48 protein-coding genes are annotated in these 49,367 nt (G+C 39.4%); 15 read left to right on the forward strand and 33 right to left on the reverse strand.

Annotated features, from left to right (window positions below):
• Positions 1 to 21: 21 nt before the first annotated feature.
• Both CUS89_RS11105 and CUS89_RS11110 read right to left on the reverse strand, forming a co-directional pair.
• Complete coding sequence (locus tag CUS89_RS11105) at positions 22 to 2,265, reverse strand: ATP-binding cassette domain-containing protein (protein ID WP_104872179.1); 2,244 nt, start codon at positions 2,263 to 2,265, stop codon at positions 22 to 24.
• A 252-nt stretch (positions 2,266 to 2,517) separates the two neighbouring features.
• The gene (locus CUS89_RS11110) at positions 2,518 to 3,174 is read right to left on the reverse strand and encodes a redox-sensing transcriptional repressor Rex (protein WP_104776558.1); all 657 of its coding nucleotides are present in this window, start codon (positions 3,172 to 3,174) and stop codon (positions 2,518 to 2,520) included.
• 215 nt (positions 3,175 to 3,389) lie between these two features.
• Here CUS89_RS11110 and CUS89_RS11115 point away from each other — a divergent pair, with 215 nt between their 5' ends.
• Positions 3,390 to 5,330 carry an ABC-F family ATP-binding cassette domain-containing protein gene (locus CUS89_RS11115; protein ID WP_104872180.1) on the forward strand — a complete coding sequence of 647 codons (1,941 nt, stop codon included), beginning with the start codon at positions 3,390 to 3,392 and terminating at the stop codon, positions 5,328 to 5,330.
• Positions 5,331 to 5,404: 74 nt separating this feature from the next.
• Here CUS89_RS11115 and rhaM read toward each other — a convergent pair whose 3' ends face one another.
• The 16 genes from rhaM to srlA form a co-directional block, all read right to left on the reverse strand.
• Positions 5,405 to 5,728: an L-rhamnose mutarotase gene (rhaM, locus tag CUS89_RS11120; protein WP_104872181.1), complete on the reverse strand. Its 324-nt coding sequence runs from the start codon at positions 5,726 to 5,728 to the stop codon at positions 5,405 to 5,407.
• A 400-nt stretch (positions 5,729 to 6,128) separates the two neighbouring features.
• Positions 6,129 to 7,196, reverse strand: a complete 1,068-nt coding sequence (locus CUS89_RS11125) for a hypothetical protein (RefSeq protein WP_104872182.1) — start codon at positions 7,194 to 7,196, stop codon at positions 6,129 to 6,131.
• A gap of 349 nt (positions 7,197 to 7,545) precedes the next feature.
• Positions 7,546 to 8,676 (reverse strand): ABC transporter permease, encoded by a 1,131-nt coding sequence (locus tag CUS89_RS11130; protein WP_104872183.1) that lies wholly within the window; start codon positions 8,674 to 8,676, stop codon positions 7,546 to 7,548.
• Entirely contained in the window at positions 8,676 to 9,776 is a 1,101-nt protein-coding gene (locus CUS89_RS11135) for an ABC transporter permease (RefSeq protein WP_104872184.1), read from the reverse strand. The genes CUS89_RS11130 and CUS89_RS11135 overlap by 1 nt, the downstream gene beginning before the upstream one ends.
• 11 nt (positions 9,777 to 9,787) lie before the next feature.
• Positions 9,788 to 10,723, reverse strand: coding sequence for an ABC transporter ATP-binding protein (locus tag CUS89_RS11140; protein WP_104872185.1), 936 nt, complete (start codon positions 10,721 to 10,723; stop codon positions 9,788 to 9,790).
• 65 nt (positions 10,724 to 10,788) lie between these two features.
• Complete coding sequence (locus CUS89_RS11145) at positions 10,789 to 11,919, reverse strand: sensor histidine kinase (RefSeq protein WP_104872186.1); 1,131 nt, start codon at positions 11,917 to 11,919, stop codon at positions 10,789 to 10,791.
• A complete protein-coding gene (locus CUS89_RS11150) occupies positions 11,920 to 12,552 on the reverse strand; it encodes a response regulator transcription factor (protein WP_104872187.1) in 633 nt (210 codons plus the stop codon).
• A 383-nt stretch (positions 12,553 to 12,935) separates the two neighbouring features.
• On the reverse strand, positions 12,936 to 15,635 hold the full coding sequence (locus tag CUS89_RS11155) for an LPXTG cell wall anchor domain-containing protein (RefSeq protein ID WP_104872188.1): 2,700 nt from the start codon (positions 15,633 to 15,635) through the stop codon (positions 12,936 to 12,938).
• Between the two features lie 766 nt (positions 15,636 to 16,401).
• Positions 16,402 to 19,251 carry a GLUG motif-containing protein gene (locus CUS89_RS11160; RefSeq protein ID WP_181055357.1) on the reverse strand — a complete coding sequence of 950 codons (2,850 nt, stop codon included), beginning with the start codon at positions 19,249 to 19,251 and terminating at the stop codon, positions 16,402 to 16,404.
• Positions 19,252 to 19,997: 746 nt separating this feature from the next.
• Entirely contained in the window at positions 19,998 to 20,354 is a 357-nt protein-coding gene (locus CUS89_RS11165) for a PTS glucitol/sorbitol transporter subunit IIA (protein ID WP_104872190.1), read from the reverse strand.
• 16 nt (positions 20,355 to 20,370) lie between these two features.
• The gene (locus CUS89_RS11170; protein WP_104872191.1) at positions 20,371 to 21,618 is read right to left on the reverse strand and encodes an NAD(P)H-dependent oxidoreductase; all 1,248 of its coding nucleotides are present in this window, start codon (positions 21,616 to 21,618) and stop codon (positions 20,371 to 20,373) included.
• A 20-nt stretch (positions 21,619 to 21,638) separates the two neighbouring features.
• On the reverse strand, positions 21,639 to 22,010 hold the full coding sequence (locus CUS89_RS11175; protein WP_104872192.1) for a transcriptional regulator GutM: 372 nt from the start codon (positions 22,008 to 22,010) through the stop codon (positions 21,639 to 21,641).
• Positions 22,011 to 22,031: 21 nt separating this feature from the next.
• Complete coding sequence (locus CUS89_RS11180; protein WP_258082416.1) at positions 22,032 to 23,024, reverse strand: 2-hydroxyacid dehydrogenase; 993 nt, start codon at positions 23,022 to 23,024, stop codon at positions 22,032 to 22,034.
• Positions 23,025 to 23,044: 20 nt separating this feature from the next.
• A complete protein-coding gene (locus CUS89_RS11185) occupies positions 23,045 to 24,100 on the reverse strand; it encodes a zinc-dependent alcohol dehydrogenase (protein ID WP_104872194.1) in 1,056 nt (351 codons plus the stop codon).
• Positions 24,101 to 24,122: 22 nt separating this feature from the next.
• Positions 24,123 to 25,145, reverse strand: coding sequence for a PTS glucitol/sorbitol transporter subunit IIB (gene srlE / locus CUS89_RS11190; RefSeq protein ID WP_104872195.1), 1,023 nt, complete (start codon positions 25,143 to 25,145; stop codon positions 24,123 to 24,125).
• A gap of 20 nt (positions 25,146 to 25,165) precedes the next feature.
• A complete protein-coding gene (srlA, locus tag CUS89_RS11195; protein ID WP_104872196.1) occupies positions 25,166 to 25,699 on the reverse strand; it encodes a PTS glucitol/sorbitol transporter subunit IIC in 534 nt (177 codons plus the stop codon).
• Positions 25,700 to 25,895: 196 nt separating this feature from the next.
• On the opposite strand from srlA, the gene CUS89_RS11200 reads away from it, so the two are divergent.
• From CUS89_RS11200 to CUS89_RS11210, 3 genes are all read left to right on the forward strand, one after another.
• Complete coding sequence (locus CUS89_RS11200) at positions 25,896 to 26,843, forward strand: sugar-binding transcriptional regulator (RefSeq protein WP_104872197.1); 948 nt, start codon at positions 25,896 to 25,898, stop codon at positions 26,841 to 26,843.
• A gap of 146 nt (positions 26,844 to 26,989) precedes the next feature.
• Positions 26,990 to 27,133: a type I toxin-antitoxin system toxin PepG1 gene (gene pepG1, locus CUS89_RS11205; protein ID WP_181055358.1), complete on the forward strand. Its 144-nt coding sequence runs from the start codon at positions 26,990 to 26,992 to the stop codon at positions 27,131 to 27,133.
• 310 nt (positions 27,134 to 27,443) lie between these two features.
• On the forward strand, positions 27,444 to 27,590 hold the full coding sequence (locus tag CUS89_RS11210; RefSeq protein WP_010734785.1) for a putative holin-like toxin: 147 nt from the start codon (positions 27,444 to 27,446) through the stop codon (positions 27,588 to 27,590).
• Between the two features lie 216 nt (positions 27,591 to 27,806).
• Here the strand turns inward: CUS89_RS11210 and CUS89_RS11215 are convergent, their stop codons facing one another.
• From CUS89_RS11215 to CUS89_RS11240, 6 genes are all read right to left on the reverse strand, one after another.
• Positions 27,807 to 27,941: a helix-turn-helix transcriptional regulator gene (locus CUS89_RS11215; RefSeq protein ID WP_308726891.1), complete on the reverse strand. Its 135-nt coding sequence runs from the start codon at positions 27,939 to 27,941 to the stop codon at positions 27,807 to 27,809.
• 162 nt (positions 27,942 to 28,103) lie between these two features.
• A complete protein-coding gene (locus CUS89_RS11220) occupies positions 28,104 to 29,177 on the reverse strand; it encodes an ABC transporter substrate-binding protein (RefSeq protein ID WP_104872199.1) in 1,074 nt (357 codons plus the stop codon).
• Positions 29,174 to 30,004 carry an ABC transporter permease gene (locus CUS89_RS11225; protein ID WP_104872200.1) on the reverse strand — a complete coding sequence of 277 codons (831 nt, stop codon included), beginning with the start codon at positions 30,002 to 30,004 and terminating at the stop codon, positions 29,174 to 29,176. The genes CUS89_RS11220 and CUS89_RS11225 overlap by 4 nt, the downstream gene beginning before the upstream one ends.
• A complete protein-coding gene (locus CUS89_RS11230; RefSeq protein ID WP_019723761.1) occupies positions 30,001 to 30,807 on the reverse strand; it encodes an ABC transporter permease in 807 nt (268 codons plus the stop codon). Before CUS89_RS11230 ends, CUS89_RS11225 begins: the two co-directional genes overlap by 4 nt.
• 11 nt (positions 30,808 to 30,818) lie before the next feature.
• Positions 30,819 to 31,904: an ABC transporter ATP-binding protein gene (locus CUS89_RS11235; RefSeq protein ID WP_104872201.1), complete on the reverse strand. Its 1,086-nt coding sequence runs from the start codon at positions 31,902 to 31,904 to the stop codon at positions 30,819 to 30,821.
• Between the two features lie 17 nt (positions 31,905 to 31,921).
• A complete protein-coding gene (locus CUS89_RS11240; protein WP_065095581.1) occupies positions 31,922 to 32,464 on the reverse strand; it encodes a helix-turn-helix domain-containing protein in 543 nt (180 codons plus the stop codon).
• A gap of 230 nt (positions 32,465 to 32,694) precedes the next feature.
• Between CUS89_RS11240 and CUS89_RS11245 the strand changes: the two genes are divergently transcribed.
• From CUS89_RS11245 to CUS89_RS11270, 6 genes are all read left to right on the forward strand, one after another.
• A complete protein-coding gene (locus tag CUS89_RS11245; RefSeq protein WP_065095580.1) occupies positions 32,695 to 33,684 on the forward strand; it encodes an acrylyl-CoA reductase family protein in 990 nt (329 codons plus the stop codon).
• Positions 33,681 to 34,409 (forward strand): phosphopantothenate--cysteine ligase, encoded by a 729-nt coding sequence (locus CUS89_RS11250; protein WP_086335013.1) that lies wholly within the window; start codon positions 33,681 to 33,683, stop codon positions 34,407 to 34,409. The genes CUS89_RS11245 and CUS89_RS11250 overlap by 4 nt, the downstream gene beginning before the upstream one ends.
• Positions 34,410 to 34,422: 13 nt before the next feature.
• Positions 34,423 to 34,974 carry a phosphopantothenoylcysteine decarboxylase gene (coaC, locus tag CUS89_RS11255; protein WP_065095578.1) on the forward strand — a complete coding sequence of 184 codons (552 nt, stop codon included), beginning with the start codon at positions 34,423 to 34,425 and terminating at the stop codon, positions 34,972 to 34,974.
• Between the two features lie 16 nt (positions 34,975 to 34,990).
• On the forward strand, positions 34,991 to 35,605 hold the full coding sequence (locus tag CUS89_RS11260) for an ECF transporter S component (protein ID WP_071867903.1): 615 nt from the start codon (positions 34,991 to 34,993) through the stop codon (positions 35,603 to 35,605).
• A gap of 143 nt (positions 35,606 to 35,748) precedes the next feature.
• Positions 35,749 to 36,399, forward strand: a complete 651-nt coding sequence (locus tag CUS89_RS11265; RefSeq protein WP_104872202.1) for an NAD(P)-binding oxidoreductase — start codon at positions 35,749 to 35,751, stop codon at positions 36,397 to 36,399.
• Positions 36,400 to 36,401: 2 nt separating this feature from the next.
• Entirely contained in the window at positions 36,402 to 37,388 is a 987-nt protein-coding gene (locus CUS89_RS11270; RefSeq protein ID WP_104872203.1) for an NAD(P)H-quinone oxidoreductase, read from the forward strand.
• Positions 37,389 to 37,442: 54 nt separating this feature from the next.
• Here CUS89_RS11270 and CUS89_RS11275 read toward each other — a convergent pair whose 3' ends face one another.
• Entirely contained in the window at positions 37,443 to 38,954 is a 1,512-nt protein-coding gene (locus CUS89_RS11275; RefSeq protein WP_104872204.1) for a flavocytochrome c, read from the reverse strand.
• 280 nt (positions 38,955 to 39,234) lie between these two features.
• Between CUS89_RS11275 and CUS89_RS11280 the strand changes: the two genes are divergently transcribed.
• Positions 39,235 to 40,080 carry a hypothetical protein gene (locus CUS89_RS11280; RefSeq protein WP_019723269.1) on the forward strand — a complete coding sequence of 282 codons (846 nt, stop codon included), beginning with the start codon at positions 39,235 to 39,237 and terminating at the stop codon, positions 40,078 to 40,080.
• A gap of 20 nt (positions 40,081 to 40,100) precedes the next feature.
• Here the strand turns inward: CUS89_RS11280 and CUS89_RS11285 are convergent, their stop codons facing one another.
• The 3 genes from CUS89_RS11285 to CUS89_RS11295 form a co-directional block, all read right to left on the reverse strand.
• Complete coding sequence (locus CUS89_RS11285) at positions 40,101 to 40,670, reverse strand: GNAT family N-acetyltransferase (protein ID WP_065095573.1); 570 nt, start codon at positions 40,668 to 40,670, stop codon at positions 40,101 to 40,103.
• Positions 40,671 to 40,688: 18 nt separating this feature from the next.
• Positions 40,689 to 41,594 (reverse strand): UDP-N-acetylmuramate dehydrogenase, encoded by a 906-nt coding sequence (gene murB, locus CUS89_RS11290; RefSeq protein WP_019723271.1) that lies wholly within the window; start codon positions 41,592 to 41,594, stop codon positions 40,689 to 40,691.
• A 70-nt stretch (positions 41,595 to 41,664) separates the two neighbouring features.
• Positions 41,665 to 42,585, reverse strand: a complete 921-nt coding sequence (locus CUS89_RS11295) for a Gfo/Idh/MocA family protein (protein WP_065095572.1) — start codon at positions 42,583 to 42,585, stop codon at positions 41,665 to 41,667.
• A 105-nt stretch (positions 42,586 to 42,690) separates the two neighbouring features.
• On the opposite strand from CUS89_RS11295, the gene CUS89_RS11300 reads away from it, so the two are divergent.
• Both CUS89_RS11300 and CUS89_RS11305 read left to right on the forward strand, forming a co-directional pair.
• On the forward strand, positions 42,691 to 43,443 hold the full coding sequence (locus CUS89_RS11300) for an exodeoxyribonuclease III (protein ID WP_019723273.1): 753 nt from the start codon (positions 42,691 to 42,693) through the stop codon (positions 43,441 to 43,443).
• A 153-nt stretch (positions 43,444 to 43,596) separates the two neighbouring features.
• Positions 43,597 to 44,130, forward strand: a complete 534-nt coding sequence (locus tag CUS89_RS11305; RefSeq protein ID WP_065095570.1) for a 3'-5' exonuclease — start codon at positions 43,597 to 43,599, stop codon at positions 44,128 to 44,130.
• A 123-nt stretch (positions 44,131 to 44,253) separates the two neighbouring features.
• On the opposite strand, the gene CUS89_RS11310 is transcribed toward CUS89_RS11305, so the two are convergent.
• From CUS89_RS11310 to CUS89_RS11325, 4 genes are all read right to left on the reverse strand, one after another.
• On the reverse strand, positions 44,254 to 44,781 hold the full coding sequence (locus CUS89_RS11310; RefSeq protein ID WP_104872205.1) for a GNAT family N-acetyltransferase: 528 nt from the start codon (positions 44,779 to 44,781) through the stop codon (positions 44,254 to 44,256).
• The gene (gene tsaE, locus CUS89_RS11315) at positions 44,774 to 45,247 is read right to left on the reverse strand and encodes a tRNA (adenosine(37)-N6)-threonylcarbamoyltransferase complex ATPase subunit type 1 TsaE (protein ID WP_104872206.1); all 474 of its coding nucleotides are present in this window, start codon (positions 45,245 to 45,247) and stop codon (positions 44,774 to 44,776) included. Before tsaE ends, CUS89_RS11310 begins: the two co-directional genes overlap by 8 nt.
• A 113-nt stretch (positions 45,248 to 45,360) precedes the next feature.
• A complete protein-coding gene (gene pta, locus CUS89_RS11320) occupies positions 45,361 to 46,341 on the reverse strand; it encodes a phosphate acetyltransferase (protein WP_010734762.1) in 981 nt (326 codons plus the stop codon).
• Between the two features lie 155 nt (positions 46,342 to 46,496).
• The gene (locus tag CUS89_RS11325) at positions 46,497 to 47,177 is read right to left on the reverse strand and encodes a uracil-DNA glycosylase (protein ID WP_023520109.1); all 681 of its coding nucleotides are present in this window, start codon (positions 47,175 to 47,177) and stop codon (positions 46,497 to 46,499) included.
• A gap of 123 nt (positions 47,178 to 47,300) precedes the next feature.
• On the opposite strand from CUS89_RS11325, the gene CUS89_RS11330 reads away from it, so the two are divergent.
• Both CUS89_RS11330 and CUS89_RS11335 read left to right on the forward strand, forming a co-directional pair.
• Positions 47,301 to 48,170 (forward strand): Cof-type HAD-IIB family hydrolase, encoded by an 870-nt coding sequence (locus tag CUS89_RS11330; protein ID WP_104872207.1) that lies wholly within the window; start codon positions 47,301 to 47,303, stop codon positions 48,168 to 48,170.
• Between the two features lie 26 nt (positions 48,171 to 48,196).
• A complete protein-coding gene (locus CUS89_RS11335) occupies positions 48,197 to 48,712 on the forward strand; it encodes an LURP-one-related/scramblase family protein (RefSeq protein ID WP_010734759.1) in 516 nt (171 codons plus the stop codon).
• A gap of 174 nt (positions 48,713 to 48,886) precedes the next feature.
• On the opposite strand, the gene CUS89_RS11340 is transcribed toward CUS89_RS11335, so the two are convergent.
• Positions 48,887 to 49,367 (reverse strand): LPXTG cell wall anchor domain-containing protein (locus CUS89_RS11340; RefSeq protein ID WP_146103416.1); only part of this gene is annotated, 481 nt, incomplete at its 5' end.

Here is a 49,367-nt window from a genome sequence, read left to right on the forward strand (position 1 = left end):
ATGACTGGTACTTCTTTTTAGTTAAACACCCGTTAAATAATGAGCTGTGATCGACTGTTCACAAGTACTGATTTTTTCTGGTATTCCTTCGTAAAGGATCTCGCCACCACGAATCCCGCCATCGATCCCCACATCGATCAACCAATCTGCCGCCTTCATGATTTCCAGATTATGCTCAATGACGATGACCGTATTTCCTTTATTGACCAACCGTTCGATGATTTCCAAGATACTCTTGATGTCTGCCATGTGTAAACCTGTCGTGGGTTCATCCATGATGTAGATATTGCCTTTTTTACTTAATTCCTTCGCTAGTTTCAACCGTTGACATTCTCCTCCAGACAATGTATTTAGCGGTTGTCCCAACGTCATATAACCTAGCCCTACTTCTAAAATTTGTTTCAATTTTCGTTGAATCGATTTTTCTTCAAAAAATGCCACCGCTTCAGTCACACTCATCGCCAGTACTTCATCGATCGATTTCTCTTTTAATTTGTACTGATAAACTTCTTCTTTGAATCGTTTACCGCCACAAGCTTGGCAAAGAACCTCTACAGAATCCATAAAAGACAATTCCATCTTGATGTGACCATGTCCTTTACAAGTTTCACATGCCCCTTCTGAATTATAAGAGAACAGTCCGGCAGAAACATTATTTTCTAACGAGAAGACCTTGCGGATATCGTTCATGATCCCTGAATAAGTCGCTGGGTTGGAACGAATATTCCCTGCAACAGCAGACTGATCGATATTGATTGCTTCCGGATACTCTTTGGCAAATACGCCGTTAACTAAACTACTTTTTCCTGAGCCAGCTACTCCGGTCACCACTGTAAAAACACCTAATGGTACTCTGAGAGAAGTATTTTTAAGGTTATGCAATGTCGATTTTGAGGTTTCAATAAACTTGTCTGTTTTTCTTGGTTCCTGTTTGAAATCTGTCATTTGTCCAAAGGCTTTTCCAGTTAATGTATCTGAAACTAGTAACCCTTCGTAACTACCTTCATAAGTGATGTATCCACCATTTTTTCCAGCTTTTGGTCCTACGTCAATAATATGATCAGCCACTTTGATGACATCGGGATCATGTTCTACGACAATGACGGTGTTTCCTTTATCACGCAGTTTGATCAGCAGTTCATTTAAGCGATGGACATCTCGTGGGTGCAAACCAATACTAGGCTCATCGAAGATATATATGACATCATTTAAACTGGAAGATAAGTGCTTGACCATTTTCACTCGCTGGCTTTCTCCTCCCGACAAAGTCGCTGTCTCCCGATCTAGAGAAACGTAATCTAACCCAATATTGATCAGATCTTGCAGTCGTGATTGGAGATTTTTCAACACTGGTTGGATCATTTCATCCGTGATCCCAGGCAATATTTCTAGGAGTTCATCCAGTTGCATCCCTAAGAAATCTGCGATCGAATACCCGTTGATCTTGCAGTCTAACACTTTTTGATTGAATCGTTTTCCCTGACATTCTGGACATCTTTGTTCATCCATGAACGCTGCGATTTTTTTCTGGGTCGCAGCAGAGCTTTCATTGCCACCTTTGATATTTGAACGATTGAAACGAGCCACTAATCCTTCATAGGTCGAACTCATTCCATCCATATACAACGAATCGATTTTTTCTCCTGAAGCATACAAGAATTTTTCCATTTCTTCTGTTGAATAGTCCTTTAATGGCTTATCATTGTCAAAAAAACCTGTGTTCGTGAAAGACTTCAATAACCAAGATCCGACTTTGTAGCCTGGAAGCAAAATCGCTCCTTCATTCAACGATTTTTCTAAATCTAGCGCTTTATCTAAGTTCAATCCAACGATTCGCCCGATTCCTTCACAGGCTGGACACATGCCGTGAGGATCATTGAACGAAAAATTCCAAGCGGGACCTAAGTGTGGTGTCCCAATACGAGAAAAAAGCAAGCGAATCAGTGGATTGATATCTGTGATCGTTCCTAATGTAGAACGAGAATTCCCACCTAAACGACTTTGATCTACGACAACTGCCATGGATAAATTGTCGATGGCGTCTGCTTCTGGCTGACTATACTTAGGTAAGAAATTTTGCACAAATTTAGAGAAATTTTCATTGAGCTGTCTTCCCGCTTCTTGGGCAATCGTATCAAAAACGATTGAAGATTTTCCCGAACCGGAGACACCTGTAAAAATCGTGATCTTTCTTTTTGGGATTTGTAAATCAAACCCTTTCAGATTGTTCTGCCTTGCATTATGTATCCTGATATATTCCTGCATCGCTGATCCTCCCGTATTCCCTCGAATTTTTGGTGAAGTATTATTATAACACAGAAACAATATATCACTATAGTAAATTTTGAAGTTTTCAGCTTTTATCTTACTAAGTTTCCAATTGAATAGTCGCCAATGAAGCAAAACATTTCTTATTTTTATCCATCTCTAAAAAGGACTATAAAAAAACAAACTATTTTTTCTAGTGAACAGAAAAATAGTTTGTCATTTACGGTTTGAATCTTCTTTGTTTTCCGATTATTCGTTGTCGTCATTCTCGTGCAAGGACGCATCGGAATGTAAGAAGTAGATCAAAGTTTGTAACTCGTTCGTCAAATCGACATTTTGGATCAACACTTCTGCTGGTGCATTGAGTCGAGCAGATGTAAAGTTCAATATCCCTTTGACCCCAGCTTCGGTCAATCGATTCACGACTTCTTGTGCATTTTCAGCAGGAATCGTTAAGATCGCCACTTCGATTTGTTGGATCTTGATTTGTTCGATCATGTCATCCATCGGATAGACTGGGATGCCATCAACGATCCGACCCACGATTTCAGGGTTCACGTCAAAAGCACAGCTGACACGGATACTATTACTTTGATGAAACTTATATTTCAACAAGGCACTTCCTAGATTACCGACCCCGATCAATGCAACGTTCGTCAATTGGTCATCATTCAAGGTTTTTGCAAAGAAATGCATCAAGTCCTCTACATCATAACCGTAACCACGTTTTCCTAGTTCGCCGAAATAGGAAAAGTCACGACGGATCGTTGCACTATCTACTTGGACTGCTTCACTTAGTTCAGTTGATGAAACTTTTTTCTTACCTGCGTTATTCAAGATTCTTAAATAACGATAATATAAAGGCAGGCGTTTTGCGGTTGCCTTTGGAATTACATGGTCTTTCACTTCATTACCTCCACTGTATTTCTTCTCGATTTATACATCATATCAGTACTTACACAAAAAAATCAATTTCGTTGCTTGTATATTGTGAATTTTTATTCTTATTCTCATTTTCCTATCTTCTTAGAACCTCGCAGTAACTATGAATTTGTGGTAGACTACAATAGAAAAAGACCATGAAATTCTAGGAGAATTCACAAAGTAGAAAAGAGGATTCGATGATACTATTACAAGCCAATCAAATCGCTCGCCATTTTGGCGCAGAGATTTTATTTGAAAATATCCACTTAGAGATCCAAACGGGCGCACGTATCGCTTTAGTCGGACGTAACGGCGCCGGTAAATCGACATTGTTAAAGATCATTGCTGGTATCGAAGCGCCAGATTTAGGTAATATCGCAAAAAACAAAACAGCTACCCTTGGTTATTTGGCCCAAGATACAGGATTAGATTCAACTGAAACAGTCTGGAACGAGATGTTAAAAGCATTTGAAGACGTACGGTTGATGGAACAACGGATGCGTGACCTTGAAGTATTCATCAGTGAAGGTACCCCTGACACGCCGGCTTATCAATCCTTCTTGAAAGAATATGATAAATTACAACATGATTTTTCTGATAAGAACGGCTATAGCTATGAAAATGAGATTCGTTCCGTATTACATGGATTCAAATTTGATCCGTCTTTTTACGAGCAAAGAATCGATACGTTATCTGGTGGTCAAAAAACAAGATTAGCTTTAGCGAGAATGCTTTTACAACATCCAGATATCTTGATCTTGGATGAACCAACGAACCACTTGGACATCGAGACACTTGCTTGGTTGGAAAACTATTTGCAAAGTTACACTGGTGCCCTTCTGATCGTCTCCCATGACCGCTATTTCTTGGATAAGGTTGCGACTGAGGTATATGAACTGAGTCGGAAAAAGATGCGTCACTACAAAGGAAATTATTCCAAATATTTAGATATGAAAGCTGAACAATTAGCTTCTGATTGGAAAGCCTATGAAAAACAACAGACAGAAATCAATAAACTCGAAGATTTTGTTGCTAGAAATCTTGTACGTGCTTCAACGACAAAGCGTGCCCAAAGCCGTCGAAAAGCACTAGAAAAAATGGAACGATTAGACCGTCCACAGGGGGATGAGAAGCAAGCACATTTTCTCTTCAACGTTGCAAAACCCTCTGGAAATGTTGTCTTGCAAGTAGAAGATGCCGCTATTGGCTACGATGGAACGGTGCTATCTGAACCGATCAACTTGGATATCCGTCGTCAAGAAGCAATCGCATTAGTGGGACCAAACGGAATCGGCAAATCTACTTTATTGAAATCGATCATCCAACAGTTGCCTTTCATCCGTGGAAAAGAAACACTTGGTACGAATGTCAGCATTGGTTATTACGACCAAGGACAAGCGGAACTGCACACTAATAAAACGATTCTAGCTGAATTGTGGGATGAACATCCAACCGTTCCAGAAAAAGATATCCGTTCGATTTTAGGCGCTTTTTTATTTTCTGGTGAAGATGTTGAAAAAACGATTCCTCTTTTAAGTGGTGGGGAAAAAGCACGTGTCGCATTGGCGAAACTAGCAATGAATCAAGAGAACTTTTTGATTTTAGATGAGCCAACCAACCACTTAGATATCGATAATAAAGAAGTGTTGGAAAATGCGTTGATCGACTATGAAGGGACACTACTCTTTGTCTCCCATGACCGCTACTTCATCAATCGTATCGCCACTAAAGTCATTGAACTCTCAGAAAATGGGAGCAAAGTCTACTTGGGGGACTATGATTATTATTTAGAAAAGAAAAAAGAAGAAGAAGAAATTGCGGAGCTATTGGCAGCTGAACAACCTGAGATCAGCACGACTTCAACCAACAAGTCCACCTACTTCCAAAGCAAAGAACAACAAAAGATGATGCGGAGCTTGCAACGCAAAATCACACAGATCGAAGAAGACATGGCTCAACTAGAAGAAACAGTTGCAGCACTTGAACAACAGATGGTCTCTCCTGCTGTATTAGATGATCATGTCAAATTGAATGAACTAAATCAAGCACTTGATGGAGCCCATCAGCAACAAGAAGAAAAGTTGACTGAATGGGAAAATCTAAGTCTTGAGTTAGAAGAAATAGAGAATACACAATAGGATCACTCAATCAATCCTATTTGATAAAAAAGCGCTGAAAGCTGGCTTTGTTGCCCTCTTCAGCGCTTTTTTCTTTAAACTTTATGATGTAGATCAAAAACATGTTTCAATTCGACAGTCACTGGAGAATGGTCGGGATTTGTTTCCATCAGATCTTCCATGAACACCCACCACTTTTGATTGATTTCTGTTTCTGGTACATGGCGCCATTTTTCTTCATCTTCAATTTCTAAATATCCAAAGAGAGTATTTGTTTCTGGATCAAGAAAAATCGAATAAGAGTGCGCACCATGTTCAGCCAACATTTCACGCATCTCCGGCCACAATTCATTGTGTCTTTTGAGATACTCTGCTTCATATCCTGGGTACAACTTCATTTTTACTGCTTTTTTGATCATGTTTATTCCCCTTTCACTGATTGTTCGATCTGCTCACTACAGAAATCATCTTTTGTTTCTTACTTGCTCCTTTATTTTCTAATTTAAAGCAAGCGTTTACAATAGCAAAAAATAAGGATAACGGTGGCAGATTCACAGGAGTTCATCATAGAACAAAAAAGCGACCGCGGTGGGTAGCCGCGGTCTAGGAGTTTATTTTTACTTGAGGAGTAAAAATGAAAAAGTATAGGGTTGTTGGTTGGTATGTATATAGAATAGAAGAAAAGTTTGAAGAATTTTCACTATAATATTTGTCTTTTGTTAGGATAATTCATTAAGAAAAAGTAAAATGCCAAGCGTTTCAGTTATTTACTATTAAAGCAATCATCCAATCGGACAAACTTTACACCTTGCTTTCCCCTTATCTAAGATAGTTAAAGTAATCGGTTCGTCTACTTCTTACTTGCTTACTTGCTTTTGCTTGCTGTTTTGAGAAACTTATCTTTTGTCGATTTCTGAAATTAAGTTTTCTCAGTTGACTTCGAATAAAGACGAATCGTCTTCTAGTATGCATTGATTTTTGTTTCTTTTGATAAATGGTTACTTTCCTATTCGCGATGATAATAGCCTTCTTATTTCTTTGTCTGGCGCTATTCTTGCTAGCATCCAGCACTGATGATAACTGATTTTTTCGACTCTGATTATCTTTTGGTGACGCTGTTCCTAATTCTGGGGTTTCCTTGTTTTTTTCTATGACGGTCATTTTTCTATTTTGAACCCTCACCTGTTCAAATACACCTACTCGTCGAGCAACATGCTCTTGTTCCAGATGTTCTTTTTTTTCTGATACGCTCTTGGATGAAAGATTAGTCAAGGGATCTTCTTGAGCATTCACTGATGGGATGGTGATTTCTTGCTTGTCCATGTCTTTCAAATATTTTTGGACCATCGGATCAAGTATAAAAAAGCTGGGTTTCGCTCGATGAGTCACTTCCTCTCTGATCTCATCCTTTAGCGGTCGATTATAGTTTGGGTTCTGTAAGCAGAAGTGGAGGATTCCCTTTCGTATATCAACGGTTTCTTCTAATGACTGAACCAAATTCGTAAGAACACTAGCATCAACATTTGCTTCGATTGTTCGATTTTTCTGTTGCTGAAATTGCTCAAGTTTTTCTTTATCGATACTTAACCATAAATGTATATAATCCGATAAATAGAAATTTTTATCGTAATACTTAGTTATTTGTTCGGTCAACTCATTTTGTCCGTTGTTTTTACAATTGTTTGCAATTTTTTCTGCTTGTTGGAGGCGGTTGATTGCGGCTTCCTTACTTGACCAATCCCCGTCTGTCTGACGTTTTAGAATTTTCTCTACTTCTTCTTTGACCGTTCTGTCGAACTCATTTAAAGAAGTTTGTTGATTTTCAATGGTCAAGGTTGATTCCTGATTTTGACTAAAGATATTTCTGATGCGTTGGCTGATGCCCATAATATCCCTCCTTGTTTCTGTCGTTAAAATGAGTATACAGTTTGTAAAGCGATTCGTTCGCCTTTCTTTTCCTATAAATGCAAAAAAAGATTTGATGGTTCTACTGATCTTAGCCAGTTCTTTTTAGGAAAACAAGTGACTGGAAGATTAGCCTCTCGTACCACCTAAAATCGAATAAAGACGGGAACAGAAGTAACCTCTTCGGAAATAAGACACCAGCCACAGAAATTTGAAAAACGATTTTCGTGGCTGGCGTCTTATTTCTCGAGGGTAAACACTTCTGTATCGGCCTCTTACTTTTCTTCTAATTTGGCGTATCCACCATGAATTGCTTCACGCTTTTTTTGGATCAGCTATATACTTCTTGCCTTGTTCTTCTCGTATATCCATATATCGCCAAACTCAGAAAGAATAGAATATAAATGACCAAGATGAGCACTTCTCTATAATTTCCTCCCCATGTTTGGCCTGATTGGAAGTTTTTGATAATCGTCAAGATCCAATATTGTGGAGTGACCATCGATACTTTCTGCATCAATTCTGGCATCACCTCATGGGGGATCAAAGCACCCGATAGTAAACTTGTGACAGTAATCAAGATACTTTGTAAAGCTGCTGCCACACTTGTACTTGGGGCAAGCACACCAATCGCAATCGACCAACCTACCGCTAGTAAACTAAATAGACTTAGTAGGCAAATCAAGTCAAAAGCACTTAACCCAGGGTCGATGTTGAATAGACTTGTCATGACGACAACAGCTAAAATCACTTGGATCAGCATAGCCAATGTCGCAAAGATCGTTGTCCCGATAAAATATGTGCTTTTAGCTACCGAAGTCGTCATCAAACGTGTATAAATTTTATTGCGTCGTTCTTGTTGGATCGTCGTTGTCCCAAAATTACCAGCTTGGAAAAGAAGCATCATCAACAAAAAGCCAACGATTTGCACAGACATTCGTTCGGTCGTTGCGCTTTGATCTACTTGATTGATCTCGATTTCTGTCGATTCTTTCAATCGTTCAAGCGGTTCGTCCTCCCCTCCAGCTTCTGCTAACAAATGGATACTAGAAACTTCTGCTAACGCACGTTGGATCAACCGGTCGACATTCTCCAACAACTCTCCTTTTTGGAATGTCCGGAGAGAAATTTTCGTATTTTCAGAAACATTTTCTTGGTAGCCTTTAGGGATTGTGATAACTGCCACCGCATTTTGCCGTGAAAGAACTTGATCGATTTCTTCTACTGAACCAATTTCCTGAACGCTGACTCGTTTTGCCAAACTTTCAATAAGCAATTCACTATAGGATGAGCGATCTTGATCGACTACCCCTACCGTCAGTAGATTCGTTTCTTGATCTCCATAAGCAAAAAGATAAAGGACGACACTCAAGAAAGGAATTCCTAAAAGAAACAAGATTTGCAATGGTCGATTTTTCCAAAGAACCAACCGTTCTCTAACGATCCAAACGATATCTCTCATTAGAATACCTCCCTTTTATCTAAAATGACGACTGACGACATGAGTAAAACAAACAATAACCCAAAATTCCCATAGATACCTAACCATTGCAAGGGATTGTCGGTCCACAAACTTTCTCTGACAGATGCTAAGACCCAACCTAATGGTGAGAACCCCATCATTGTTTCATTCGTTGGAAAATAGGCACCACCTAAAAATCCAGTGAGTTGAATAAATATCTGGGTAACGCCAGAACCAATTCTTTTTTCATCACGATCCCCAATGGTTTCTAAAAATAAACCGAGTGCGAGAAAACTGCCCATAAGTGCGATTAAGTTGAGATAAGAAAAGCCAAACCTTAGATACCAAGGAACATCAAATAAAAATTGAGAGATGAGCATCAAGATCAACACCACGAGCATCCCAAAGAAGAAGTGACCGAAAAATGTCGAAAAAATGATTGTTTTACGGCCAAGTGGTGTGATTAATTCTCTTTGCACGGTTCCATGTTGTCGTGCCTCTCGAAACATACTCAGACCAATTTCAGAAAAATATAAAACAAATAGACTGATCATGGCAATCGCATAGTATTGGTAGGACGTTGCAGTTTCTCGTTGATTTTCTTGATCGACGACGATCGCATCTGTAAACTGGTTTTCTGAAACTAAGCCAGCGGTTGCCGGCAAGTGCTGTTCTTTAATAATACTTTGTCGTTTGATTTCCTGTACGATTTCTACTAGATAGCTTTGAAGAATCGTTTTTTCTACATTGGACAATTCCCGACTCTGCACCTCGACATGATCTGAAAAGTGCAAGTAAGCGTCCGCTTCTTGTTGTCTTATATTCGCTAATCCTTCTTTTTCGTTTGCCACTTCTTCAAAATGAATAGCACCTTCAGTAAAAGAAGTCACTTGCTGGAATATCTCACGAACTTCTTGATCTTCTACTTGATATTGCACCGTCAATGGCTCCATATCAGAGGTTATATCATTATTGAATACACCTTGGAGGACTGCCCCTAGAATAAACATCAACGTGATCGGAAAAGCAAGATAATAAATGTAATTGGATTTCTCACGAAAGTTTTGTATCAGGGTACGGATAATTATTTTTTCATTCATACTCACTCCTCCTAATCACGTAGATTACGTCCAGTCAAACTAAGAAAAACGGTTTCTAAATCTGGAGCTTGTTGCAGTACATCGACTACTCTAACTTCTTGCTTGATCAGTATCATTAATATTTGATTCAATAATTTGCTTTCAAGCACCGTCACGATCTGTACTTGTTGTTTGTCGAGTGAAACATTGATGACTCCATTGATAGTATTGATTTCTTCTATATCCAATGCCTCTGGATTCTCTACAGTGATTTGGAGATTGATTTTATCCGTGACGAGATTCACTAATTCTTCCTCACTACCGATAGCAATCACTTGTCCTTTATCGATAATGACGATTTCATCTGCCAAACGTGCGACTTCTTCCATATAGTGACTCGTATAGATGATCGTTGTACCATTTTCTTTCATATTTTCAATTGCATCTAAAATATAATTTCTAGATTGCGGATCGATCCCTACCGTAGGTTCATCCATGATCAGTAAAGCAGGCCGATGGGCAATCGCCATTGCAATATTCAATCGTCGTTGCATCCCACCAGAAAACGCACTCGGGCGCTCTTTTCTTCGTTCGTACAAATCAACCGTTCTCAATGCCTCTTCCACATTCTTTTTTAGTTCTTCTCCCCTGATTCCATAAAGCCCGCAAAAAAAGCGAACATTTTCTTCAGCAGACAAATCATAATAAATCGCTAACTCTTGCGGAACTACCCCTAAATTTCGCCTAAGCTCTCTTTTTCCCTCGGTCATCTCTTCTGAAAACAACTGAACTGTTCCAGATGTCTTATTCAATAAACCAGTAATCATATTGATAACGGTTGACTTTCCTGCGCCATTTGGTCCTAACAACCCTAAAATCGTTCCTTCAGGTACTTCAAATGACACACCGTCCACAGCAATTTTCTGCCCAAATTTTTTAGTCAATTTTTGCACGCTCAGTATATTCATTTAATCACTCCTTTCCTTTATTTTATAAAAAAAAGAGAAGCTGCAATAGTACAGTTTCTCATGACTTACGAATTAGAAATCTCATGTTCTTCATCAAAAGGTAAAATCGTGGTGACGTGAAATCCATTCGTTCCATCGATCAACAATTTACCATTCAACATTGCCGTTCGCTCTTCCATTCCTACGATCCCAAGACCTTTACGATAGTCCAATGCCCTTTTTCCATTGTTCTTCGATTCAAATCGTAAAAATTTTTGATACACATGTAGGCGCACCGTCACCGTAGAAGCTTCACTATATTTCAGCGTATTCGTCAAGAATTCTTTCAAATTCGCCGCCAATACCTGCCAATGAAAGCGACTGATTTTATCTAAAGAACCGCTATATTGGAAATCCACGATAATCTGGTGAGCCTCGGAGAAACGTTGGAGTTCTGCCTTTACTTTATTGATATTCAAGGTTTCATTCTTTGGTTGCTCGTCATGTAACACATTTCGGACTTCGTTGATCGACTTTCTCAAACGATCAGCAGATTGGCTCAATAATTGATGCGCTTGTTCCGGTTGTTCTCGATTGATGACCTTCGCCGCTTCTATTTGGATCAAACTACTCGTTAAGTCGTGTCCAAGATGGTCATGGATTTCATGGATGATACGTTGTCTTTCTACTAATGTTGCTTCTTTTTGCATCGCTTCAGCATTCAAAGTGCTTTGTGAAAAGAGTTTTGATAACTTGTTTCGTTCTATCCGTAAATAATCGGAAGAAGCAGTTAATTCTTCTTGCTGTTTCATCATTTTTTCCGCAGCCCAAACGATACTGATCATCCCACTGACCCATAGTAAAAAGAGAAAATAAAGTGAGGAAGAGAGAAAAAAGCTGCCAACACTATAACTGACTAAGGCTACAAATAAAAGTACCCATGACTTTTGCAAGCAAAAATAACCTTGCATCAAGGAAAGTGGCAATAGAAAAATTGCTTGTTCGACAAAAATCAAACTCAATAGAACAGTAATCAATTGCAAAGTAACAAACCACGGTCGATATTTTTGAAAACTTTCTCCTAAGAAAAAAAAGGTCAACCACAACATGCTTAAACTAATGATAACCATCAAAATGATGGAAGATGTTTGATAGACCACCAGTCCGATCAAACCAATGATCGATAGTAAGTTGATCGATAATTTGATTGCTTGCATCTACGTCATGACCTCACCTGTGAGAACATAGATCGCTAATTGAGTACGATGATCCAAGTTCAGTTTTTTTAAAATCATTGAAAGATTGTTATGGACAGTTCCTTCACTTAAAAATAGTGTTTGTGCAATCACTTTATTCGTCATTCCTTTTGCGACTAAGTAGGCAATTTCTTGCTCTCGCTCCGTCAATAAGGAGAGATCTGCTTCTTGCTGATTCTTGTTATCTGATTGTTGCGTTGCCTTCACAAGGACTTCTTTCGAAAGAATCGTTTGACCTTGTAATACACTCTTGATTGCTTGAATCACCGCTTCAGGAGGAGTCGTTTTCAGCAGATAACCACTCGCACCATTACGTATCCCTTCTTCTATATAACGATCTTCATCAAACGTAGTTAAAATGATGACAGGTATCTGGTATTCTTCCGTAATCTGTTTCGTAGCGGTGACGCCATCCATCCCTGGCATTCGGACATCCATCAATACGATATCTACTTGATTTTTTCCGCAAAAATCAATGGCTGTGCGCCCATCATGACAAATACCCACTACTTGAAAATCTATTGTACTTTCTAAAATAATTTTTAAGCCGCTTGTGATCAGTGCACTATCATCTACTAATAAAATATTTGTCATAGTGATTCTCCATTTTTTTATTTTAAGCAAATAGGAGCAACAAGCAAACAAATCAAAAAGTGTTGGCTGCTACTTACGAAAGTAGCCTGCGCATTTGTTACCTTTTTGATGAGTACGTTTCTTTTGACTCTCATACTTGATCTTTCTTTATAGTATACTCGAAAGAATCAGCAAATAGAAGTTTGAGTCCGCAGTCGACGTTTGTCTGTAGTATGACTACTCACTGATCTTCACTATCCATTTTTAATCAACAAAAAAAGATTGAGACAATCATGTTAGTTCTCAGAAATAGTCCAAAACCTAAAAATCCGAAAAACAAATTCTAGGTTCATAGAAATATTTCTTGACGCTATACACAATTAGCTCAATCTTTATGTCATCGCTTAATTACTTTTCTTACGTTTCAGCCAGCTAGCTAAAGCTGTGCCTACCGCTCCAAAACCAAGCAGTGCGAATGTACTAGCTACTTCGCCAGTATTCGGTAATTTATCGCCTCTGCCAGAACTTCTAGTAGAGGCGGCATTAGTAGCAATATTTCCATTGCCACTTCCCGCAGGATTCCCACTTGGGGTAGTACCAGGTTGATTATTTCCTGAAGGTCCCCCACCGTTATTTCCAGTATTTCCGCCAGTTCCTCCATTGCCATTATTACCTCCTCCGCCATTACCTCCCGAAAGCGCTGTATTGAGCATGATTGGTTCAGACTCTTCCCCTTGTGAAAAGTTGGTACTTTCATCTGAAATAGCAGTGATCCAATACGTGGTGTTGGCATTTAAGCCTGCAAAAGCGCCATCTACTGCTGCTATACCATCTGCATACGTAACAACACGTGCAAGTGGATTGACCTGAGGATTTGTATCGTAAATCAGGAATGTCACATCTTGCAGTAATTCTTCTACATGGTCATGGTACCATTGTTCACCAGGAGTATCCGGTGTATCATCATGATGAAGAAGCGCGGTACCCGCAATCGTGATTACTTCATGGGTATTGTTTTGTGCAGCTAGTTCTTCGTCAATCCTTAAAAAGGCACCGGCTGCCTTCGTAATCGCTTCGACATCAAAGATATCGACAATACGGTAGGCATCATTTTCCATAGTTGGTAATTTCGTGACATCATAATTGGAAAGATCAATAGCTCCCCAGTCAAGTGCCCAATTCTCTCCTTTGATCGTATCCGTTCCAGTAATGCTATCTGTATATCGGAAGGATTCTTCTAGCCAAATCACGTCTTCCCCAGGTGCTAAGCCCATTAATGTTGGCGCAGCAAAATGATCGATTTCTGTCGTCCCATTGAATCCACGAGCAAAAACTGTTCCTTTTTCTAAAAGGATTTCAGCTGGCACGACTTCAATAATCGCTTTATTCCAATTTTGTCCTGGTTCTAATGTAGTGAGCCGTCTGATCGGTGTAGCAGTGATCTCGTATGTGCCAATACTTGTGATCTCCAAAATCAAGTAGCGGCCATCTTCTGAAACACTAATTCCATCTGCATCTGTCCCAAAGAGATAATCATCTGGATTGCCCCCACGACCAAATACAGAAAAGGCATTTGAGAGGGAAATTCGCGTTTCTACTCCACCATACGGTACTTGGACTGTTTCACCCAACGCATCAATAGGCAAAGTATCAACTTCACTTCCAAGACCTAATTTAGGATAGTTTGTCTCAGTATCCCATACCCAAATACTATCGAAATCCCAACCATTAGATTCGTAAGTATTTCGTGTACGCAATTCAATGACATCCAATGGTTCAATGACATCTGGAGTAACAGGCCCTTCTACATAAACTCCATTATTTAATACTTTCGAATGATTATAGTAATAATTATGGAGGTTCGTACTATTAAAACCAAAATGATCGACGTTAGATTCTCCGGTTACGTCCCCCATCGCATAGCTGTTTTGAACCTCGGAATATTCGGCATCCCCGACAAATCCACCAACATTTGCAACGCCAACGACAGACCCCGTACTATAACTTCGTCCGACTGGTTCAGCAAGAGAATGTATCCCACCAATAAATCCACCAACGCCAGTTATTCCAACTACATCTCCTGTAGCGTAAGAATCAATCACTGTACTATAAATGTGCTGTATTCCAATCAATCCGCCATGATTACTGCCTTCTGTACTAGTCACATTCCCCATTGCATAGGAACGACTGACATGGCCATATCTATTATACCCAATCAATCCGCCGACATTGGATGTATTAGCCGTTACATCACCTGTGGCATAACTGTCCACCACTGTATTGCTATTTGCTCCAATCAATCCGCCAACAGCTTGCGGTGAATCATTCAGATCTCTGTTTACTGTGACCGTGGCAGAAGAAGAAGAACGGATAACAGCAGTTCCATGAAGTCTGTTTACCATAGATCCCACTAATCCGCCAACATAACCTCCACTAGCTTCAATCCTTCCGCCGACAACAGCAGAATCAGTGACAGTCGTTGGTTTTGAATTTACATCGTTGATTCGACCAATCAATCCACCGATCGCCTCACCATTTAACCCTCCCGAAACTTGTGGATTTTCGAGTGTGATCCCCGATATTCTCGCACCGTCAGTCACACCGAAGAAACCGCGATTGCCCGTATCTCCAGCTTGGGCACCAGATGTAACCCGCATATTACGGATCACTGTCCCAGGCTCAGCTGTAAGACTTCCAGTAAATTTTGTTGCTAAAGTTGCTCCATATCCAACAGGTATCCAATCTGAAGTAAGTGTGATATCATTCATCAGATGATAATGCGCTGTTAGATCATTTCGTATTTCATTCAATTCAGCTTCAGTTGTGATTTGGAATGGAAAACTGACAGAACCATTACCTACCCCTGAAAATAAAGGATCAATAGCCATTTCGCTTGTCTCTTCAGACAATGGCAACTGATCCCCTATCATTTGTTCTGATGTTTCTTGATTGATTTCTTCCTCCATTGCTTCTTTTTCAACAATTGTGTGACTTATTGCCTCATTGACCTCTAAAACATTTGCAAAAGTCGGCACTGTTTGCGCTAACAACATGGAGCTCAAAAAGATATTGGCAATCAGTTTTTTCTTACTCAACCTAACCATAAAAACCACCCTTTCATTTCTAACTATTTTTTAATTAACAATATTATTATCTCATAAAATAATAATAAAATAAATTTTTTAGCTGTTTAAAAGGCTTTTATAATTAGATAACTCTAATTATATTATAACTAAATGTTTTTTATCAATCATTTTAAAATAGATATTTTATCTGAACTATTTTTTTATTGAACCAGTTGCAAAATAAGAAAACAATCGATATTAAAACATCATTATGTTTATGAACGTCTATTTTACTCTCTAATAAAGTCGACGTGCATCAGGTAATAGAAAATTTAAACAAGAGATCGTCGGATGATGTTCGAAAGACTTATCTATAAGTCTTTAACTATAGCCCTCACCGAACAGTTACAATGTTTTCCATTTAGTATAATAAAAATCGGATGACTTGTTTTTACACTTAAAATTAAATAATAAAATCATTTTATTATTTTTGTGGTAAAGATAATAACTTATGAGGTGACTATTCACACATTCATACAAAAATCCACTCGTGTAATCATTGAACAAATAGTTGATATTCGTTATTTTATTTTGTTTTAATAACAAATATCCAAAATAATATTTTATTCATAACAGCCAAGATAAAATAAAAAAATAACATCTTTAATTAAAAAATCGCTACCTTAAATTGTATCAAAAGCAACCAAATTCACTAAATAACCCACAACATCCAAGAAGAATTCTGGATGTTATGGGTTATTTCCCTACACTTTGTTATTCAGTTAATTGAACAAAAATTTGTGCACTATTCTTTTTTCGCTTGCTTTACCCAGTTAGCTACAACTACAGCTATTGCTGCTGACCCAACAAGCATCCAAGGACCAACTGTGGAACCTGCTTTCGGAAGGTTACCGCCTCTCACTGACTGATTATTACCCCGATTTGATGCTAGATTGGTTCCACTAGGCAGCGTACCAGCATTTACATTATTACCTGTTGACCCAGTACCACCGGTTCCATCAGTTCCATCAGATTCACTAGTTCCACCAGTTCCATCTTCTCCTCCAGCTCCACCAGATTCATTTTCTCCTCCAGGTTCTTCTCCTCCTCCACTTAGAGAAGTCGTGCTAAGCATGATTGGGTCAGATTCTTCCCCTGCTAAAAAGTTGTCGCTCTCATCTGAAATTGCAGTGATCCAATAGGTAGTGTTGGCACTTAATCCTACAAAAACCCCATCTACCGCTGCTACACCATCCGCATAAGCTACTACTCGTGCAAGCGGAGTGGCTTGCGGGTCTGTGTCATAAATCAGAAAAGTTATATCTTGAAGCAACTCATCCGCATGGTCATGGTACCAGTGCTCGCCTGGTGTATCTGGGGTATCGTCATGATGGAGAAGCGCGGTACCCGCAATGGTGATTACTTCATGGGTATTGTTTTGTTTTGCTAATTCCTCGTCAATTCTAAGAAATGCACCGTTTGCTTTGGTGATTGCTTCGACATCAAAGACATCTGTGACAAGATACTCACCATTTTCCAGAGTCGGTAAGCCGGTAACATCATAGTTGGAAAGGTTGACTGTGCCCCAATCAAGGGTCCAATTCGCTCCTTCGATCGTATTCGTTCCAGCAGCACTATTCGTATATTGGAAGCTAGCTTCTTGCCAAATCACCTCATCTTCAGGCGCTAACCCAGCTAACGTTGGCATATCGAAATGATCAATTTCTGTCGTTCCATTAAACGTACGAGAAAAGACCGTACCTTTTTCCAACACAATTTCAGCCGGAGTCACTTCGATGATCGCTTTATTCCAATTCTGCCCAGGTTCTAACACAGTGATACGACTGATTGGTGTCGCAGTAACTTCATAAATCCCAACACTAGAAATTTCCAAGATCAAATCCATACCATCGGCTGAGATACTCACTCCGTCGGCATTTGTCTCAAAAAGATAATCATCTGGGTTTCCACCACGTCCGAACAAAGAAAAGGCATCGGTGAGCGGAATCCTTGTTTCTGCTCCACTGTAAGATACTTGAAGGGTCTCTCCTAATGCATCAATCGGTAAAGTATCAATCTCGTTACCTAGTCCTAACTTAGGGTAATTGCTTGCACTATCCCATACCCAAGTACTTCCGAAATCCCAGCTACTTGATTCATAGGTCGCTTGTGTGCGCAATTCAATGACATCTAAAGGTTCGATGACATCTTCGATCACTTGACCACCGACTGGAACCCCATTGTATAAAGCCTCAGAGTTATTGTAGTAGTAATTGTTGCTATTCGTACCACCTAAACCGAAATGATCCACATTTGAATCTCCAGTTACATCACCCATTGCATAACTGTTTTTGATTACCAGAGAGCCGGCATTACCGACAAAACCGCCAACATAATCAACGCCAGATACATGTCCTGTACTATAGTTGCGTGCTACTCCAAACGCATCGGGATGAATGGCTCCAATAAAACCTCCGACATTCAATCCTCCAATGACATCTCCTGTCGCATAGGAATCTTCTACTGTACTGTAGTAGTCGTGTCCGCCAATCAACCCTCCCACGTTTATATTTTCCGGGCTATCAATATTCCCGGTTGCATACGAACGGCTGACTATCCCAAAACTATTCAAACCAATTAAGCCACCAGTATTGGTAGTATTCGCCGTGACATCTCCTGTCGCATAACTATCTACAACTTCAATTGCATTTACTCCGATCAACCCACCAACAGCTTGAGGATACATGTTAGGATTTGCTTTAACTGTTATCGTTGCTGAAGAAGACGAGCGAGCGACAATAGTTCCTTGCATATAATCCGCCATATATCCGATTAACCCACCAACATAGCTTCCACTCGCTTCGATACTTCCTCCAACGACAGCAGAATCAGTGATAGTCGTCGGTATCGATTTTTGAATAGTCACTCGTCCAACCAATCCACCTATATTATTCCCATAAAGTCCGCCTACAACACGTGGATTCTCAAGTGTGATCCCCGAAATCGTTGCACCATCTACCACTCCGAAGAATCCGCGATTGCCCAGATCCCCCGCTTGTTCTCCCGAAGTAACTACCATATTGCGGATGACTGTTCCGGGTTTAGCAGTAAAACTTCCAGTAAATTTCGTTGCTAAAGTTGTCCCATAACCAATAGGAAGCCATTCTGAAGTAAGTGTGATATCATTCATCAATCGATAATGCGCTGTTAAGTCCTCACGCATCTCATTCAATTCTGCTTCAGTAGTGATTTGGAATGGTGAAGTGACAGAACCATCACCCTCCCCTGAAAAGAAAGACTCAACAACTGATTCTCCTGTCTCCTCTAACTCTTCAACTAACGGCAATTGCTCCTCAAGCAGTAGTTCTGGTGCTTCTAACGATTCTTGGTCAGTTTCTTCAGTTACCATGACCACATCACTGTCATCGTTGTTATCATCAGTCAAAAGATCCAGTTCGCTAGATGTAGTTTCATCATTTGAGACTTCATCATCGAAGGTTTCTATTTCTTCATCTATTGTCTCTTCTTCAACAAACGTTTGTTTTATTGGATCGATATCCTCCAAAACGTTCGCAAAAGTCGGTACTGTTTGCGCTAATACCATTGAACTTAAAAGTATATTTGCAATGAGTTTTTTCTTGTTCAGTTTAACCATAAATATATCCACCTTCCATCCTCTAATCATATTTTAATTTATGTATAAATTATCTCATAAAACAATTGATAAATGAACTTTTTTACTATTTGAACAACACTTATAATTAGAAAACTCTAATTATATTATAACCAAACGTTTTTTTATTTAGTATATTAAAGTTCATGTTTACTCAATGCAACTTCTTATTATTCCTTTTACATCAATAAAGAAACACGAGATATTAAAACATTGTTATGCTAAGTATCTCGCACTGATTCCTTCACTTAAATAAAACGATTACATCTTTCGAATAGGAAAATCTTCACTTTTACATTAAACACTTCAATGTGAATGACTCATGAATAGACCTTCGTTTTTATTGTCTCAAATGATGTTTATAATGTTTCAAGAAAATAGAAAAACATTACGTCCTCAGATGATTCTCTTTTCTCTTAGAAATAAAATGATAAGCAGATTCTCTTGTGTTCTCAGAGGAGTATCCGTCAAACATACAATTATTATCCATCCACTGTGAATATTTATTCCATCAATCAATAAATAGACGGTTCATTTTCGTTATTTTACTTTCCTATTAAAATCCCTGTCGTAGTTGATCAAAGCAAGTAAAAGCAAAAAAAATCACTCAAAGACAAATAATCTTTGAGTGATTCTTTTTTTATTATTTCACTATTCTTTCTTTTGGCTATCGATCAATCGCGGTGACAAATAATTAGGTATATCGTATAAGTCGGGCTTTCCTTATGTTACTCAATCGTAATCTCGTCTCCTAAACCAAGTGTCGGAAACACTTTGGGTTCCACTAAAATTGCCCCAGGAAGAATCTCGTTGTTTTCAGTTTCTCTAAAATAAATCGAGATATGTCCTAGCGATTCATAATTCGCATTTGCTTCTGAGCCGACTTCAAGTATTCTATATTTATTTTGACCAATCGTTAGCGCACCATTTTTTCTAAGCACATTTTCTGGTTTAGACACGTTCTCATGGATAACACAAATATCTCTTAATTCAGGAGGTGCTTCCGGTCCAAAAAGAACGAGTAAAAATTCTTCCGCAAAATCTTCAACAATATGGCCGATTTCGGTTATTTTTGTTTTATGCATCGTCACCCTCCTATTCTTATGCGAATGTTTCGTCTTGTAATCGACGGATTTTGAACACCGTTGTCGACTCATCTAGTTCGATATCATCTACTGTCAAGAATGCACCATCTTTGATGTCACGTTTAGCTACTGAACTACCACCAACTAAACCGATTGGTACATTGCCATTTTTCTTCATGTCAGCATGCGTTTCAAGTACACCTCGGACGCAATAGCCTCCAATGCCATCAATTTTCTCTCCTGCTTTGATATCACGTTTGGCAACAGCAACTGTTTCTGAAATCGGTGCCCCCATAGGAACAATCGCAGTGTCATTTTCTAAGACTGCACGAGCAATCGTCAATGGTGTTTCTAAACTACATAGATGATAAGGACGATACAAGAGATGATGATCTCTGTCCCCTTTTTTCATTAAATAGTTCAACTCATGTTGAACTCCTTCGTTTTGCCCTTTCACGATACAGAATATTCCTGGTGCAATTCCATCAACGTACTCAACTACACCAAAACTATTTAAGATCCCACCATTTTCTTTCAAATCCAATTTCTCGACTGTCCCATCTAAATCAGCAGAAATCCCATGCATACCGACAACATCAGGTAAGTAACCGATCGCGTTTGAAAGGAGGTTCATTTCTGCCATCGTTTTTGTACCATCTTGGAAAGCAGCTAACATGTGGCTGTTCATTCCTTTTGCATCAGCTTCCGCTTGAGCTGTATCAGGATTTGCACTTACTTTCAAGGCATTGTTTTTCCCTTTCCCTGCGACTAATACTTCCATTCCCATACTCTTAGCAAATTCGTACATCTGAACGGTTGCTGCTGGCTCATCTCCATCTGATCCTGTGTAGATCAATCCAGCCGCATCATACAGCTGTTTCATCAAAGGTCCCACAGTAATGTCGATTTCCACGTTCAATAGAACTAAGTGTTTTTTTGCAATCAATGTTGCTAACGCAATTTTGGCTCCAGCTTCTGGTACCCCTGTGGCGTCAACAATAATTTCTACATTATCGGAATTAACGATTTCTTTGAAATCTGTACTGGTAAAAATGTTGATTTTCTGATCGGCACTCGCATTATAGGCATCTGCCGCTCGTTTTGCAGCGTCTAGATTAATGTCACTGATCCCACCAACGATCATTCCAGGAATCGTTGAGATTTGTGAAACCATCCCAAAACCCATTTGCCCTGCACCAATGACTCCCACTTTGATTGGTGCACCGTGTTTTTCTCTTTGTAAAAGCTTTCCATATAACGTCATTATTGTTCCTCCAAAATAGTTTATTTTCTTTCATTTGCGATGAACTCGATGGCTTGAGTGAGTGCTTCGCCATATTTTCCGTTCAAAAGATGCGCAGGAATTTCTGTGATCGATTGTCCGTTAACTTCTTCAAAAGGTTTGAATTTTGCAAAGATCGTTAAGCCAGACATCACCTGACACTCTTCCACAACACCGTCAAGACTGGTGACCATCAACACAATATTTCTTTTTTTGAATGTACTTTGTGTCATACCTATACCAAAATAACCTTCTGAGTTATTTTGTATGATCTGATTGACTGTCTTTTTGTAATAATTGGAATGCCTGATTGAAGTTACGATATTCAACCCAAGTAGTACAATGACAAGCAGTACTAAACGAATCTCACCCATAGGAAAATTCCACTCCTGTCTTTAAAGATATTCATTTACTATGCGATTTGCTAAAATCTTCGGTGAATTGGCAAAATTCCCAATTGTCGATCCAGCGATATGTGGCGTGATCGTGACATTTTCTAAACTCAAATATGGATGATCAGTTGGTAATGGTTCTTGTTCGAAGACATCCACTGCCGCACCTGTGATTTCTTTGGTTTGCAAAGCTTCGATCAAATCATTCTCGTTGATCAAGCCTGATCTAGCGCTGTTGATGATCACCGCAGAGTTTTTCATTTTTTTGAAATGTGCTTCATTGATCATATTTTTCGTTTGGTCAGTCAAACGATAATGCATCGAAACGATATCTGCTTGTTCGATGAGTTCATCTAGAGAAACTTGAGTATCCTCTGTTTCGCCTTTGAAATAATCATCGAAGAAAATGATTTTCCCACCAAACGGGCGTACTAAGTTCGCAACTTTTTGACCAATCGCGCCGTAACCAATCAAGCCGACAACCGATTCTTTCAATTCAGGCGTCAAGACACCATTTGGATAGTGTTTCTCCCATTCACCATTACGTAATTTTCGATCTGCTCTGGCAATATTACGTATTTCCGAAAGCATCAATCCAACCGTATATTCCGATACACTCGTCTCACTACGCCCTGGAGTATTGAAAACAGTGATTCCTTTTTCTTCTGCATATTCACGGTTGACATTTTCAATGCCAGCACGTAATACGCCAACAAATTTTAAATTTTTTGCCTGATCAATAACCTTTTTTCCTACGGGAGCGAATTGCGTGATCAGGTAATCATATGCTTCGATTCCTTCCATTAAATAGTCTGGGAGATCTACTGATTCGCTACCTCGTTTTTCTAAAGTGATATTATCTTTTTGTAAAGCTTCCAAGTCAGAATGTTGCCACTCTTTCACTTCCACTTCGATGCCTTTTTCCTTCAATAAAGCTAACCCGTCATCCATCATCTTTTTATCAATGAATAAATCTGCAATTGCCAAACATTTCATCACTTGCTCGCTCCTTTGGATTAATCTAAAGTTACTGATACTCGATAATTTCCTGGTGTACTTGCTGTTTCAAAAGCTTTTTGGATATCATCTAATGGAATATGCGTCTCCACCAGTTTTGAAACATCCACTCTGCCAGTATTCAACATTTGTGCTGCATCGTAAAAATCTTCTAATGTTGAACCATATGTTCCAATCAACTCTAAACGCATATAATGGACTTTATTGGGATCGACATCCATTTCTGGTGCAGGATAACCCGCAGCATACATCGATATTTTCCCATCTTTTGGTTTGACCATTTCTAACGCTTGATTGTTGGCAATCGTTAGACCAACTGCGACGATCACGATATCTGCACCTTTGCCATTCGTTAATTCTTTTACTCGTTGAACAGGATCTTCTTTTTTAGGATTGACCACTTCAAAGCCCATTGATTCAGCAATCTCGACTTTCTTTTCCATCAACTCAGAAACGATGACTCTAGCGCCGAATGCTCGTGCCGTTTCAGCGTTAAGTAAACCCATTGTTCCTCCACCGATCACGACTACCGTATCCGTACCAGATTTGATTCTCAATTTTTTCATATTCTGGATCACCGAAGAGAGCGGTTCAACAAACGCTGCTTCTGATGGCGCTAAATCTGGACTCATCTTGACAAAGCTCTTTGCTTTTCTGATAAAATAATTCGCAAAGCCAAAGATTCCATAAAATTCATCCGAATAATTTTTACCAAACTGCTTGATATTTTCACAACCTGTGACTTCCCCATGCTTACATTCATCGCAGTAACCACAGTAGTCATAGATCACGCTCACCCGATCACCTACTTCAAACGTTGCACCGACTTTACTGCCTTTTGCAACGATCGTTCCTGTCCCCTCATGACCACCTGCCATTGGATACCCTTGGTGTTCTCTTAAACCTTGCCACTGTTGATAATCAGTAGTACAAATGTTACACGCATCTTGCTTCACCAAAATTTCATCATCTAATAACTCTGGCATGGGCATCTCGGCGACTTTTGCTTTCCCTTTTTCTGCTAAATATGCGAATTTAATTTTATTTGGAATCATATTTCCACCTCTTTTTATATTTTTAAAGTCCAAATGACATGAAGTAAGCAACAACTACCGCTAACGGACCAGTAATCACACGAGAAAATAAAATAGCTGGAACGCCAGAAGAAATCGTATCAGGTCTTGCCTCCCCTAAAGTCATACCCACTGGAGCAAAATCACAACCAACTTGAGAGTTTATAGCAAATAATGCAGGTAAAGCATAGTGAGCTGGAATGGTACCGTTTGCAATTTCTGTTCCAATCAGCAATCCAATGACAGACGCAATAACTGCGCCTGGAGCGAGTAGTGGCGATAGAAAAGGCAAACTAGTGATTAGACCTAGAACAACTAAACCAATCAAACTTCCAGCTAGTGGTGATAAGACACGAGCAATCAGATTTCCGATACCTGTGTAATTGATGATCCCGATCAAGGTAGCTACAAAAGCCATGAAAGGGATAATATTCGTCATTACTGTGTCGATCGTTTCTCGTCCTGCTTGGTACATGATATTGATAAATGTTCCAGCTCCACGTCCAATCATATCGATAAATCCTAAGAACCCTTTTCTTTTCATTGTATCTGCAGAGGCTTCAACAGTAGTTTCTTTCTCTTTGACAGCTACCTTTTCATCGTGCAAGACCTCTTTTGGAACAACTGTTACAGTTTGTATCGTTTCTTCAGATGATTCACCATCGACTAGCTGTAAATCATTCACTGTGGTACCCGATACAAAGATATCTTCCGTCATAAACTTAGCCAGCGGACCTGAAGGCGCTTGCAGTTTGACGTTGATCGTTGGAATTCTCATACGAGGGTACGTACCACATCGTGCTGTTCCTCCACAGTCAATGACAGCGGCAAGTGTTTCTTCTTTTTCAACTGGATTTTTAAATGAGTCCACTGCGGTCGTTCCCGTTAATTCAGCAATTTTTTCCGCTACCGGATGGATGCCACCACCCGTAACACTAATAATATATTTCTTTTTATTATCAGGAACTAAGGTCAATGGACCACCCCAGCCACCATTTCCTTTATTGACGATTACCTTTCTTACCATTCGCTCTCCTCCTATTTCATTCAGGCGTTCACAGCTTTTTTCTTGTCACGACTTGCCAATACAGCAGCGATTCTTTCAGTTAAAACACCACGGATCAAAATAACAACAAATCCTGCTAAAAGGTAGCGTAAGCCTAACTCACTCTGATTTCCTACTTGGGCATACCCTGAAGCGACACCCAGGAAAACAAATAACTCTGCTGAGTTCGCATGAGGAAAGAGTCCGACAATCGGATGCAACATGGAAACCGTTGAGTCATAATACGCTGCTTTATGTTCTTCTTTTAAAAAGCGGCCAAAGGTGTAGCACATCGGATTCGTCAAGAAAAAACAAGCTAAAAATGGAATCAACGTGTATCTAAGAATCATGAATTTTGTACATATTTGCATAAATCCAAACACTCGGTCTTCACCGATGATCTTGATTAAAGCGTTTACAAATAAAATCAAAGTAATCAAAAGCGGCACTATCCCAGTAAGAAACCCCATAAATGTGTCTGCTCCAGCTTGAAACATCCCGATGAAACCGTCTGAAAGCTTTACTAAAAAATCCATAACCTTCCTCCTATAATAAAATTTGGTGCTCCTGCTCTTTGGTATCAAACGATATTTTCTGTGTCATTTGATACCTTCGGGTTTATAATATCAAGTGACACAATTATTGTCAAATGGTATTTTCTTTTTTTTTTAATTAATTTAGTATAGAATTGATACATTAAGTAGAATCCAGCGGAACAAAAAGGAGAAAAAAATGAATAGGTCTGAAGAAAGAAATTTAATTAAAGTTGCTACCCTTTATTACAAAGAAGGTTTGACACAAGTAGAAATATCAAAAAAGATGGGCGTTTCTCGTTCCTTGATTTCAAAATGGTTAGTTGCTGCCAGAAATCAAGGATTTATTGAATTCTTCTTCAATAGCGAGGAAGTCTATTCCGTCAATCTAGAAAATGAATTGGAGAAAAAATTTGGGTTAAATTCAGCTACTGTTATTGATACGAATAATCTATCCACTTCTGAGATCGAAAAATTACTTGGACAGACAGCTGCCTTATCGATCAAAAATAAAATTGAAACCGTGCATTCAATTGGTTTATCTTGGGGGAAATCAATCAAAGCATTAGTCACACAGTTTCCATTTGAATCCTATCAAAATAAAGTATTTATTCCCTTGATTGGTGGAATGGGCACAAATAATTTTGATGTCCACTCAAATCAGCTTTGTTATGAGTTTGCAAAAAAAACACGAAGCTCATCAAAATATTTATATGCACCTGCTTTGATCAATGATCCATCTGCAAAAAAAGTACTTGAAAACAATCAGAATATCAAAGAAGTATTAGAAGAAGCTAAGCATGTGGATATGGCGATCGTCAGTATCTCTTCTCCACAACACAGAAATACGATGCAAGACATGGGATACATTACGGACAAAGATATTGCTGAACTTTTAGAACTGGATATCGTTGGCGATATCAACTCTCGCTTCTTTGACAAACAAGGAAAGGAAGTCAATCACTTAGCAAATACGAATGTGATTGGTATCAGTATTGAAGACTTAAAGAAAATCCCTCAAGTCATTGCCATTGCTTATCAAAAAGAGAAATGGTCAGGTATCTACTATGCATGCATCAATCATTTGATTACTGATTTGATTACAACTGATGTGATCGCCAAAGAAATTTTGAACGCAAATTTATAGTATAATTTAGTTTTTTTGAGTAGATAAAAATAAAAAAAACTAGTTATTATCCAAAGTGCAAGGACTCTAACTAGGGTGATATGCTATACTTTTTGGGACAGTAAAGTTGAATGACGGTGGCGACTTCGAAAAAGGTGGTGGTGCTTATGGAGATAAGTACTGAAATCGAGGAAAGGAGAAGCCTTTTGTCCGCATATGAAACAATGCAAACAATTATAGCTTTCGGTATGTTTACCGTTGCTTTAGTTGGTTTGGTTGTTACAATGCTGAAAAATGACAAAGAGAAGTAACCGTCACTTTAGCGAGCCGATGGTTTACTTCTCTTTGAGTTAACTATTACACTTGCCACTAGCTTTTAGCGGTGCTGTCAAAAGGGAACTGTTGACGCAGTTCCTTTTTTCGTTTTTATTATAGCACAGCTTCGGCTTCTTCTTCAATTCTGATTTCTGATTAAGTGTATTTTAAGTGAACATACAAATTTTCCAAAAAAACATCCGTGTTTATCTAAAGTTCAAGGACTCTATCTAGGGCGATATGCTATACTTTTTGGGACAGTAAAGTTGAATGACGGTGGCGACTTCAAAAAAGGTGGTGGTGCTTATGGAGATAAGTACTGAAATCGAAGAAAGGAGAAGCCTTTTGTCTGTTGAAACAGCGTTAGGGCTAATGATCAGTTTCGGTTCATTTACCGCTACTTTGATCTTTGGCATCCTAGCCTTGACCAACAAAAATGACAAAAAGAAATAGCCGTCACTTTTTCCCGGAGACGACTATTTCCACATTAGCATAAAATTCTGTCACCGGGTTTAGCGGTGCTGTCAAAAGGGAACTGTTGACGCAGTTCCTTTTTTCGTTTTTATTATAGCACAACTTCGGCTTCTTCTTCAATTCTGATTGATACATAAGAAGGATTTATGGAGACAACTAATTGGCTGGATGAATAGATTCCGACTTAAAAAACGATTACTCAAAATTTAAGACAACCTTTTTATCCAACCCTTGTGCTAGTTCAATCACTAACTCAATACTAGGATTCATTTCACCTGTCTCAACTCGTGAAATGGTTGATTTATCCTTTACACAATCAATTACGCTAATTAAAGACTATTATTTTCACCTATATTGCTATACTTAAAGCAAAACGCAAAAAAGCGCCTAAAAAGGCGCTCTTGGTAGAAATTTGGAAAACTGAGCTTTTAAAAGTACGTAAACAAAGGTTTTTGTTCCTTGAGTTTTTCCCAGTTTTATTGAGTTTTGCTATCATTTCCGATACATCTTGAATTCCAAAAATAAATCATTATAGATTCCTAAATATTCCGAACCGAGATTTTCGTAAACTTCAAGATGCGAAATCGTTTCATCTGATGGATAAAATTGTTCATCTTCGGAGATTTCTTTTGGTAGCAATGCTTTGGCAGCTTTATTTGGTGTGGAGTAGCCGATGTATTCTGCGTTTTGTGCGGCATTCTCCGGATCGAGCATGAAGTTGATGAAATCATAGGCGCCTTCTTGGTTTTTAGCTGTTTTTGGCATGACGATGTTATCAAACCAAAGATTTGAGCCTTCTGTTGGGATCACATAATGTAAATGTTCATTTTCATACATCATATCTGCTGCTTCACCTGAGAAAGTTACAGCTGCTGATGCCTCTTCGTTGATCATATACATTTTGATCTCATCTGCAACGATTGCTTTAACATTTGGCGTCATTTTATTCAATTTTTGAGCTGCTTCATTTAGTTCGGACATGTCTTTGCTATTCAAAGAATACCCTAAACTATTCAAAGATAAGCCCATCACTTCTCTAGCTCCATCGATCAACATCAAGCTGTCTTTTAATTCTGGTTTCCAAAGATCATCCCAGTGCTTGATTTCTTCTTCATTGAACACTTTATCGTTATACACGATACCCAGTGTTCCCCAGAAATAAGGAATCGAATATTTATTATCAGGGTCGAAATCCAGATCTAAAAAGCGATCATCGATATTGTTCAAGCCTTTGATTTTACTGTGATCTAAAGGCATGACAAGTTTTTCTTCGATCATTTTTTGGATCATGTATTCACTAGGGATGGCAATGTCGTAATTGGTTCCACCTTGTTGGATCTTGGTAAACATGGCTTCGTTCGAGTCAAATGTTTCGTAATTGACTTTATAACCGGATTCTTGTTCAAACTTCGTGATTAGACTAGGATCGATGTAGTCACCCCAGTTATAAATGGTCACGATTTTCGCTCCACTCATTCCGCTCGCTTTTTCTAATTGTCGAACACTGACAAGCAATACACCAATGATCAAGATAATACCGATCAGCAAAGATTGTAATTTTTTCATCGTAAACGAGCCACCTCCTCACGGTTGCGGCGATTTTTTTTCAATCGTTTTGGTCGGTTTTCTTTACTGATAAAGTAGTAACCGATCACTAACACCATCGAGAACAGGAAGACAAGTGCGCTCAATGCGTTGATCTCTAAGCTGATCCCTTGCCGCGCTCTTGAATAGATCTCAACGGATAAAGTAGTAAAGCCGTTCCCTGTCACAAAGAAAGTGACCGCAAAATCATCCAAAGAGTATGTGAACGCCATGAAATAACCGGCAATGATTCCTGGAGATAAAAACGGTAAAATGATATTTTTTACTACTTGGAAATTATTCGCCCCTAAATCTCTCGCAGCATCCACCATCGAATCGTTCATTTCTTGCAATTTTGGCAAGACCATCAAAACAACGATAGGGATACTAAAAGCGATATGGGAAAGTAAAACACTTTGAAAGCCTAATCCAAACCCTAACAGCGTAAAGAAAATCAAAAAACTTGCGCCGATGATCACATCGGGAGAAACAAGTAAAATATTGTTCATGCTCAATAGCGCTGTTCGTGCCTGACGTTTTTTCGTGTAATAGATCCCCATCGCGCCAAATGTCCCGATGATCGTTGCTATCAAAGCCGATAAGAACGCCAACATAAATGTATTCAGTACGATGATGATCAGTCGTGTATCCTCAAATACCGCTTGATAGTTCTCCCAAGTAAAGCCGGTAAAGCTGTTCATCGTTCCGCCTTCATTGAAGGAGTAGAATATCAAATAAAAAATCGGTAAATACAATAATAGAAAAACAACTGTTAGATAGAGATACGACCATTTGAATTTTTTTCTCATGAGCGACCTCCTTTTTTCTTCTCACCAGTTAGTAACATCACAACGAACATAGCGATGATCAAAATCACGCCGATCGTTGAACCCATACCCCAATTTTGTGTCACTAAGAAATGCTGCTCGATTGCTGTACCTAGCGTGATCACTCGATTTCCACCAATCAAACGAGTCAACATGAAAAGGGATAGTGAGGGGATAAAGACTGCTTGTACCCCACTTTTCACACCATTTAACGACAAAGGAAAAATCACTCGGCGAAACGTTTCGAAGTTACTTGCTCCTAGATCTTTACTGGCACTCAATAATGAAGGATTCATTTCTTCCAATGCGTTAAAAATCGGCATGATCATGAAAGGAATCTCGATATACGTCGCCACGAACAAGAAGCTAAAATCAGTAAATAAAATCTGTTGCGGGCCAATGCCGACAAACTCGAAAAAGTGGTTGACACTTCCATGAATACTGAAGATCCCGATAAAGGCATACGCCTTCAACAACAAATTGACCCATGTCGGTAAAATGATCAACATCAACCATAATTGCTTATGCTTCAATTTCGTTAAAAAGTAAGCAGTCGGATAGCTGATCAACAAGGTGAATAATGTAATCAGGAACGCATACCATACCGAATTGATCGTCATGGCGATATAAGTTCCTGAAGTAAAGTACGCAGCATAATTGCTTAATGTAAACTGACCACTCATATCAAAAAAAGATTGATAGATGATCATCAAAACAGGCGCGATCACAAATAATCCAAGCCACAAGACATAAGGGATGGAATAAATCCTACGCATTGTTCTCATATTCTCTCCCCCTATTCTTCGTAGCTTTCCAAACGTGCGTCGAAGTCTTCTTCTGACTCATTGAAACGCATGACATGGATGTCTTCTGGTTCAAAAGATAAGCCAACTTGACTACCTTCGCGCGCTTTTTTCGTTGAGTGGACCATCCATTCATTTTGTTGCTCATCATAGCAAATGATTTCATAGTGGACGCCACGGAATAGTTGAGTATCAACTGTCACGACTAATTTCCCTTTATCTGGTGTAGTGATGGTTAGATCTTCTGGACGAAGCACGACTTCAACTGGTTCGTTGACGCGCATCCCACCATCGACACACTCAAATTGTTTACCAACAAACTCAACTAAGTTATCTTCGATCATCACGCCATTGACGATGTTACTTTCACCAACAAAATCTGCCACGAAATGGTTGATCGGTTCATCATAAATATCTACAGGGGTGCCACTTTGGACGATTTTCCCTTTGTTCATCACAAAAATCTCATCACTCATTGCTAACGCTTCTTCTTGATCATGCGTCACAAAAATAAAGGTGATTCCTAAACGTTGTTGTAGTTCGCGCAACTCATATTGCATATCTGTCCGTAACTTTAGATCCAAGGCTGATAACGGTTCATCCAACAACAAGACTTTCGGCTCATTGACGATGGCTCGCGCAATGGCTACCCGTTGGCGTTGTCCCCCTGACATCTCGCTGATCTCTCGCCTTTCATATCCAGGTAATTGCACCATACGTAATGCGTCTTTGACCTTTTTTTCGATTTCTGATTTAGGCATTTTTTTGATTTTCAATCCAAATGCCACATTATCAAATACATTCATATGAGGAAATAAGGCGTAATCTTGGAAAACCGTGTTGACTTGGCGTTTATTCGCCGGCAGATCGTTTAGTCGCTTTCCTTCAAAATAGATATCTCCTTCCGTTGCTTCTGTAAATCCAGCAATGATTCGTAAAATCGTTGTTTTCCCACAACCAGAAGGCCCTAACAATGTATAAAATTTCCCTTGCTCGATCTCAAAACTGACATTCTTTAAAATTGTTTCATCATCATAGCTTTTTACGACTTGATCGAATGATATGATTGGTTTTCCCACTTTTTCTGCCCCCTATATTACAAGTATGATTCGGTTGCGACGATCAATACCTTAGTTTGTTTATTTTGATGATTGCGTAATTGATGCTGTGTCGTTGCCTGATAGTACATCGATTGACCTTTTTTTGCTACATACTCTCGTTCACCCAAGCTTAGCGCAATCTCCCCTTCCAGAACAAAAATAAATGTCTCTGAAAGTGAAGGTTCAAAGGTTTTATATTCACCAGCTGTATCAAATGTCAATAAAACTGGTTCCATTTCTTTTTCGTTGGAATCTGTCACTAACCATTCCAGTTCGTACCCATTCTCTTCATCGTAATAAACGGTACGATCTTCTTTCGTATAAACGATTTGAAGGTTGGGTGTTTCTTGATGAAAAAATGCTTCTGGGGTAACTCCTAAGACTTCAAGAATAGAGAAAAATGTTTCCATCGATGGCGAACTTAGATCCCGCTCAAGCTGTGAGATATAGCCCTTTGATAAATCTGTCCGCTCCCCTAATTCTTCTTGTGTCAAATTTTTTTGGATACGCAGATTTCGTAACTTCTCACCAATTTCCATTTATCTCTGTCCCCCTACGTAAAGTTTTCTAATAGTAAACTCCAAGTTTACTACCACCTGTATTAGTATACAAATTTCCGCTGAAAAAACAACCCTTTTGCTTGAATTTTCTTTGTACTTTTTCGGCTGTCTCAAACTTTTTTTAGAAGAAATTAATCAGCAAACTACTAGAAAATGAAACGCTTTATGGTATGATTAAGGAAAATTTTGAAAGGAGTACCTTCTATCTAATGAACACATTTAAACAGTTTCAAGTAAACAACGAGCCTACTTTTCATACAAGCATCGTTGACAAAGAATTTCCTGAGCTGACTAATAATGAAGTTTGGGTAAAAATCGCATACTCAGATGTCAATTATAAAGATGCGTTAGCTTGTAGTGAACATGGACAAGTGATCCGTCACTATCCAATGACTCCCGGAATTGATTTTTCTGGTGTCGTCATGAAAAGCTTGGACAAACGATTTCAACCAGGAGATCAAGTTCTAGCAACTGGCTATGGGTTGGGTGTTAGCCAACCTGGTGGCTATAGCGATTACCAAAAAGTATCTGGAGATTGGCTTGTCCCTCTTCCAGAAACGATGACCTTACGTCAAGCAATGGTTCTAGGCACCGCTGGTTTGACTGCTGCACTTTGCGTGAATGCTTTACTTACCCAAGGAATGAAAGCAGAGGATAAAGTGATTGTTACTGGTGCCTCTGGCGGAGTTGGTAGTGTGGCAATTGCCATGTTGCATAAAATGGGCTTTCAGCAAATCACCGCATTTTCTCGTAAAGAAGAAGCAAAAACTTGGCTACAGAAACTAGGAGCGACTCAAGTTGTTCATCCAGAAGCCTTTCTACCAGAAAAAAATAAACCTTTAGATAAACAACAAGTCGATTATGTGATCGATACTGTTGGGGGCGAACAGCTCACACGATTATTGCCTTTGATTGCTTATGATGGCGCAGCTGCTCTCTGCGGCAATGCGGGGGGCATCAAATTGACAACGACTGTTTTACCTTTCATTTTACGTAATATCCAGTTGATCGGTATCGATTCAGTCAATGTTCCTCATGAAAAACGCTTGAATATCTGGCAACAATTAGCAGACCTATCTGTAACTGATCATTTAGTCGTCAACGAGATCACCTTAGATCAATTGGAAGAAACAACCAAAAAAATCCTTGATGGGACACACCAAGGAAGAACACTTGTCACTGTGGGTGAAACAATATGAAGGTATTGATCACAGCCGGTGGCACAAGCGAACGAATCGACCAAGTCCGCTCGATCACGAATCATTCGACTGGACGTTTAGGTCAAGCCATCGCAGAAGCCTTTCTTGTTCACGAGACTGTGACGATCGACTATGTGACGACACGATCTGCTGTAAAACCTACTGCTTCTAAACTTTTGACGATCCATCTCATTGATTCTACACAAGACTTACTGGATACGTTAGAACGATTGATGCAAGATAATACCTATGATGCTATTATCCATAGCATGGCGGTCAGTGATTTTACACCGGCTTTCAGTCTTTCTGAACAACAGTTTGCTGAGCGCTTGAGTAAAGAGGCATTGACTCCTGACTCACTGCCGTCATGGCTGGCAGAAACAGAACAAACCGCTAGTAAAGAAGCCAAGATTTCATCTGATACGGACTATCTCTTTTTGACCTTGAAGAAAACACCAAAGATTATTCGTTCGTTACGCCAATGGCAACCAAATGCTGTCATCGTTGGTTTTAAATTATTAGTCGATGTCTCAAAAGAACACTTATTGGACATAGCTAAAAAAAGTTTGATCACCAATCAAACCGATTATATTTTGGCCAACGACTTGACTCAAGTCAGTGAAACACACCATCATGGCTATTTATTATCTAAAAATGGAGAAGTCATAGAAGCCGATACCAAGCAAGAGATTGCGCAATGTATCGTCACTGCGATTCTAGAATAAGGAGGAATTCATGATGAAAAAAATCCTATTAGGTGTATCTGGCAGTATCTCTGCTTATAAAAGCGCAGATATCACAAATCAACTGGTCAAACTCGGTTATCAAGTCGACGTGATCATGACACAAAGTAGCACCAAATTTATTACACCTTTAACATTGCAATCCCTCTCAAAGCGTGCTGTCCACACGGATGTCATGCAAGAAAATGATCCTTCAGTCATCAACCATATCGAGCTAGCTAAGCAAGCTGATTTATTTCTGATCGCACCGGCTACCGCGAATATTATCGGAAAACTCGCAAATGGTCTAGCGGATGATCTATTGTCCACTGTCGCCATGGCACTATTACCAGAAACACCAAAATTGATTGCACCGGCGATGAATACTAATATGTACCAACATCCGATCAATCAAAGGAATCTAACGACGTTAAAAGAAATCGGTTATCAAGAGATTGAACCTAGAGAATCCCTCTTAGCTTGTGGCGATTACGGAAAAGGTGCTTTAGCGGATAACCAAATCATTATCGACCAAGTCACACTTCTGCTGAATCAGAGGTCGGTCTAGTATCTAAGGAGTTATGATGAAAAATACCAAGAACTTTACTTTAACTGCTATGTTTTTAGCAATCATGATTTTACTCGCTGTCACACCTCTCGGCTTTATCCCGATTGGTCCGATCAATGCGACAACGATGCATATCCCGGTCATCGTCGCTTCGATTGTTTTAGGTCCACGACTAGGTGCGTTTCTAGGTGGCACATTTGGTATGATCAGTCTGATTCGCAGTACGTTCATACCAACACCCTTGTCTTTTGTTTTCTCACCGTTTATTCCAGTGATCGGCACAGATCAAGGAAGTTGGAAAGCGTTGATCATTGCCTTGATACCAAGGATCTTGATTGGTGTTGTTCCTTATTTCGTTTATAAAGGCATACAGAAATTGACGAAAAACAAAGTGAATCCACTTTCGTTGTTTCTTGCTGGGATTGCTGGTTCTCTTGTCAATACGATCTTAGTGATGAACTTGATCTATTTTCTATTCCAACAAGATTATGCACAGGTTCTTGGCACGAATATCAATGCAGTCTATTCCGCAGTTTTAGCAGTCATCTTTACTAGTGGCGTGCCAGAAGCAATCGTTGCTGGTTTAGTCACAGCTGCGGTATCTACTGTTTTACTACGAATGATCCGTTAATGATCGGATGGAAAAACCAAAAAAGAGCGATGCGGTATGCTAGCTCTTTTTTGGTTTTTTTGTCGATAAGTGTTTAGTCCTGAATTTTTTATCTTTTGGTGTTACCATGATTGATACAGATATGTAGCGAAAGGATGAAGAAAATGAATATTTTTGTAGTAGGAGCAAACGGACAAATTGGACGTCATTTGATCCAAAAACTCGGAACAACCGAACATCAAGTTTACGCGGGTGTACGAGATGTTGCCAACCAAGCGATTTATGATGAAGAAAATATCGCCTATGTTCCCTTTGATTTAACTTGGTCTTCAGAAAAAATGGCGGAAGCCTTTCAAGAGAGTGAACTCGTCATCTTTGCTGCTGGTTCTCAAGGAAAAAATCTTTTGCAAGTTGATTTAGACGGCGCAATCAAAACAATGATTGCAGCAGAGCAAGCAAATATCTCTCGTTATTTGATGATCAGTGCGGCTTTTGCGGATAACCGTGAAAAATGGCCTGAGTCAATGACGGATTATTATATTACCAAATATTATGCAGACGAATGGTTGAAAAATCAGACATCATTAGATTATGTCATACTACAACCTGTAGCTTTGACGAACGACGATGAGGTCACTTCAATCCAATTGACCAAACCAGACGAAAAACCAGCTCAATCGATTACAAGAAAAACGGTAGCAGAAGTTTTAGCAGCGTTAGTGGATCAACCAAACATCTCAAAAACAACTGTTGTTCTATCTGAAGGATCAGCTACAGTACCAGATGCAATCAAACAACTTGTTGAGGAGGCTTGATCATGCGTGGAATCTCTATGAAACATCCCGGTTCAGCAGATATTTTGACTGAAGTGGATGTCCCTAGACCTATTCCAAAAGCTGGGGAGTTATTGTTAAAAGTCCACACCGCTGCGGTCAATCGCACGGATATCATGCGTCGCGAAAATACTGCACTCCAAGCGCCTTACCCTATCTTAGGTGTAGAGGTTGCTGGTGAAGTCATTGAAAATGCAAGTGACCGTTCTGAGTTTTCAACTGGAACGAGAGTCTATGGTTTAGTGAATTTAGGTGGCTACGCAGAATATGCCGTTATCCCAGCAGATCGCGCGATCATCTTACCTGATTCCCTTGACTACGTATCAGCCGCTGGTATCGCTGAAGTTTTCTTGACTGCCTATCAAACCTTGTATTGGTTAGGAAAACTCCAAAAAAATGAGACTGTCTTGATCCATGCTGGTGCAAGTGGTGTTGGTACTGCGGCGATCCAATTAGCTAAACAGCATTCGCAGGCACGTGTCATCGTTACCGCAGGTTCAGCTGAAAAGTTAACCTTTTGCCAAGAATTAGGCGCAGACGAAGTAATCAACTATAAAACACAAGATTTTGCGGAGGAAGTAAAAAAGATGACTGATGGGAATGGCGTTGATGTCATCTTAGATTTCGTTGGTGCATCTTATTGGGAAAAAAATCTTGCATCGATCGCCACTGATGGTCGCTGGGTCTTGATTGGCACACTAGGAGGCACATCAGTTGAATCTCTTGATTTAAGAGTTTTATTACAAAAAAGAATCCAATTGATTGGCACGCTATTGACACCAAGAAGTGACGAGTACAAAGCAAAACTGACCCAAGAGTTTATGCAAAATATCGATCCTTATTTTGAAAGCGGAGTGATCCGTCCAATCATCGATCGAACCTTTCCATTATCAGAAGCAAAAGAAGCCCATGAATATATGGAAGCCAACAAAAACGTTGGAAAAATCATTTTGACAGTCAGTGAATCTTAAAAAAAGAACCTAAGGCATGAGCCTTAGGTTCTCTTTCTATATCATTTTTATCTATTATTGTGCATCTACAAATTTTGCTGCTTGTTGCCCTGCTTGACGTCCAAAAATAATGATTTCCGCTACAGAGTTCCCGCCGATGCGGTTTTCACCGTGTAAGCCACCAGTGACTTCACCTGCTGCGTAAAGTCCAGTGATCGGTTGTCCGTCTTTATCCACAACTTCTGTGTTCGTATTGATTTTGATTCCACCCATCGTATAGTGGATACCAGGTGCGATTTTGATCGCATAGTAGTTTGGTTTAGACAGATCATGCTCCATTGCTGTCGTACGACCAAATGCTGTATCGTCTTGATTGGCTACTTCTTCGTTCCATGTTGTTACTGTTTGTGCTAATGTTTCTGCTGGTAAGTTGATTTTCTCTGCCAACTCTTCAATCGTCTCACCTGTAGTGACATAGCCTTTTTCATCATAAAACTCAATCGCTGTCGCACGGTCGCGTACCCCTTGGTCAAAAATCAAATAAGCAGATTTTTCTGGCAACGCAGTGATTGCAGCTGATACTTTGTCTCGCGTATTCATTTCGTTGACGAAACGCTCGCCATCTTGATCGACTAAGATCGCTCCTTCGCCACGTACCACTTCTCCAATCAAGAATCCTTCGTCTTGTTGAACCGTTGGATGGATCTGGATCTTATCCATATCGACTGTTTGGCCGCCTAATTTTTCAATCATCTTGATTCCATCGCCTGTTGATCCCACTTGATTCGTCGTTACATATCCTTCAAGATCCGGACGGTAAGTTTGGATGTATTCCTCACTCGCACCGAATCCACCAGTTGTAACAACTACAGCCTTACCAGTGATTTCTTTTGGTTCTTCTCCTTGGACTTGGACTGTTACTTGGTTGACTGCATCTCCCGTTTTTTGGATATCTGTCACTTCAGTATTCACAAAAATCGGGATTTGACGTTCGTGGACATTTCGTAATAACCCATCGACTAAATAGCCACCAATAGCAGAACCATCAGAAGGGCGATGTGTCCGTCTTTCACTCATTCCACCAGTGATCGTCAAATTATCTAATTTAATGCCATTTTCGTCTAACCACTCGATTGCAGCAGCCGAATGATCGACAAAATAGCGTAACATTTCTTTATCATTTGTACCGTTCGCACCTGCTAATGTTTCTTCATAAAAGGCGTCGTTCGAATCAGTGATGCCTTCTTCTTCTTGGAATTTTGTCTCAGATGCGTTCATTCCACTTGAAGACTTTAATGTATTTCCACCAGCAACTGGCATTTTTTCAAAAATCACTGGATTCAAGCCTGCATCTTTTGCTTCGATTGCAGCTGCCATACCAGCTCCTCCTCCACCAACGATGATCAAATCATATTCTTCTTTCATCTCAGCAGGATTTGTGTAAGTTTGAGCAGACGCTCCGGATGATACTTCTGTTGATTCTTTTGTGGAAGAGCTACTGGATGCAGATTCTTTTTCATCAGGCGTACAGGCACCTAGGGCAAAAATTGCTGTAACTGTCAGTAACCCTTTAATTGTTTTCTTCATAGTTGTCCTCCTAAAATTTAACACTTATCCCATCATAAGTGATATCATTCACAAATTCAACCAACAATTTATTTTTTTCCGACTACTGTTATCTTTTTCTTTTATAAATAACCAATAATATCTCAATTTTTCAAGTTTTCGTTAGTAACTATCGAAAAACAGCTGAATTTCTTGAATAAATAGCCAAATAAAAAAATTTTTTTCTTTTGATACAAACAGAAGATTTGGGCTTTTTTCATTAGACAAGTATAATCGATATGAAACACGAAGGAGTTCATTTATGAAAGTTATCAAACATTTTTTTTCCAAAGGAAGTAAGTCTGCTGGGAAGGTCACCCATGCGATTTATATCATTTTACGTATCATTGTAGTGGTCATGCTAGTGGACCAACTGATCGACCGAAACATGGGGAATATCATGCTCTTATTATTGACGTTATTATTGTTTGAAATCCCCTATTTACTAGAAAAATTACTAAAGATCCAAATCCCTAACACACTGGAAATCATTATCTTATCCTTTATTTTCAGTGCCACTGTCTTAGGTGAATTAAGTGACTTTTATGGCTACTTTTCACTATGGGACACAGCTTTACACGCACTGAGCGGCTTTCTCGCTGGCGGTGTTGGCTTTTCTCTTGTCTACCTCTTGAACAAAAATACGAAAACAATGAATCTGACTCCATTACTAGTCGCACTAGTGTCATTTTGTTTTTCCATGACTGTCGGTGTATTTTGGGAATTTATCGAATTCTCTGCGGATCAAGTCTTACAGATGGATATGCAAAAAGATAATTATGTTGATCAGATCAACAGTGTCAAATTGAGCGAGGATGGCAACACCGTATATAAGATCAAAGACATCCAAAAAACAACGGTCACATACAAAGATGACAATGGCAATACCAAAGAGTATGTCATGGCAGACGGGTACTTGGACATCGGGATCTTAGATACGATGAAAGACTTATTCGTCAATTTTATCGGAGCCCTTGTTTTCAGCATCTTCGGCTATCTTTATACACAAAACGATTATCGGAAATTTACCTTCATCCGAAACTTCATCCCTAGAAGAAAAGGCGTGACTACACGGATGGATACTGCTGGAAATAAACAAAAAAAATAAGGTCGAGCATTTGCTCTTCCTTATTTTTTTGTTTTCGAGGATAAAATCTCTAATACCTTTTGATACTCCGGATTCACACTTCCATCAAATTTTTCAGGGATGAACGTGAAGCCTAAGCTTTGATAAAGTTTGATAGCTGGGTGACTCCACGTCTGTGTGTGTAAATAGATCGGGCTTTGTGTCGTTACTTGTTGGAAACAACGAAGCACTTCGATCGTCAAACTTCTGGCGATCCCTTTTCCTTGATGCTCAGGTTTGACCGCTAACCAATGAAAAAGCGGATATTCTTTCTCACGAAGCTTCCACCAAGCAGTGCATGTAGCAATGCGTTCATTTTGTTCATCGACCACAAAATACATGCGCTTTGCTAGTTCTTCTGGATAAGGGGCAAAAGCTTTTTCAAAGTAAGCCAATGCCTTCTCCACAGAGTCAAACTCACCGACCGCAGTTTCAATGATAGCCCAATCCTGCTCTGCTCCTGGTTGATAAGTTTCAAAGCGATACTGCTCATTCAAGGGATAAGAAGGCAATTCTTCATGAAGTGGCCGTGTCATCCAAATCTCTGCATAGGGCAATTGCTTATCCAACATCACACCACCTACTTTCTTTTAACTTCTTTTTTCACCAATGATCCGTACTTCTGTTTCTAATGTGACATCAAACTTCTCTTTGATCACCTCTTGGATATGGGCAATCAATTCTGTATAATCAGTCGCTGTTGCATGATCGATATTGACGATAAAGCCGGCATGTTTTTCTGAGATCTGTGCGCCGCCCCATTTCAAGCCTTGTAATCCTGCTTCTTGGATCAACTGTCCTGTGAAGTGTCCTACAGGTCGTTTGAAGACACTACCGCATGAGGGATATTCCAATGGCTGTTTCGCTTCACGCAATTCTGTCAATTCGTCCATTCGTCCTTTGATCATCTCATGATCACCAGGGGTCAATTGGAAACGAGCTTCTAAGACGATGGCATCCATCTTCTGTAATTCACTATGTCGATAAGAAAAGGCCATTTCTTCATTTGACAGGGTTTGGATCGTCCCATCACTTAATAATAAGTCGACTTCTGCAAATACATCTTTGATCTCACCACCGTAAGCTCCTGCATTCATGTAGACTGCACCGCCGATACTTCCAGGAATCCCACAGGCAAATTCAAATCCTGTCAAAGATTCTGCTAAGGCTGCATATGTCGTATCGATCAATTTTGCCCCTGCTTCTGCAATCACCATCGTGCCTTCTACACGGATCTGATTCATCTCCGTCAACATGATGACTACGCCACGTATCCCACCATCTTGGACGATCAAGTTACTTGCATTTCCTAATACCAACCACGGCACTTGGTTTTCTCGACAATAATCAACTAACTGCTTGACTTCAGCTTTTGTTTTTGGAAAAGCTAAAACATCTACCGGTCCACCGGTTTTAGTAAATGTATAATGGCTTAGCGGTTCATCAAGCAACAGATTCAATTCTGGATTTTTTTTAACGATATCTTCTTTATTCACTGAGGACTTTCCTTTCTTTTCAAACGTCCCCATCATTCTATCACGCTTAAAACAATCTTGCCAGTTTTGCTCAAAGCTGATGACGATAAAGATTATTCAGCATTTCCTCACAAAGTGCATGGCTCTCATAAATGTTGGTTTGTTTCAACTTTTCATTATTTGGTGTCGGTTGTTGGATTTCTTCAAAAAATCGTTCGACCATTGGCACAAAGCCACGTTTACTCAGCGTTGTTTCCCAGTCACCAAATTTTTTCATTTCCACCGTATCTGGTTTACGGATAACTAATTCTGTCAGATCACTCAACTCGTAGGTTCCTTGTTTACTCGTCACTTGATAAGTTTCAGTATTCGCACCACTTACAAGATCCATCGTCACGATCGCCATTTGGTTCGCGGTTTCAAGTTGCAACATCGCTACTTCCATAAATCCTTCTTTTTCTCGGATATGGGAAGTTGCTTTGATCAATGGTTCGTCCAATAAATAAACAGCTGTATCCACCAAATGTAGGAATAGATCGTAAATGACAAAAGCGGTCGTTTCTTTTGCCGCAATGCGATTTTTTTGTAACTGGATCAACCGTTTTTCTGGAATCGCTTTTAATTCTTCGACCATTGGGGCGAATCGTCGGTTGAAGCCCACCATTAAAATCACTTGGTGTTGTTCTGCCAATTCTTGTAACTCTTGGATTTCTTTCAGGTCGACACTTAAAGGCTTGTCGATATAAACATGGATATTATGTTCCAAACATTTTTTTGCCAATTGAAAATGGACGCTTGTTGCCGCATGGATCATACATGCTTCGATTTCCTCTTCAATTAAGTCATCCAGTGACTCATACAAATGAGTAAATCCATAGGTTTTCTTCAGACGATCTTTCGTTACCTGATTACGTGTCGCAAAATAAAAATCAAACATTCCTTGTTTCTCTGCATATGTGGGTAAATATGCTTTTTCGGCAATATTACCAACCCCTACTACGCCAATTTTCATGGTTTCCCTCCTGCTATCTGTTATTACTCTTATCTTACACTATTTTTAATAAAAATGAGGTACAATATAATCGCACAGACTTGATAGAAAAAGGAGCGTGTTTTTTTGAAACTGATTTCGTGGAATGTCAATGGTTTAAGAGCCATCGTCAACAAAAATTTTCTAGAAACATTTAAGGAATTTGATGCGGATTTTTTCTGTCTGCAAGAAACAAAGTTACAAGAAGGTCAAATCGACTTGGATTTACCAGGTTACCATCAATATTGGAATTATGCGGTCAAAAAAGGCTATTCAGGTACAGCGATCTTTGCCAAAGAACCTGCATTGAACGTTTCTTATGGAATGGGCATTGATGTCCATGATCAAGAAGGCAGATTGATCACGTTAGAATATCCTGAATTCTACTTAGTGACATGCTATACACCAAATTCACAAAATGAATTGAAACGTCTCGATTACCGTTTAGAATGGGAATCTGCTTTTTATGATTATTTAGAAGAGTTGAAAAAACAAAAACCGGTGATCGTTTGTGGGGATCTAAATGTCGCCCATGAGAACATCGATTTGAAAAATTGGAAAACCAATCAGAAAAGTGCTGGTTTCTCGATCGAAGAACGAAACGCATTGTCCCATTTACTTGATAATGGTTTTGTAGATACTTTCCGTTACTTCTATCCAGAGTTAGAAGGTGTCTATTCTTGGTGGAGTTATCGTTTCAATGCTCGAAAAAACAATGCAGGTTGGCGTATCGACTATTTCTTGACGAGTGAAGATTTGACACCTCGTTTGGTTGATGCAAAAATCCATACATCGATTCTAGGTAGTGACCACTGCCCTGTCGAATTGATTATCAAATAGTAAGGATAGCAACGGAAGAAATTGGGTTGCCCCGATTTCTTCCCTTGATCCTTAACTTGCACCATATTTATTTTATACATAGTCTGAAAAAAGTTATTTCTTTTCTTACGAATCTATGTTATGGTTTATTTTTTAAAGGAGGCTTATTTGAAAATGAATTTTATCGCGATGGACTTTGAAACTGCGAACCACCAATCCCATAGTGCTTGCTCCTTAGCCCTTGTCAAAGTGGAGAACAGTCAGATTGTCGATGAATTTTATACCTTGATCCAACCGGAAACGCCATTTTTCTGGCGTAACATCCAGATCCATGGCATCCGACCCGAAGATGTCCAACAGGCACCTAAATTTCCAGATGTTTGGCAGAAGATCGGAAAATATTTCCAAAAAAACCGATTAGTCGTAGCGCATAACGCCGCATTCGATACAAAAGTATTGGCTGGTTGTTTAGATTATTATCAGTTGCCTCAACCGAACTATCTCTCATTGTGTACCGTCAAAACAAGCCGTCGCTTGTTTCCAGAGATGCCAAATCATCGCTTGAATACGGTTTGTGAAAATTTAGATATCACGTTGAAAAATCACCATGATGCGTTAGAAGATAGTCGAGCTTGTGCGGAAATCTTGTTATATCAGGAAAAATATTTTGGGACAGACCCATTAAAAAAATTAGTCACAGTGAAATAGTTCAATTAGCTAAAGTAAGCGAATGATTCATTAATGTTCCTTACGCACTAATGAATCATCTTTTGCTATAAGTAAAGAACCTGAAAAGCAGTCGTCCGCTTTTCAGGTTCTTTGTTTGTATACTCAGCTTATTTCATGCTCAATCGTTCGTTTCATCTTGAGTATTGGTAAAGATTGACCTTGTTTTCTCGAATAGTCAGCACTCTGGCCTTCTTCTTGAAACCCCATTTTTTGATAAAGATGGATGGCTCGTTGATTGCCCGCCAATACGTCAAGAACCAACGTACTAAATCGTGCATTTTCAGTAGCCCAAATGATTGCCTCTTCTAAAAGAATCGTACCTAACCCCATTCCCCAATATTCTTTCAAGATACTGATCCCTATTTCGCCACGTTGCGGTAAGTCAGGTTTCGGGGCAACAGAAACGACACCTACCACCTGTTCTTTGGCACAGGCTAAAAATAATAAGTGTTCTGTACTTTCTTTTATTCGAGACAATTCAGTTGCAAGTACCTCTTCACTCATACCAAGTGAATGCTCATCCATAACAAAATAATCCGTCTCTCGTTTCGCTTGGCGTAACATCACCATCAATCCTCGAGCATCTGATCCATCCGCTTCTTTTAGCGTCAGTTCAACGTCATTAGCCATGAGAGTTCGCCCAGGCTTCACAGATACGTCTTTCAAAATCTTGGCTATTCGATCCATATGATTGGAATTTCACATACCTTTTCTCTAATTCTGTATCACTTTTTTCGATAATCAGTTCCAAATAATCTTCAGGTAAAGCATCTTCTAATAGATTTCCCCACTCGATGACCGATAGTCCGTCGCCTTCAAAATATTCATCCAATCCTAAATCAGCCCCGCTAGCAGCAACACGATAAATATCCATATGATATAGAGGCAATCTTCCTTGTGTATATTCGCGAATGATCGTATAGGTCGGACTCTTGATCATTTGATCAATACCTAGTCCTTTCGCAATTCCTTTTGTCAAAGTCGTTTTTCCAGCACCTAGGTCGCCGGTCAAGACTAGATTATCTCCTGGATGAGCGACTTTTCCAATGATCTCTGCTAATTGATCCGTCATCGCTACACTTGTTAATTCAATCATCTTCACTTCTCCTCATTCTTTTTTGTCAGTATAACGTGTAATCCAACAAAAAAAAAGAAAAGAGTCAGGAATCCTCAGCTCCCTAGCCCTTTTCTTTTAGATCTACTGTTCGATTAATCTAATAATGTTTGCGCACCTGTAATGATCGCTAATTTGTAGACATCTTCTTCATTAGCACCACGAGAAAGGTCACTTACTGGTTTGTTTAATCCTTGTAAGATTGGTCCGATTGCTTCAAAGTTACCAAAACGTTGAGCGATCTTGTAGCCAATGTTTCCTGATTGTAATTCAGGGAAAACAAAGACTGTTGCTTGACCTGCCACTTTAGAATCAGGAGCTTTCAATTGTGCAACTGCTGGAACGTAAGAAGCATCAAATTGTAATTCGCCATCGATCGTATATTGAGGCGCTAATTCTTTCGCGATTCTTGTTGCTTCAACGACTTTATCTACTTCAGGAGCTGCTGCAGAACCTTTTGTTGAAAAGCTCATCAACGCGATTTTTGGATCGATATCGAATAGTTCTGCTGTTTTTGCTGATTCCACAGCAATTTCAGCTAATTCTTGTGCGTTTGGATTCACGTTGATCGCACAGTCAGAAAAGACATATTTTTCTTGATCTCTACCGCGAACCATGATCATAGCACCACTTGTACGACTTACACCTGGTTTTGTTTTGATGATTTGTAGTGCTGGACGTACTGTATCTCCGGTTGAATGGATCGCTCCAGAAACCATACCATCAGCAATGCCCATATATGTAAGCATTGTTCCAAAGTAATTGACATCTTTTAAGATTTTTTCTGCTTGTTCTTTTGTTGCTTTTCCATTACGGCGTTCAACAAAAGCTTCGACCATTTCATCCCATTTTTCATAATCATTTGGATTGATGATCGTGAAGTTAGATGTTTGGATACCACGTGCATTCGCTGCTGCTTCAATCTCTTCTTTACTACCGATCAAAATCGGTTCAACTAATTCTTCTGCTTTTAAACGTGCTGCTGCTCCTAAAATTCTTGCATCCGTTGCTTCTGGAAACACGATTTTGATGCCGCGACGTACAATTTTAAATCTTAAACTATCAAACAATTCCACAAGATGACCCCCAGTTATTTTTATTAACTACCATGATACACTATTATCAAAAAAAAGAACAGTTTTAAATTTCTGTATCAGTCAAATAATGGATAATAATTAAGTTTTTCACATAATCCGGAAAAACTGCACTATAACAGGAAAGCGCTGTATCACTACACTGTTTTAGGCAGTTGCCAATCAATTGGCGTTTCTCCCAACGCAAGCAACGCATCATTCGTTTTTGAAAATGGTTTTGAGCCGAAAAAGCCACGATGTGCCGATAATGGGCTTGGATGTGGGGCTGTTATTATAATGTGTCGACTTTTATCGATCATTTTCATTTTTTCTTGTGCAGGTTTCCCCCAAAGAATAAACACGATCGGTTTGTCTCGTTCATTCAGCTTCTCAATGATCGCGTCCGTCAATTGTTCCCATCCTTTTCCTCGATGTGAATAAGCTTGCCCTTCTCTGACAGTTAGTACAGTATTCAAAAGCAGCACACCTTGTTTGGCCCAAGTCACTAAATTCCCATGAGAAACTGGTTCGATCCCCAAGTCATTCTTCAATTCTTTGTAGATGTTGACTAGAGACGGTGGTGTTTTTACTCCTGGTTGTACGGAAAAAGAAAGCCCATGCGCTTGATTTACTCCATGGTAAGGGTCTTGTCCTAGAATCACGACTTTGACTTCTTCATAGGGAGTCAGCTCTAACGCTTCATAAACATGATACATATCCGGATGGATCTTTTGAGTTGCGTACTCATTCTTTAAAAAAATTCTCAACTGCTGATAGTAATCTTTTTCAAATTCATCAGCTAATACTTCTTGCCAACTATTGTGGATGATTTTCTTCAAATTTCCCACCTCCTATTTTCCAGAATAACTCACAAATTATTTGTTAACAAGTCAAAATCTTCCATCGTATTTCGTATTAGTATGTTAAACTAGGAGGGAGAAAAGGAAAGGAACGGTAATCACATGATCAAATTAATTGCCTCTGATATGGACGGCACTTTACTCGATGCACATATGAGTATCTCAACAGAAAATACTGAAGCAATCCGCATGGCAAATGAGCTGGGCATTGAATTTATGGTCGCTACTGGACGGAACGCACAAGAAGCACGAGCAGCCTTAGATGAAGCAGGAATCGATTGTGCGATGATCACTTTGAATGGCGCGCAAGTTTTTGACAAATCCGGCAAGTCGCTTTTTACAGTGCCAATTCCAAGTCCCCAAGCCATGACAGTCATGGATATTCTAGATGCAAATGGTATTTACTACGAGGTAGCGACAAACCAAGGATTGTATTCGGAAAGCCAACCAAAAAGGATCGAAAGCTTTGCTTCTTCCATTGCGACCCATATGCCCCATTTGACTTACAAAATGGCGATCGCCATGGCTTCAGCCAATCTTGAACTCTTACACATCACTTATGTTGACAGCATACGTGAATTATTACTTGATGAAAAACTTGAAGTCTTAAAAATCATCTGTTTCCATACTGAAGGCCCACGTATTTTAGGCCCTGTAGGGAAAGAAATCAGTAATTTAGGCGAACTAGCAGTGACCTCTTCTGGTCAAAACAATCTTGAAGTCAATCATAAAAATGCCCAAAAAGGAATCGCAGTTGCCCAAGTCGCTCATGAACGAGGGATCACTTTAGATGAAGTTATGACGATCGGTGATAATTTCAACGATGTCAGCATGTTACAAAACGCTGGCGTTTGTTTCGCCATGGGAAATGCAGAGATCGAAGTCAAAGATTACGCTAAATACTTAACAGACACGAATCTTGAATCAGGTGTTGGCAAAGCCATCTTACGCGCAATCAACGAAAACCTATAGTTGTTTGAAGAAAGAGGGGAACAAATATGTCAGAATTTTTCATTCAGGAAAAACAGCTGAGTCGTGCTACTCGGACGATCGTCAAAGACGAAAAAGGCAAATCACTTTTTTTGATGGTCGGCCGCTGGGGAACGAAAGGAGATGCCTTGTCTCTTTATGCCATGAATGGTGATCTAGTCGCACATATCAAACAAATCAGTCTGACATTTGGGACACGCTTTGAACTTTACAAAGATTTCGAAAAAGTCGGTACGATGCAAAAGATTTTCAATTGGCCAGGAGATTTTTATTATATTCGCCGATTGCATTGGACCGTTCAAGGAGATATCTATAACCACCGCTATCAGATCCAGCATTTCAATGAACCAATCATGGAGATGGATAAAGCAACCCTCTTTACCGGTGATTATTATGTTCTTGATATCCCTTGTGAAGAAAATGCGCCTATCTGTATCTGTATTGCTGCTGTCCTTGATTATTGGCTCTATCGAAAAAACAAAGACAAAGAAACACCTCTTTCTTATCGCTTTGATGTCAACTAAAAACAAGGTTGTGACAGAAGTGTCCAGCTCCGAGAAATAAGCCAGAAAACTCCGAAAATTGTCTTTCAAATTTTTGGAGTTTTCTGGCTTATTTTTAAAGGAGTTACTTCTGGAACACCGTTTATTCAGGTTTAAAGGGATCAGACAATCGATGTCACAGCTTCGTTTTTTCTTTTACACCTGTTTTCTTCTATAGAAAAGAAGTGTCACTACATAGATAAGCACTGCACCTACCATGATCCACAAATTATTTCTTTCCCCATTTGTTTTAGGGAAAAGCTGTTGATTTTGTAATTGTTCATTCTTGGTCGAAGGATCATCATTATTGGTATTTGATTCAACGGCTAGCGCTACTTTATTTTCACGTCTATCGTTCATTTGCATCGTACCTGATCCATCGCTTTCAACTGTCCCATCTCCACTGATAACAGACTTGTCAGACTCGATTGTTGATGAAACACTACTAGAACTACTTGTTGTGGTTTTGGTTGTGGTACTTGTATCTGATTGTTTCCCATTTTTACCTGGATAGGTACTGCTTTCACTCGTGCTTGGTTCTGTACTGCTCTCACTTGTGCTTGGTTCTGTACTGCTTTCACTCGTGCTTGGTTCTGTACTGCTTTCACTCGTGCTTGGTTCTGTACTGCTTTCACTC

This window comes from Enterococcus mundtii, assembly GCF_002947535.1.
GTDB classification, from domain to species: domain Bacteria; phylum Bacillota; class Bacilli; order Lactobacillales; family Enterococcaceae; genus Enterococcus_B; species Enterococcus_B mundtii_B.

Coding starts and splice junctions, on each gene's coding strand:
- CUS89_RS11105 (WP_104872179.1), bottom strand. CDS start 2,265: ATGCAGGAATATATCAGGATACATAATGCAAGGCAGAACAATCTGAAA.
- CUS89_RS11115 (WP_104872180.1), top strand. CDS start 3,390: ATGATACTATTACAAGCCAATCAAATCGCTCGCCATTTTGGCGCAGAG.
- rhaM (WP_104872181.1), bottom strand. CDS start 5,728: ATGATCAAAAAAGCAGTAAAAATGAAGTTGTACCCAGGATATGAAGCA.
- CUS89_RS11125 (WP_104872182.1), bottom strand. CDS start 7,196: ATGGGCATCAGCCAACGCATCAGAAATATCTTTAGTCAAAATCAGGAA.
- CUS89_RS11130 (WP_104872183.1), bottom strand. CDS start 8,676: ATGAGAGATATCGTTTGGATCGTTAGAGAACGGTTGGTTCTTTGGAAA.
- CUS89_RS11135 (WP_104872184.1), bottom strand. CDS start 9,776: ATGAATGAAAAAATAATTATCCGTACCCTGATACAAAACTTTCGTGAG.
- CUS89_RS11140 (WP_104872185.1), bottom strand. CDS start 10,723: ATGAATATACTGAGCGTGCAAAAATTGACTAAAAAATTTGGGCAGAAA.
- CUS89_RS11145 (WP_104872186.1), bottom strand. CDS start 11,919: ATGCAAGCAATCAAATTATCGATCAACTTACTATCGATCATTGGTTTG.
- CUS89_RS11150 (WP_104872187.1), bottom strand. CDS start 12,552: ATGACAAATATTTTATTAGTAGATGATAGTGCACTGATCACAAGCGGC.
- CUS89_RS11155 (WP_104872188.1), bottom strand. CDS start 15,635: ATGGTTAGGTTGAGTAAGAAAAAACTGATTGCCAATATCTTTTTGAGC.
- CUS89_RS11160 (WP_181055357.1), bottom strand. CDS start 19,251: ATGGTTAAACTGAACAAGAAAAAACTCATTGCAAATATACTTTTAAGT.
- CUS89_RS11165 (WP_104872190.1), bottom strand. CDS start 20,354: ATGCATAAAACAAAAATAACCGAAATCGGCCATATTGTTGAAGATTTT.
- CUS89_RS11170 (WP_104872191.1), bottom strand. CDS start 21,618: ATGACGTTATATGGAAAGCTTTTACAAAGAGAAAAACACGGTGCACCA.
- CUS89_RS11175 (WP_104872192.1), bottom strand. CDS start 22,010: ATGGGTGAGATTCGTTTAGTACTGCTTGTCATTGTACTACTTGGGTTG.
- CUS89_RS11180 (WP_258082416.1), bottom strand. CDS start 23,024: ATGAAATGTTTGGCAATTGCAGATTTATTCATTGATAAAAAGATGATG.
- CUS89_RS11185 (WP_104872194.1), bottom strand. CDS start 24,100: ATGATTCCAAATAAAATTAAATTCGCATATTTAGCAGAAAAAGGGAAA.
- srlE (WP_104872195.1), bottom strand. CDS start 25,145: ATGGTAAGAAAGGTAATCGTCAATAAAGGAAATGGTGGCTGGGGTGGT.
- srlA (WP_104872196.1), bottom strand. CDS start 25,699: ATGGATTTTTTAGTAAAGCTTTCAGACGGTTTCATCGGGATGTTTCAA.
- CUS89_RS11200 (WP_104872197.1), top strand. CDS start 25,896: ATGAATAGGTCTGAAGAAAGAAATTTAATTAAAGTTGCTACCCTTTAT.
- pepG1 (WP_181055358.1), top strand. CDS start 26,990: ATGGAGATAAGTACTGAAATCGAGGAAAGGAGAAGCCTTTTGTCCGCA.
- CUS89_RS11210 (WP_010734785.1), top strand. CDS start 27,444: ATGGAGATAAGTACTGAAATCGAAGAAAGGAGAAGCCTTTTGTCTGTT.
- CUS89_RS11220 (WP_104872199.1), bottom strand. CDS start 29,177: ATGAAAAAATTACAATCTTTGCTGATCGGTATTATCTTGATCATTGGT.
- CUS89_RS11225 (WP_104872200.1), bottom strand. CDS start 30,004: ATGAGAAAAAAATTCAAATGGTCGTATCTCTATCTAACAGTTGTTTTT.
- CUS89_RS11230 (WP_019723761.1), bottom strand. CDS start 30,807: ATGAGAACAATGCGTAGGATTTATTCCATCCCTTATGTCTTGTGGCTT.
- CUS89_RS11240 (WP_065095581.1), bottom strand. CDS start 32,464: ATGGAAATTGGTGAGAAGTTACGAAATCTGCGTATCCAAAAAAATTTG.
- CUS89_RS11245 (WP_065095580.1), top strand. CDS start 32,695: ATGAACACATTTAAACAGTTTCAAGTAAACAACGAGCCTACTTTTCAT.
- CUS89_RS11250 (WP_086335013.1), top strand. CDS start 33,681: ATGAAGGTATTGATCACAGCCGGTGGCACAAGCGAACGAATCGACCAA.
- coaC (WP_065095578.1), top strand. CDS start 34,423: ATGAAAAAAATCCTATTAGGTGTATCTGGCAGTATCTCTGCTTATAAA.
- CUS89_RS11260 (WP_071867903.1), top strand. CDS start 34,991: ATGAAAAATACCAAGAACTTTACTTTAACTGCTATGTTTTTAGCAATC.
- CUS89_RS11265 (WP_104872202.1), top strand. CDS start 35,749: ATGAATATTTTTGTAGTAGGAGCAAACGGACAAATTGGACGTCATTTG.
- CUS89_RS11270 (WP_104872203.1), top strand. CDS start 36,402: ATGCGTGGAATCTCTATGAAACATCCCGGTTCAGCAGATATTTTGACT.
- CUS89_RS11275 (WP_104872204.1), bottom strand. CDS start 38,954: ATGAAGAAAACAATTAAAGGGTTACTGACAGTTACAGCAATTTTTGCC.
- CUS89_RS11280 (WP_019723269.1), top strand. CDS start 39,235: ATGAAAGTTATCAAACATTTTTTTTCCAAAGGAAGTAAGTCTGCTGGG.
- CUS89_RS11285 (WP_065095573.1), bottom strand. CDS start 40,670: ATGTTGGATAAGCAATTGCCCTATGCAGAGATTTGGATGACACGGCCA.
- CUS89_RS11295 (WP_065095572.1), bottom strand. CDS start 42,585: ATGAAAATTGGCGTAGTAGGGGTTGGTAATATTGCCGAAAAAGCATAT.
- CUS89_RS11305 (WP_065095570.1), top strand. CDS start 43,597: ATGAATTTTATCGCGATGGACTTTGAAACTGCGAACCACCAATCCCAT.
- CUS89_RS11310 (WP_104872205.1), bottom strand. CDS start 44,781: ATGGCTAATGACGTTGAACTGACGCTAAAAGAAGCGGATGGATCAGAT.
- tsaE (WP_104872206.1), bottom strand. CDS start 45,247: ATGATTGAATTAACAAGTGTAGCGATGACGGATCAATTAGCAGAGATC.
- CUS89_RS11330 (WP_104872207.1), top strand. CDS start 47,301: ATGATCAAATTAATTGCCTCTGATATGGACGGCACTTTACTCGATGCA.
- CUS89_RS11335 (WP_010734759.1), top strand. CDS start 48,197: ATGTCAGAATTTTTCATTCAGGAAAAACAGCTGAGTCGTGCTACTCGG.